A 54,451-nucleotide genomic window follows, 5' to 3' on the forward strand; every position below is an offset into this window, starting at 1 on the left:
GGTCGCCCGAGAGCGCGACCCAGCGGAACGGGCCTTTGCCCTCGCAGAACATGGGGCGGATGTAGGCGGGCACGAAGCCGGGGAAATCGAACGCGTTCTGTACGCCTTGGTCGAATGCGACCTGGCGGATGTTGTTGCCGTAGTCCACCGTGGGGATGCCCATGCTCTGGAAGTCCAGCATGGCCTGCACGTGCACCGCGCAGCTCTGGGCGGCTTCGGCGCTCAGGCGGGCGTGCTGCGCCGGGTCCTTCTGCGCGGCCTTCCACTGCGCCACGCTCCAGCCCACCGGCAGGTAGCCGTTGATCAGGTCGTGCGCCGAGGTCTGGTCGGTCACCAGGTCGGGTTTGATGCCGCCGGCCTTCGCGCGTTTCACCAGCTCGGGCAGCACTTCGGCCGCGTTGCCGAGCAGGGCGATGGAGACGGCCTCCTTCTTCGCCGTGTGCTCCTGGATCAGCTCCAGCGCGTGGTGAATGTCACGTGCCTGTTTGTCCACGTAGCGCGTGCGCAGGCGGAAGTCGATGCTGCTCTGCTGGCACTCGATGTTGAGCGAGCAGGCGCCGGCCAGCGTGGCGGCCAGCGGCTGCGCGCCGCCCATGCCACCCAGGCCGGCGGTGAGGATCCAGCGGCCGGACAAATCGTTCTTGTAGTGCTGCTTGCCGGCCTCGACGAAGGTCTCAAAGGTGCCTTGCACGATGCCCTGGCTGCCGATGTAGATCCAGCTGCCGGCGGTCATCTGGCCGTACATGAACAGGCCCTTGCGGTCGAGTTCATTGAAGTGTTCCCAGGTGGCCCACTTGGGCACCAAGTTGCTGTTGGCGATCAGCACGCGCGGGGCGTTGGCGTGCGTCTTGAACACGCCCACCGGCTTGCCCGACTGCACCAGCAGGGTCTCGTCGTCGTTCAGGTCTTTGAGCGAGGCGAGGATCTGGTCGAAGCAGGCCCAGTCGCGCGCGGCGCGGCCGATCCCGCCGTAGACCACGAGGTGCTGCGGGTTCTCGGCGACTTCGGGGTCGAGGTTGTTCTGGATCATGCGGTAGGCGGCCTCGGCGATCCAGTTCTTGCAGTTCAGCGTGGTGCCGCGCGGGGCGCGGATGACACGGGTGGGGTCGAGGCGGGGGTCGGTGTGGGTGTTCATGGGCGGTTTCCTCGGGGCTTTTTCGATGGTATGGCTATACATATAGAAACACACATCTATGATATGTATATACAACTTTATCTGGCCATAATCCCTCCTGTCAATACCACTTCATCGGTTTGCACCCCGGTAGAAACCCTGTGAACAACGGTTCCACCCCCTTGCCAGCCCCGGCCGACGACGACCGCACACCCGCCTACCTGCGGGTGAAGCAGCATGTGCTGGCGCAGATCCAGAGCGGCATCTGGCAGGAGGGCGAGGCGATCCCGGGCGAAGAGGCGCTGGCGCGCACCTTCGGCGTGTCGCGCATGACGGTGAACCGCGCGATCCGCGAGCTGAGCGACGAGCAGATCGTGGAGCGGGTGCAGGGCTCGGGCACTTACGTGGCGCAGCAGAAGTACCAGGCCACGCTGGTCGAGATCCGCAACATCGCCGAAGAGATCGCCGCGCGTGGCCACGTGCACCGCAGCGAGTTGCACAAGCTGGAGCGCACCAAGGCCGGCGAGGCGCTGGGTCGGCAGTTCGGGCTGAAGGCCGAGCAGCCGCTGTTCCATTCGGTGGTGGTGCACTTCGAGAACGGCGAGCCGATCCAGGTCGAAGACCGCTACGTCAACCCGACGGTGGCGCCGGACTACCTGCAGATGGACTTCAACAGCCAGACGCCCAACGCCTACCTGATGCGGGTGGCGCCGCTGCAGGGCGTGCGCTTCGTCATCGAAGCCTGCCTGCCGCCGCGCGACGTGGCCGAGATGCTGCACATGGCGCCCGAAGAACCCTGCCTGGTGTTGCGCCGACAGACGCATTCGCAAGGCCAGGTGGCCTCGGTGGCGGCGATGTGGCACCCGGCGGCGCGTTACCGGTTCACCGGCAGCTTTTAGGAACGCCCCCCTGCGCCGCTGCGCGGCTTCCCCCCTCTCTGTCGCCTTCGGCGGGAGGGGGGACGCAGCCCTGTGGCCCGGCGGAGCCGGTTCCACGGCTGCCCTGGGTGAAGGCACGCGCAGCGGACCATGCCTCCACGCTCCGTCGCTGTGCCTACATCGCCTTGAAGCGCCCGGCGTAGAGGCGGCTGACGGGCAGGCGTTCCTTCAGGCCGCGCAGGTCAAGGCTGAGCTTGCCGGCTTCGTCGCGGTGCACGCTGTGGATGGCGGTGGCGCGCACCACGGTGCTCCGATGCACCTGCCAGAACAGGCTGGCGTCCAGCTGGGGAATGAGCTCCTTGAGGGGGGTGCGGATCAGCAGCTCGGTGTCTGCGGTGAGCACGCGCACGTATTTGTCGGCGGCCTCGAACACCAGCACCTCGTCGATCGGTACCAGCCGGATCTGCTGGCCCAGGCTGGCCTGGATCACACGCAGCGGCTCGCTGGGCGTGGCCGCCAGCGCGGGCGCGAGCAGGGCGCGCAGCTGGGTCAGCGTGTGTTCCAGCGGTGCGGCCACGTTGGCGGGGCTGCGCTGCGCCAGCACCTGCTGCACGCGCTGCACCGTGCGCGCCAGGCGCTCGGGCTGCACCGGCTTGAGCAGGTAGTCCACCGCCTGCGCTTCGAAGGCCTGCACGGCGTACTGGTCGTAGGCGGTGACGAACACGATGGCGGGAAACGGGGTGTCGGCGGGCCACTCGTCGGCGAGTTCGGCGGCGGCGTCCAGGCCGCTCTGGCCGGGCATGCGGATGTCGAGGAACAGCAGGTCGGGTTTCAGCCGCAGGGCCTCGGCCACGGCCGACCGGCCGTCGCCGACCACGGCCACGATGCGCAGCGCCGGCCAGGCGCGCGCCAGCTCGGCCCGCAGGGCGGCGGCCAGCAGCGGTTCGTCTTCGGCGATCAGGGCGCTGGCGTTCATGGTCGCAGGGGCAGACGCAGGGTGGCGCGCGTGCCGCCGTCGGCCCCGGCGCACAGTGCCAGGGTGGAGCGGCTGCCGTACACGGTGGCCAGGCGCTCGCGCACCTGGACCACGCCAAAGCCTGGCCCGGTGGTGGTGCTGCCCGGGGGCGCCAGACCCACCCCGGTGTCGGCCACTTCGAGCACCAGGTCGGGGCCCTCCTGGCGGGCGCTCACGCGGATGCTGCCGCCCTCCACCTTGGGCTCCAGTCCGTGCTGGATGCTGTTTTCCACCAGCGGCTGCAGCAGCAGCGCGGGCACGGGCTGGGCGGCGAGCGGGGCCGGCAGGTCCAGGGTGCAGCTCAGGCGCGGGCCCATGCGGATGCTCATCAACGCGAGGTAGTCGCGCAGCCGGTCGAACTCGGCCTGCAGCGTGTGCGTGCTGTCGCTGTTGCGCGAGGCGGCCAGCGTGGCGCGCAGGTAGGCGATCATGTGGTCCAGCATGGTTTGCGCGCGGGCCGCGTCGGTGCCGATCAGCGCGCGCAGGTTGGCCAGGGTGTTGAACAGCATGTGGGGTTCGAGCTGGGCCTCCAGCAGTTTCAGCCGCGCTTCGTTGGCATGCTGGCGCGCCTCGCGCATCTTGCGTTCGAGGTAGGCGCCTTTGTTGGCGCTGTAGAAATAGTAGGAAACCACCACGCCGGCCAGGGCCGTGATCAGGATCGAGGTGCGCAGTGGCGTGGCCGTGTTGGCGCCGCCCCCGGCCAGGTACCAGCCGTAGTGGCGGCACAGCTGGTCGGCCAGAAAGGTGCCCAGCAGGTAGCCGACGGTGATGCCCGTGAGCACCAGCAGCACGCCGGCCCAGCCCGGTGGCCAGCCGGTCTCGGCGGCCGATGGCATGAGTCGGCGCCCCAGATCGATGATGGCCCAGGCAAGCGTGCTGATGATCAGCGAGTACGCCACCGGCGGGCCATAGGGGCGCTCGGGCATGAAGGCGTACTGGAGCGTGGCGATCACCAGCGCAAAGGCCCACACCTGCAGGAGGTGCCGCAGCAGGGTGATGCCGTCGGGCTTCATGGTCTCTGGCGCTCAGCTGCCGCCAGGGCCGCGCCCACGCTGCAGCCGTTCGCGTTCTTTCTGCACCAGCCGTTCGCGCAGCCCGCTGCCGTTGCCCAGCACGAAGACCGAGACGCCGTGCAGAGCAAGGCCCAGACCCCAGCCCAGCACCGGAAAGATCGACCAGCGGCGCGCGCCAAGGCCGAATTCGGGGCCGAACTGCCAGAGCATGAACCAGCACAGGTTGACCAGCAGGTACACCGTGGCGTGGATGTACCAGCCCAGTTTGGCGCCGGCACGCCGGCGCGCCAGCAGTTCGATTTCGTCGGGGGACAAGGGGGTGTTCATGGGTGTGCGGGGCATTCTAGGGCGAGCCGGGGCGTGCGGTTCACGGGGGTGCCAGCAGGTGCTGCCGGAAGAAGCCGGCGATCTGGCGGTCGACCTCGGGCAGCACGGCGCGATCGAAGCCGGGCGGGTCGCCCAGCAGGTCGTGTTCCAGGCTGCCGGGCGGGAACGGTGGCAGCGGCGACAGCATGGCGCCGTGGCCGGCCTCGGGCAGGTCGGCGATCACCACGCAGGGGCCGCAGGCCGCGCGCACCGCGCCCACGTGGAAGCGGGGCAGCTGGTTGACGTCGCGGCCCGCCACCACCAGACCGAGCGCGATGCGGGGCGCACGCAGCGAGTCCATGTCGAAATCGGCCGCGAACGGCACGCTGGCCACGGCGGCCTGGATGCGCGGGTCGTGGTGGCTGTGCCAGCTGGCGTCGTCAAAGCGCCAGCGGATCACGGCACGCGCCAGCGACAGTTTGAGGGGGTCGAGCACATCGCCGCGCAGCCGGGTGGTGAAGCCCACGCAGGATGGGAAGTCCTCCGCGATGTGGGCTTCACAGTGGTCGCGAAAACGGGTCGCCGACCAGCGCCCACCCGCCAGGGTCAGCGCCGTGTGGCCACCGGCCGAGCCACCGTACACGCCCACCCGGTCCAGTGCCAGCAAGGGGGCGAAGCGGGGGCTTTGGGCCAGCGCGTCGATGGCGCGCGAGACTTCGCCCGGGCGCCGTTTCCAGCTGGTGGGGCCGGGGTCGGTGAACCCGCCGGTGTGGTCGCCCCGGTGCTGGGGCACGGCCACCACGAAGCCCGCCTTCACCAGAGCGCCCGCCAGGTCGGCGTGCACCCACGGGTTGCCACCGGAACCGTGCGAGATCACCACCAGCCGCGCATTGCCGCGCACCGGTTCACCCTGCCAGGCCAGGTTCAGCGTGAAGGGCCCGCGCTGGAGCGGCTGCTCACTGGCGCTGGAGGGGTAGAACACCGTCACCGGGCCGTCGCCCGCCAGCCCCGGCAACTCGGTGAGACCGGTCGCGGCCCGGGCCGGGGTGGCCAGCAGCAGGCCCAGGCCCGCCAGGGCCAGCGCCGCGAGCCAGGCGGTGGGCTGGCGCCGCCCTGAAACCGGCGGCGCCTTCATGGGAGGCGCCTGGCCTCTTGCCCGGCCAACCGACGGCGTTCGCGGGTCAGCAGGTGCTGGTGCAGGTGCTGACCCTGCGGGCGCAGCCACACCACGGCGCCATGGATCAGCAGGCCGATGAGCCAGCCACCGGTGGGCAGGCCCAGCCATCCGCCGCGGTGGCCGGCCAGCCACAGCGCGGCGTTGACCAGGGCGAACACGGTGGCGTGGACCAGCCAGCCGGTCTGCTGGCCCGCCCGGCGGCGCGCCTGGCGCTCCAGTTCGGGGGACAACGGGGTTTGAAATGTGGGCATGGGGACTCCTTGTGGTGGGGCGGGAGGGGACTGCCAGGTGGGGCAGTGCGGGGACGTGGCGCGACTGTGCCGCGGGCGCAGAGCCGGCGCGAGCGGGTTGCGATGAAATGCCGCGGTGGGGGTGTGAAACGCCACCGGGTCGCGCGAACGGCGGTTCCTACAATGGAACATTGGCCCCACCGCGCCAGACCGCCAGCGCTTGGGCGGCGTGCGCGGTGCCGTCGTCCCCTCAGAGGAACACCGCATGACCCACCCCACCACCCGACGACAACTGTTCACCGCCTGTGCCCTGGGGGCCGGCGCGCTGCTGGTGCTGGCGCTGCCGGGCTGCGCCTCGCTGCGGCCCGGGCCCCGCACGGTGGACATCCCGGAGGCGAAACTGGTCGAAGCCGTGACGCGGCAGTTTCCGCACAACAGTCGCCTTCTCGACCTGTTCGACGTGTCCCTCACCTCGCCCCGGGTGCGCCTGATCCCGGCGGAGAACCGCATCGGCACCCAGCTCGATTTCACGGTGGGTACCCCGCTGGTGGAGACGCGCACGCAGCGCGGCACGCTGACCCTGAGCTACGGCCTGCGCCTGGAGCCCGTGGACAACACGGTGCGGCTCACCGGGGTGCGCATGGAAGGGCTGGACCTGCCCGGCATGTCGCCGGCCCATGCGGCGCGTTTCCGGCGGCTGGGCACCGATCTGGTGGAAAACCTGTTGCCCGATCTGGTGGTCTACCGCCTCAAGCCCAAAGACCTGGAGACGGCGCAAGGCTGGGGCTACCAGCCCGGCGGGCTGCAGGTGGTGCCCGGGGGGCTGCAACTGCGACTGGATCCGGTTCAACAGGAATAGCGCGCCGCGAGGGACTTGTTCAGCGTTGCCTTAGGATAGGCGCTGCACAAACAGGCCAGCGGTTGGCCTGTTGTCTTTTTTGCGAACCGCGCCGCGTGCCGGACACTGTTGTATGGATCTTGTGTTGCTGATCAAGGCCGCCATCATGGGCGTGGTGGAGGGCCTGACCGAGTTTTTGCCGATTTCTTCCACCGGTCACCTGATCCTGGCCGGCAGCCTGCTGGGTTTTCACGACGAGCGGGCCAAGGTGTTCGAGATCGCGATCCAGACCGGCGCGATCTTCGCGGTGATCATCGTGTACGCGCAGCGCCTGCGCGCCACGCTGCTGGGTCTGGCCTCGCAGCCCACGGCGCAGCGCTTCACCCTGAACGTGGTCATCGGCTGCCTGCCCGCGGTCGTTCTGGGCCTGTTGCTTGGCAAGGCCATCAAGGCGAACCTGTTCACCCCGACGGTGGTGGCCACGGCGTTCATCGTGGGGGCCTTCGTCATCCTCTGGGCGGAGCGGCGCCAGCAGGCCAATGTGCGCGTGCACGATCTGGACGACCTGACCCCGCTGGACGCGCTGAAGGTGGGTCTGGCGCAGTGTTTCGGCCTGATTCCCGGCACCAGCCGCTCGGGCTCCACCATCATCGGCGGCATGCTGTTCGGCCTGTCGCGCAAGGTGGCCACCGACTTCAGCTTCTTTCTGGGCATCCCGATCCTGATCGGCGCCGGCGCCTACAGCCTCTACAAGGCGCGCGACATGCTCTCGATGGCCGATCTGCCGCTGTTTGCCGTGGGCCTGGTGTTCGCGTTTCTCAGCGCCTGGGTCTGCATTCGCTGGCTGCTGCGCTACGTGGCCAGCCACAGCTTCGTGCCGTTTGCCTGGTACCGCATCGCCTTTGGCGCGCTGATCCTGCTGACCGCCCATTTCGGCTGGGTGAACTGGGCCGCCTGAGGGGCCGCAGCGCCCTTCACCCGCCCGGGGCGTCGGTGGCGGCGGGCAGGGTGAAGCAGAAGGTGGCGCCTTCGCCCGGGGCGCCCCAGGCCTGCAGCTCGCCGCCGTGGCGCTGCACGATGCGCCGCGAGGTCGCCAGGCCGATACCGAGGCCGGCGAATTCGTTGGGCATGTGCAGCCGCTGAAACGGCTGGAACAGCTTGTCGGAGCGGGCCATGTCGAAACCCGCGCCGTTGTCGCTGATGCAGTAGTGCGTCTGGCCGTCCAGTGTGCGGGCGTACACCCGGATGCAGGGCTGGGCCGTGGTGGCGGTGTACTTCCAGGCGTTGTGCAGCAGGTTCTGCATCAGGGCTTCCACCAGGGACGGATCGGCCAGGGCCTGCAGCCCGGGTTCGACCGACCAGGCCACCTCGCGCTGGGGGTGCTCGCCGGCCAGCTCTTCGAACAGGCGCGTGGCCATGGCGCTGAGGTTGACCGGCTCGCGCCGCACCTCGCCGCGCGCGAACTGCGAGAGCTTGAGCAGGCCGTCGATCAGCTCGCCCATCTTCTTGCTGGCGCCCATGATGCGCTGCAGGTGGGTGTGGCTGGCGGCGTCCAGCGCCGGGTTGTCTTCCTGCAGGGCCTGGGCGAATCCGTTGATGATGCGCAGCGGTGAGCGCAGGTCGTGCGCCACCGCGTAGGAATAGCTCTCCAGCTCGTCGTAGGCGCCCCGCAGGGCCTGGGTGCGTTGCTGGATGCGCTGCTCCAGCGAGGCGTTGAGGCGCTGGATTTCGAGCTCGGTCCGTTTGCGCTCGGTCACGTCCTGCGTGACGCCCAGCGCGCGCACCGCGCGGCCCTGTGCGTCGCGTTCGAATTCCGCCTGTACCGAATGCCAACGTTCCTGACCGCCGATCAATACACGGTATTCGACGTTGTAGGCCACCTTGCCCCGCAGTGCCAGCGGCCATTGCCGCTGCACCAGCGGGCGGTCTTCGGGGTGGATGATGGCCAGCAGGTCTTCGGCGCTGTAGTCGGTGAAGGGCATGTCGAGAAACTCGGGCGCTTCGGACAGGGTGGTGAATCGCCCCGTGGTCAGGTTGGCTTGCCAGGGGGCCAGCCGCGCCATGTGCTGCGCCTGGCGCAACAGCTGTTCGCTGACGCGCAAGGCCACCTCCGTCGCCTTGCGGTCGCTCACGTCCTGCACCACCGCGATCAGGTAGTCGGGCTCTCCCGCGGGCGTGCGCACCAGGGACAGCGTCAGGTGCACCCAGACGGTGTGGCCCTGTTTGTGGATGTAGCGTTTTTCGATGCTGTAGTGGTCGATCTCGCCCGCCAGGGTGCGCGCCTGCAGACTCAGGTCCAGCTCCAGGTCGTCGGGATGGGTGAAATCCCGGAAGCTCATGGTCTCGATTTCCTGCCGGGTGTAGCCGAGCAGATCGCAATAGGTCTGGTTGACGCGGATCCAGCCCCCATCCAGCTGGCTGTGGGTCATGCCGGTGGCGCTGTGCTCAAAGGTGTCTTCCAGTTGCCGGGTGCTGCGCCGCACCGCTTCGCTGGCTTCGCGCCAGAGGCGGTTTTGCCGCTGCATGAGCGCGATGGCGCCCACCACCACCAGCTCGGTGACGAAATGCCACAGGTTGAGCCAGAACGCTTCGCGCAGGTCGTGAAACGCCAGCGAGCCATAGGGTTTGACCATGAAAAAATTGACCACCACCATGCCCAGAACGGTGCTGAGCATGCCGGCCCGAAAACCGCCGTACAGCGCCGAAAGGGCTACGGCCAGGGACAGCGTGATGAAGCGCCCGCCCGATTCGGGCGGTGCCACGGCCAGGCGCAGCCCGACCGCCGCCAGCGTGATGGCCACGGCGACGGCATAACGGCTCCAGGCGCTGTGGCGCTCGGGCTGCCAACCCGCGATCTCCCGCCAGAGGCGATGGATCGGGCTCGACGGCGGGTCGGAGTAGGGCATGGGTGCTGGGCGAGTCCGGTAGGGGAACAGTGTGCCAGTGCTCTCCGTTATACCGGAGGACGCCTTGGACCGGCCGTGCGAACAAATACCGGATTCCCTGCATGTCTTGCCCTTCGGTGCCCGCAGCCGGGCGCCGGTGGCCGCTCAGCGCGACAGGGCGTGCAGCGCTCGCTCGATGGCCGCGGCCGTTTCCTGGGGTTTTTCCATCGGAAACAGGTGGCTGCCTTCCACCATGAGCAGGCGCTCGGGGTGGTCCCGACCCACCAGCCTGTGCGTCATGGCCATGCCCACCTGCTTCATCTCCAGCGACTCCGTGCCGCCGATGAACCCGACCGGGCATTGCAGGGGGTGGCGGCGCAGCAGGCGGTCCAGGTTGTGGGGCAGGGTGTTGTAGACCGCGGTCTCGACCTCGCGCCGAAAGCTCAGCACCCGCTGGGCGCCAGGGCCATGGCCCGTCTCGTGGGTGCCGTGGTCGATGTAGTCGCGCAGCACCTGCGGCTCCCAGCGCGCAAAGGCCTTCTTGTGGGCGAAGTGTTCCCAGGCGCTGTCGGCGTCGGGCCAGCTGTCGCGGCGCTTGCGGCTGACCTTGCCGGGCGAGACCGAGCCCACGAGCTGGGTGCGTTTGACCAGCTCCAGCGTGCGCGCGCGCCAGCCGCCGAGCACGGGCGAATCGATCAGCAGCACGCCCTTGACCTGGTGCCCTCCCAGCTCGGGGTGGCGCGCCGCGCACATCAGGCTGATGAATCCCCCCATGGAGTGACCGACCAGCCAGGCGCCCTGACCATGGCGCTCCATCTCCGGCGCCGCGAAATCGGCCAGCTGCTGCACCAGATGCGGCCAGTTGCTGGTGACGGGGTACTGCGGTTCGTGGCCGTATTTCTCCACCGCCCGCACCGAAAAGCCCCGCGCCCGCAGCGACCGGAACAAAACGCCATAGGTGCCGGCGGGGAAGCCGTTGGCGTGGGAAAAAATGATGAGGGACATCAGCCCACCCCTGCGCCGCGCCGTTGGCGCGTCACCCCCTCAAGGGGGCGATGCGAGTGGCCCGGCAAAGCCGGTTCCACCGCACCCCTGTGTTGGAACACTTCGCGCCGGAGGATGGCGCACGCCCGCACGGCAGGAGCCATGGTTGCCATCAGATCAACTTCTCTTTGGCGTTCCCGATCTTCTTCAGAGGCTGGTTGCGCGGGCCGCTGCACAGCAGCGGCACCTCGGTGTGGGCGCCGTCCCAGGTCGGGTGTTCGATGCTGTCGAACACCTCGCGCAGCTTCTGGCCCCAGGTGTTGTGCACCATGCGGAAGTAGGGGTTGTTGTCGTCGATGCAGGTGATCTTGTCGCTCTGCATCTGGTCGACCTCGTACACCGCCAGGTCCAGCGGCAGGCCCACCGAGAGGTTGGACTTGAGCGTGGAGTCCATGGACACGAGCACGCATTTGGCGGCCTCGTCCAGCGGGGTCTCGGGCGTGATCACGCGGTCGAGCACCGGTTTGCCGTATTTGGACTCGCCGATCTGGAAGAACGGGGTCTCGGCCGTGGCCTCGATGAAGTTGCCGGCCGAATAGACCTGGAACAGGCGCATGCCCTCGCCCTGGATCTGGCCGCCGAAGATCATGGAGACGTTGAACTCCACCCCGGCGCGTTTGAGCGATTCGCCGTCGCGCTCGTACACGTGGCGCACCGCCGAGCCCAGCACGCGCGCGGCGTCGAACATGCTCTTGGCGTTCCAGATGGTGATGGGCTCGCCGCCATCGATGTCCTTCACTTGCTCCACCTGCAGGATCTCGCGCACCGATTGCGAAATGCTCAGGTTGCCCGCCGAGAGCAGGCACATGAAGCGCTCGCCCGGCTTCTCGTAGACGATCATCTTGCGGAAGGTGCTGATCTGGTCCAGGCCCGCGTTGGTGCGCGAGTCGGAAAGAAACACCAGCCCGGCGTTGAGTTTGACGGCGACACAGTAGGTCATGATTTTTCAGCCAGTTTCTTGAGGACGTAGAGCTGTTCCAGGGCTTCGCGCGGGGACAGCGCATCGGGGTCGATGCCTTGCAGGGCGGTCTGCAAAGGGTGGGCTTCGGGCTCGGCGCTCGGTGGCGGCGGGGCGAACAGATCGACCTGGCTGCGGCTTTGCTCGCTGTGGTTCTCCAGCGCGGCCAGGGCGTGGCGCGCGTGCTGCACCACCGCGGCCGGCACGCCGGCGAGCCTTGCAACTTGTATGCCGTAGCTGCGGCTGGCCGGGCCGGGTTCGATCTGGTGCAGGAACACGATGCCCGATTTTCCACCGCCTTCGACCGCGCTCACATGCACGTTCACCGCGGCGTGGTGGCCGGCCGGGAATTCGGTGAGTTCGAAATAGTGCGTCGCGAACAGGGTGAAAGCCTTGGCTTTGTCGTGCAGGTGGGCCGCGATGCCGCCGGCCAGCGCCAGGCCGTCGAAGGTGGAGGTGCCGCGACCGATCTCGTCCATCAGCACCAGACTCTGTGGTGTGGCGGCGTTCAGGATCTGCGCGGCCTCGGTCATCTCGACCATGAAGGTGGACTGCGCGTTGGCCAGGTCGTCGGCCGCGCCGATGCGGGTGTGGATGGCGTCGATCGGGCCGAGGCGGCAGGCCAGCGCCGGCACGTAGCTGCCCATGCTGGCGAGCAGAGCTATCACCGCGACCTGGCGCATGTAGGTGCTCTTGCCGCCCATGTTGGGGCCGGTGATGACCTGCATGCGCTGCTTGGGGCCCATCACCGTGTCGTTGGCGATGAAGCTGCCGCCGCTGGTTTCGTTCAGCCGCGCTTCCACCACCGGGTGGCGCCCGCCGCGGATCTCGATGCAGGGCTCGGCCACGAACTGGGGTGCGCTCCAGTTCAGCGTGAGCGAACGTTCGGCCAGCGCGCAGAGCGCGTCCAGCGCGGCGAGCGCGCGGGCCAGGCGGGTGAGCGGGTCGATGTGCGCCTGCAACTGATCGAGCAGCTGTTCAAACAGGTGTTTCTCGCGCGCCAGCGCGCGCTCCTGCGCGCTCAGCGCCCTGTCTTCGAAGGCCTTGAGTTCGGGCGTGATGAAGCGCTCGGCGTTCTTCAGCGTCTGGCGGCGGCGGTAGTCGTCGGGCACCTTGTCGATCTGGCCCTGCGTGACCTCGATGTAAAAACCGTGCACCTTGTTGAACTGCACCCGCAGGTTGGCGATGCCGGTGCGGGCGCGTTCGCGCGTTTCCAGGTCGATCAGGAAGCCGTCGCAGTTGGTCTGGATGCCGCGCAGTTCGTCCAGATCGGCGTCGAAGCCGTCGTTGATGACACCACCGTCGCGCACCAGCGCGGCCGGCTCGGGCAGCAGCGCGGCCCGCAGCAATTCGGCGCAGCCGGCGGGGGGCGTGAGGTCGGCGGCGATCCGCTGCAGCAGGGCCGGGCCGTTTTCGGGCAGGCCGTGGTGCAGGGCCTGGGCGAGCTGCTGCGCGCGGCCCAGCGTCTGCCCCAGGCCGACCAGTTCGCGCGGGCGCACCTGGCGCAGCGCGGTGCGCGCGGTGATGCGCTCCACGTCGCTGGCGCCCTTGAGTGCGTTGCGCAGCGTGTGGCCCAGACCGTTGCGGAGCAGGCCGATGGCGTCGAGCCGCGCGCGGGCTTCCGTGCGTTCGCGCTTCGGTTCCAGCAGCCAGCTGCGCAGCGCGCGGCTGCCCATGCCGGTCTGGCAGACGTCGAGCAGGGAGAGCAGCGTGGGGCTGGTCTCGCCGCGCAGGGTGTGGGTGAGTTCGAGGTTGCGGCGGGTGGTGATCGGCAGGTCGATCAGTTCGTCGCTGCGCGCCACGCGCAGGCTCTTCACGTGGCTGAGCGCGCGGCCCTGGGTGTGTTCGGCGTAGTCGAGCAGGGCGGCGGCGGCGGCGTGCGCGTCGCTCAGGCCCTGCGCGTCCCAGGCGGCCAGGCTGGCGGCGCCCAGTTGTTCGAGCAGCTTGCGTTCGCCCAGAGCGCCGTCAAACGCCCAGGCCGGGCGCAGCACGGCCACGGTGCGTTGGCCATTGGCCAGCGGCTGGGCCGCGAGCGCCTGCACGTTCTTTTCAAACGCGGGCGTGACCTCGGCGCTGTACAGCAGCTCGCCCGGCGCGGTGCGCGCGATCCAGTCGGCCAGCTCGTCGCTGGCGCACTGGGCCAGGAACACGATGCCCTGCGTGACCGACATCCAGGCCAGGCCGACGCCGGTGCGCGCGCCCGCGTGCACGGCCATGAGCACGGCTTCGGTCTTGTCGGACAGCAGCTCGCTGTCGGTCAGCGTGCCGGGCGTGACCACGCGCACCACCTTGCGCTCCACCGGCCCCTTGGCCGTGGCCACATCGCCCACCTGCTCGCAGATGGCGGCCGATTCGCCGAGCTTGATGAGGCGCGCGAGGTAGTTGTCCACCGAATGGAAGGGCACGCCGGCCATCACCACCGGCTCGCCGGCCGACTGGCCGCGCTGCGTGAGCGTGATGTCGAGCAGGCGGGCGGCTTTTTCCGCGTCGGCGAAGAACAGCTCGTAGAAGTCGCCCATGCGGTAGAACAGCAGCGTGTTCGGGTACCCGGCCTTGAGGCCGAGGTACTGTTGCATCATGGGGGTGTGTTTGTCCAGCGGGGCGTTCAAAGCGTGCTCGTGGGGGCGGTTTCGGGTCGGCCCAAGACTGTAGCAGTTCGGGTTTTCCCCCAATGGGCTTTGCCTCACAATCTTCCCACCTTCACCCGCCGCTCCCGTCCGCACGCATGGTCAACGCCGTCCCAGAGCCCGCAGCCCCATCCGAAACCGGTCAGACGCCCTCGGAGCCGGGGCCATGGCCGATGGAGACGGAGCTGCCGTACGAGGCGATGTTCCTGAGCGCGCCGCTGGCGGGCAGCCTGAGCCGGGTGTCGGACGGGCGCCTGCTCGCCATCAACGACGCCTGGGTGGCCCTGACCGGGCTGTCGCGCGAGCAGGCCATCGGACGCACCACGGTGGAGCTGGGGCACTGGCCCGACGAGGCCGCGCGGGAGCGTTACCTGCAGGCGCCGCTGCCCTCGGTCGCTTCGATGTGTCTGGTGCACAGCAATGGCCGGCAGCGGCGGGTCCGGCTGCACACCTCGTTGCTGGCGGTGCGGCCCGAGCCCATGTTGCTGGTGTTCCTGTCCGACGTGACCAAGGAGTTCGAGGCCGAGCAGGCCTTGCAGCAGGCGCACCGGGAGCTGCAGCAACAGGTGGAGCTGCACGGCGTGATCGAGAAGCTCGCGCGCGTGGGCCACTGGACCAACGCCCGCAACGACCAGGACGTGCTCTGGTCACCCGGGCTGTTCGCCATCGCCGGCTTGGAGCCCAGCCCCGTGTTGAGCCGCCGCGAGGGCCGCTCCGGCATCCACCCCGAGGACATGCCGGCCTGGCAGAGCGCGCGCGAGGCCAAGGACGGTCGCGAGCTGGAGTACCGCTGGCGGCGGCCCGACGGTCAGCAGCGCTGGTTGCGCACCCGCATCGGCCAGACCGCGGTGGCGGGCAATCCGCAGACCGACTTCGGTGTGGTGCAGGACATCACGGCCGAGCGCGAAGCCACCCAGGCACTGGCGGGCCAGCTGCGTTTCATCCAGAACATCGCGGCCCGGGTGCCGGGCATGGTGTATCAGATCCGTCTGTATCCCGACGGCAGCAGCACGATTCCCTACGTGAACGACGCGGTGCGCGAGATGGTGGAACTGGACGCGAGCGATCTCGCGCGCGACGCCAGGCTCTTCTATGCCCGCGTGCACCCGGACGATCTTCCCCAGATGGTCTCGTCCCTGGCGGCGTCCGCGCGCGATCTCACGTTGTGGCGGCAGGTCTACCGCATCCAGTTGCCTCGCCGGGGGCTGCGCTGGTACAGCGCGGAGGCGGTGCCGCAGCGCGAGGCCGATGGCTCGGTGCTCTGGCACGGCTTCACCTTCGACGTCACCGAGTCCCGACTGGCCGCCCAGGCGCTGGAGCGGCAGCACCGCCTGCTCGACGCCGTGCGCCAGGCGCAGGCGTTGTTCATCGAGACCGAAGACAAGCGACAGGCCTTCGAGGGTCTGTTGGCCTCGCTGCTGGCCGTCACCGACAGCGAATATGGTTTCGTGGGCGAGGTGCTGTACGACCTGCGCGACCAGCCCTACCTCAAGACCCATGCGATCACCAACATCGCCTGGAACGAGCAGACCCGGCGCCAGTACGACGAGCAGTCCGAGGCCGGCCTGGAGTTTCGCAATCCCGCCACCCTGTTTGGCCATGCCCTGACCACGGGCGAGATCGTCATTGCCAACGATCCCCTGAACGACCCGCGAGCGGGTGGTCGCCCGTCGGGCCATCCGGGCATGTCGGCCTTTCTGGGCATTCCGCTCGCCGTGGGGGGCCGGCTGGTGGCCATGGTGGGGCTGGCCAACCAGCCCGGCGGCTACAGCGAGGCCGACGTCGAGTTCCTGCAGCCCCTGCTGGGCACGGTGCGTCAGCTGGTGCTGGCCTGGCGCGCCCACGCCGAGCGCCAGCGCGCGCGGCAGCAGTTCCAGGCCACCAGCGCCTTGTTGGCCGAAAAGAGCGCGGCGCTGCAGCTCACATTCGACAGCATGAGCCAGGGCCTGACCATGGTGGACAGCGCGGGGCGCGTGCGCTTCTACAACCAGCGCATGCTGGAGCTGCTGGAGCTGCCGGAGTCGCTGCTGGCGAGCCAGCCGACCCACCGGGAGGTGGTGCGGTTCCAGACCGAACGAGGCGATTTTGGTGAAAACCTGGAACTGCTGGACCTGGTCACGCGCCGCTCGGTCGCACGCTTTCCCGACGCGCAGCCACCCGAGACCTATGTGCGCAAGACCCGCGATGGACGCGCGCTGGAGGTGTTCACGCGCCTGCTGCCCGACGGCGGCATGGTGCGGACCTACACCGACGTCACCTCCTATTTCCGCGGCCAGGAAGCCCTGCGCGAGGAGCGCCAGCGCCTGGCGTGGGTGCTGGAGGGCACGCGCCCGGGCATCTGGGAAACCAGCCTCGAAACCTGGGACATGAAGATCAACGACCGCTGGGCCGAGATGCTGGGGTACACCGTCGAAGAGCTGCAACCCGTCACCTTCGACACCTGGCGCCGGCTGGTGCAACCGCAGGACCTGGAGCGCGCGCAGGAGGTGCTGCACCGGCACTGGCGTGGCGAGATCCCCTACTACGAATGCGACATCCGCATGCGGCACAAGGACGGCCGCTGGATCTGGGTCAACGACCGCGGACGGGTGCACAGGCGCGATGAGCACGGGCGGGCGCTGTACATCTCGGGCACCCACCTGGACATCCACGAGCGGGTGGCCGCGCAGGAGGAGGTGCGTGCCCTCAACGCCAGCCTGGAGCGGCGCGTGGCCGAGCGCACCGCCGAGCTGGAGCGTTCCATGAAAGACATGGAGGCCATCTCCTATTCCATCGCCCACGACCTGCGCGCGCCGCTGCGCTCGGTCAACGGCTTCGCCGCGCTGATCCTGGAGGAAGAGGGCGGGCGTCTGAGCCCGCTGGCCAGCGACATGTTCGGTCGCATCGCCCGCGCTTCGCGCAGCATGGGCCAGATGATCACCGACATGCTGGAGCTGCTGCGGGTGGTGCGGGTGGAGCTGGCGCCGGTGCCGGTGGACATGAACCTGCTGGCACTGGGCGCGGCCGACGACCTGGGGCCGGGGGTGCCGCACGCCCGCATCGAACGGCAGTCCTTGCCCGAGGTGATGGGCGACGCCGTCCTGCTGCGCCAGGTGCTGGTCAACCTGATGGACAACGCCCTGAAGTACTCGCGCCACCGGGCCCAGCCCGAACTGGTGCTCGGTTTTGACCAGGTGCAGCAGGCGTTTTTCTTGCGCGACAACGGCATGGGCTTTGACATGGCCCGCGCGCAAAAGCTGTTTGGCCTGTTCCAGCGCCTGCACGCGGCCTCCGACGTGCCCGGCACCGGGGTGGGGCTGGCGATCGTGGCGCGCATCATCGAGCGCCACGGCGGGCGCATCTGGGCCGAGTCCGCGCCCGACACCGGCGCCACCTTCTGGTGGACCCTGCCGCCGGCCTGAAAAAAGCCGGCAGGTGCGGGCGTCCCGGATGTCAGGTGGTCAGAACGGTGCGGCGGGTTGTTCCGACGAGGGGAGTTCGTCGCTGGCCGGCGGGGTGGCACCGTCGGCGGGCGCCGCCGAGCTGGGCAGCGACTGGCGCAGGGCGGCCTTGTCACCCGCGCTGGCGAACTTGCTGTATTTACCGATCACGCCCACCATCTGGCCGTAGATCTTCGGGTTGGCCGCCAGGCATTCCTTCTGTTCCAGGAAATTGGCTTCGCCGGTGAAGTTGCCCACCAAGCCCCCGGCCTCGGTCACCAGCAGGGCGCCCGCGGCCACGTCCCAGGGCGACAGGCCCGTTTCAAAGAAGCCGTCGGTGAAGCCCGCGGCCACATAGGCCAGGTCGAGCGCGGCCGAGCCGGGGCGGCGCACGCCGGCGCACCTGGGCATCACGTCGCCCAGCATCTGCATGTAGGTCTGGAGGGCGTCCCCCGGGCGGAACGGAAAGCCGGTGGAGAGCAGGCACTCACGCATGGCGATGCGTTTGGCCACGCGGATGCGGCGGTCGTTCATGTAGGCGCCGCGTCCGCGCGTGGCGCAGAACAGGTCGTTGCGGCTCGGGTCGTAGACCACGGCCTGTTCCAGCTTGTTGCCCACCATGAGCGCGATGCTCACACAGTAGACCGGGAAGCCGTGGATGAAGTTGGTGGTGCCGTCCAGCGGGTCGATGATCCAGACATGGTCTGCGCCGCCGTGTTTGCCCGGGCGCTTGCCCGATTCTTCGGCCCAGATGGCGTGATCGGGGTAGGCGGTGAGCAGGGTGTCGATGATCGCGGCTTCGGCCGCGTGATCGACTTCGGTCACGAAATCGTTGGTCTGCTTGGCGGAGACCCGGACCGACTCCACGTCCAGCGCGGCACGGTTGATGATGGTGCCGGCAAGGCGAGCGGCCTTGATGGCCACGTTGAGCATGGGGTGGAGTGTGGACGACATGAATTGTGAACCTTTGCGCGGCAGCGGGCTGCTCGCGTGACAGTGGAAGAGCGGGAAGGCTGGGCCCCAGGCGATACGGGGCGGCGACAATCGGGGATTTTACCGTTTCAACACACCAAACACCTCACCGAAGCGCGAGCCCCACCCGGCACACACCGCAGAACCGGCTCCGCCGGGCTGCTGGTGTGGCCCCCTGGGGGGTGACGCGAAGCGGCGCGGGGGGATTCCCTCATGAAAACGCGTTTCATCCTGATCCAGACCAGCCACGCCGGCAATGTGGGTGGCACCGCCCGCGCCATGAAAGTCATGGGCTTTGACGACCTGGTGCTGGTGGCGCCGCGCTGGGCCAACGTGTTGCGGCGCGAGGAAACCATCCAGCGCGCCAGTGGTGCCAACGACGTGCTGGACAAGGCCCGCGTCGTGGACACGCTGGACGAAGCGCTGGACGGCATGGACCATCTGTGCGCCACCGCCATGACCCCGCGCGACTTCGGTCCGCCCACGCGGCACCCACGCGAACACTTCGCCGCGCTGCTGGGCCACGGTGCCCCCGCGCCGGCGGGCCACGCCGGCGACGAGCCCCCCAACACCGCGCCGCAGGGCGTGGCTTTTCTGTTCGGTTCGGAGCGCTTTGGCATGCGCAACGAGGACGTGTACCGCTGCCACACCTGCCTGAGCATTCCGACCGACCCGCAGTTCGGCTCGCTCAACCTGGCCGCTGCGGTGCAACTGATCGCCTACGACTGGCGCCAGGCGCTGGGCGGTTACGCCCTGCCACCCGCCAGCACGCCCGAGCGCCCGCTGGCCGACGCCAAGGCCCTGGCCGGCATGCTGCAGCATCTGGAGCAGGCGCTGGTGGCGGTGGACTTCCTGGATCCGGAGGCGCCCAAGAAGCTCATGCCGCGCCTGAACCAGCTTTTCAACCGGGCTGCACCGACCGAAGAAGAAATCCACATCCTGCGTGGTGTGGCCAAGGCCATGTTGCAGACCGCTGCGAAGGCAAAGCGATAGACTGAGCGCATGTTTGCCCGACTCCACTCCGACATCCAGTGCATCCTCGATCGCGATCCTGCGGCGCGCAGCACCTGGGAGGTCATCACCTGTTACCCCGGCCTGCATGCCGTCTGGCTGCACCGCCCGGCGCACTGGTGCTGGACGCACGGGTTCAAGTGGCTGGGGCGTTTCACCTCGCACATCGCACGCTGGCTGACCGGCATCGAGATCCACCCGGGCGCCGTTCTGGGGGAGCGCGTTTTCTTCGACCACGCCATGGGCACGGTGGTGGGCGAGACGGCCGAGATCGGCGACGGCTGCACGATCTACCAAGGCGTGACGCTGGGCGGCACCTCGCTCTACAAGGGCGCGAAACGCCACCCGACACTGGGCAAGGACGTGGTGGTCAGTGCGGGCGCCAAGGTGCTGGGCGGTTTCGTGGTGGGTGATGGCGCCAAGATCGGCAGCAACGCGGTGGTGATCAAGCCGGTACCGCCGGGCGCCACCGCGGTGGGCATTCCGGCGCGCATCATCCCGAGCAAGCAGGGCGAGAGCGCCGACGTGACCGAGGCCCATCCGAAGTTCCAGGCCTATGGCATCACGCAGGAAGACGACCCGCTGTCGCAGGCGATGCGCGGCCTGATCGACAGCGCCGCCGGGCAGGAACACCAGATCGCGCTGCTGTGGCAGGCGATCGAGAAGCTCTCGGCCAACAAGGCCAGCGGCGACTGCGTGCCTTCGGATGCGGCCCGCAGCGAGTGCTTCGAGGCCGAGAAGCTGAATCAGCTGGTGGGCAAGTGAATCACCTGCTGCCCGGCGCGGCGGCGGCCTGCGGTGGCGCGTCCGCACGCGCCACCAGCTCCGCGTCCAGCCAGCCCCTGAGGCTGTTGTAGAACGCCAGGCCCTGCGCACGGGCCAGATCCCCGGTGGTGAGCACCGCCTGGCCCAGTCGGCCTTCGGCCAGCAACGCGGCCCGGTAGGTGCCCGCCAGCAGTCCACTGGAGAGCGCGGGCGTGAGCCACACGCCGTCGAGCCGAAGTGCCACGTTGCCCCGGGTGAACTCGGTGAGTTCGCCGCGCTCGTTGACCAGCAGGTGGTCGAACACCGCCGGGTCGGTGGGGGCCAGCACGTCGTAGTGCGCACGCCGCGTGGTCTTGTAGCGGATGAACTCCTGCAACGCGCCGCCCGTGGTCAGGGGCGCGGGCGCCAGCGCCACGCGCACCGGCTGGGCGGTGTCGGCCATGGGAAAGGCCTGCAGCTCGATCGCGCCCTGGGCGTCCAGGGTCAGGCGCACGCGCCACAGCCCCTGCGCGTGTCCTGCGCCGGCCAGTCGGGACAACTGCTCGCGCAGCGCCGGCAGATCGCAGGGGTAGCCGAAGTGGCGGGCGCTGTCCTGCAGGCGCTGCAGGTGGCGCTCCAGCAGCCAGTAGACGCCGCCTTCCAGGCGCAGGGTTTCCAGCAGCGAGAAGGGTTCGCTGACCCGGTGCAGGAGGTGGCTCTTGGTCATCAGTTCGTCCCATTCAGCGGCGGGGTCGGCGTAGACGGTCAACCCGCTGCCCACGCCGTAGCGGGCTTGCCACGCCGAGGGCGTGACCGGGTCGTGGTGCTGCAGTGTCAGGGTGCGGATCGGCACGTTGAAGGTCGCATGTCCACCGGGGCGGACCACGCCCAGCGCGCCGCAGTAGAAGCCGCGGGGCCCGGGCTCCAGCCGGGTGATCCAGTGCATGGCCTGCCGCTTGGGGGCGCCGGTGATGCTGCCGCAAGGGAAGAGGGCGCTGAACACGTCCGTGAGCGTGGTGCCCACACGGGCCCGGGCCGAGAGGCTGGATGTCATCTGCCAGACCGAAGGCCATGCCTCGGCCTCCATCAGCCGGTCCACCCGCACCGAGCCCGGCCGCGCGATCCGGTTCAGGTCGTTGCGCAGCAGGTCCACGATCATCACGTTTTCGGCGCGCTCCTTGGGGCTGGCCAGCAGTCGCTCGCGGGCGGCGGCGTCCAGGGTCGGGTCGCCCTCCCGGCCGGCGGTGCCCTTCATGGGGCGGCACAGCAAGCGGCCGCCTTGCCCGTCGGGTTGCCAGTCGAAAAACAGCTCGGGCGAGGCGCTCAACACGTGGCGGCGCCCACCGTCCAGCCACAACAGGTAACCATCGGGCTGCCGCGCGCGCAGGGCGTGCATCCAGGCCGAGGGTTCGCCGTTGAGCGTGCCCGCCAGGGACGTGGTCAGGTTGATCTGGTAGCAGTCGCCCGCGGCCATGGCTTGCTGCGCGCGCTCCACCTGGGCCAGGTAGTGCGCGCGCGACTCGGGCAGGGCCCAGTGCGCCGTCCGGGGCCGGTCCGATGAAAGGATGGGGGTGGTGAGCGGGGCCTCGTACACCCCGAACCAGACCAGCGGCCATTCGGGATCGGGCGCCTGCACGGGCAGCGAGGCGTCAAAGGCCGGCGCGGCCTCGTAGGCCAGACCGCCCACGCACCAGCGGCCCGCATCCGCATGGGCCTGCACCCGTTCAATCGCGCCGAACACCTCGGCCAGAGACCAGGCCTCGATGACCTCGGTGGGCTGGTCGAAGCAGGCCCGCAAACGGCCTCCCGACACGGCCTGGGGGGCGGTGTCGGGAAAATCGATGACAGCGCGCAAGATGGGAAAGGGCCGGTCTGGCGGCGCTCGGTCTCTCAGTGGTGATGGCCGTGCGCACCGTGCGCGTGGCCGTGGGCGACCTCTTCGGCCGACGCGGCCTGCACATCCACCACCTTCACCGCAAAGCGCAGCATCTGCCCGGCCAGCGGGTGGTTGCCATCCAGGTGCACCGTGTCGCCCTTGATCTTCTTGACGGTGAAGACCTGCTCACGGCCCTGGTCGTCGGTGCCCTGCAATTGGCCACCCACCTTCACGCCGGGCGGGAATTCGCTTTTGGGAATGCTGTGCACCAGGCTCTCGTCGCGCGCGCCGAAGGCGTCTTCGGGCTGCAGCACCAACTGGGCCGAAAAACCCTTTTCCTGGCCTTCCAGCGCCTTCTCGATCCCAGGCAGGGTGTTGTTGTAGCCGCCATGCAGGTAGGCTCGAGGCTCCTTGCCGTCCTCCAGCAGCTTGCCCTGCGCATCGGTGGCGCGGAAGGTGATGGTGACGATGGTGTCTTTGGTGATTTTCATGGGGGAATATTCGAGTGAAGTGTCTTATCAAGGGCACCCGTGGAACCGGCTTAGCCGGGCCACCAGGTGCGTCCCCCCACCGGGGGGAAGCCGCGAAGCGGCGCAGGGGGGGTTACCGTTTCGGCCGCCAGGCCTTGCAGACCGCGTCGTTGGTTTCCAGGTAGGGCCCTTCGATCAGGTCGATGCAATAAGGCACAGCGGTGAAGATGCCGTTGACCTTTTGGCTGCCGTCGCCGTTTTTCAGGCCCTCCAACGTTTCGGCGATGGCCTTGGGCTGGCCCGGCAGGTTGATGATGAGGCTCTGGTCGCGGATCACGGCCACTTGACGCGAGAGGATGGCCGTGGGCACGAAGGCCAGGCTGATCTGGCGCATCTGCTCGCCAAAACCGGGCATTTCCTTGTGCGCCACGGCCAGCGTGGCTTCGGGGGTCACGTCGCGTTTGGCCGGTCCGGTGCCGCCGGTGGTGAGTACCAGGGCGCAACCTGCGTCCACCAGTTCGATCAGCGTGGCGCTGATCGTGGCCTGCTCGTCGGGGATCAGGCGCGGCTCGAAAGTGATGGGGTTTTTCAGCGCGCGCGTGAGCCAGTCCTGCAGCGCGGGCAGGCCCTTGTCTTCATAGACGCCGCTGCTCGCGCGGTCGCTGATGGACACGATGCCGATGCGCACCGGCGCGGCGGCTGGGGGACTGGTGGGGGAGGTTGGATTCATGGCTGTTCGCTGTCTTCGGCGGGAGGTTCGTCGCCGCCGGCCTCGTCGCTGCTCTGCGTGAGCACGGCTTTGACGATCTGGAAAATTTCCCGGTAGGCCTTGGCGTGGCGCGCGGCTTCGCCCGGGCGTTCTTTCAGGGCCTGCGCGTCCTTGCGCGCCTGGCGGATGAGCGCGCGCAGCTGCTGCACGTCGGCGCCGGCGTCGAACTGCAGCCAGCGCGTGAGCGCGTCGTCGTCGGCGATCAGCTTGTCGCGCCATTGTTCGGCCTGGTGCAAGGCCAGCGTGGCCTGCGCCGAGGGCTTGCGCTGTTCTTCCAGCGCGGCCTCGATGGCGGCGATGGCGTCTTCGTCGAGCTTGCGCATCAGCTTGCCGATGAACTGCATCTGGCGGCGCCGGCCTTCGAAGTTGGTGATGCGTTTGGCCTCGGCCAGCGCGTCGGTCAGCTTGTCCGACAGGCTGTGCGCGTCCGCGAGCCGGGCCATGACCGTGGCGCTGAGCGTGAGCATGCTTTCGCCCAGTGCCTGCAGCCGGTCGCTCTCTTTTTTCAGGTCCGTCTTGCTCATGTCGGCCGAGCCCTTGAGCTCGCGTTTGAGCTCCAGGTCCAGTTCACTGCCTTCGGCGACGAACTGGCCACGGACGAAATAGCCTTTGGTGGGTTTGCGGGACATGTTGGTATGAATCCCCTGCACCGCCTGCGGCCTCACCCCTCAAAGGGCGCCAGCTGCGGTCCACCCTGGGCTTGACGAAGGGTGGATCCGCGCTGGCCAGGACGGCCGTGCCTCTGGCGTTGCGGGAAAGGGGATGGGTGAGAGAACAAAAAGGGGACCGGCAAGTATCATAGCCGTCCACATGAAAAAAGCTCCCAATACCCCGGCCCCAGTCCCCGCAACCAACCCCGCCGCCGCCACCGCGGCCAACGGGCGGACCCCGTTGACGGGTTTCCAGTACGCGCGGGGCCAGTTCGAAGACCTGGTGGACCTGGCGCTGGGCCACGCTCGGCAACTGGGCGCGGTCGACGCGGCGGCCGAGGTGTCCGAGGGCGCGGGCCTGAGCGTGTCGGTGCGCAAGGGCGAGCTGGAGAACGTGGAGCGCAACCGCGACAAGTCGCTCGGCGTGACCATCTACCTGGGACAGAAGCGCGGCAACGCCTCCACCTCCGACTTCTCCCCCGACGCGATCCGCCAGACGGTGCAGGCCGCCTACGACATCGCCCGCTTCACCGCCGAGGACCCGGTGGCCGGCCTGCCCGACCCGCAGGACGTGGCCGACAGTTACCCCGATCTGGACCTGTTTCACCCCTGGTCCATCACTTCCGAAGAGGCGCTGCGCATCGCCCTGGCCTGTGAAGCCGCGGCCTTTGCCACCAGCAAACAGATCCGCAACAGCGAAGGCGCCGGTGTCTCGGCCCAGCAGTCGCATTTTTTCTCGGCCCACATGCGCGGCGGCGAACGCGGCAAACCCGGCATCTTCAGCGGCGGCTACGCCAGCTCGCGCCACAGCCTGTCGGTGGCACCCATCGCCGGCAAGGGCGCCAACATGCAGCGCGACCACTGGTACAGCTCAATGCGCTCGCCCGAAGACCTGGCCAGCCCGCAGGCCATCGGCCGTTATGCCGCCGAGCGAGCGCTGGCGCGCCTGAATGGCCGCAAGATCGCCACCACCGAGTGCCCGGTGCTGTTCGAGTCGCCGCTGGCCGCTGGCCTGCTGGGGGCCTATGTGCAGGCCACCAGCGGCGGCGCGCTCTACCGCAAGACCACGTTCCTGAACGACAGCCTAGGCAAACGGGTACTGGCCAAACACCTCGACATCGTGGAAGACCCGCACGTGCGCAACGGCAAAGGCAGTTCACCCTTTGACGACGAAGGTGTGCGCACGCAGAAGCGCAAAGTGCTCAGCGCGGGCCGCGTGCAGGGCTATTTCCTCTCCACCTACTCGGCGCGCAAGCTCGGCATGCGCACCACCGGTAACGCCGGTGGTTCGCACAACCTCACGCTCACCAGCCGCCTGACCCTGCCCGGCGACGATCTCAAGGCCATGCTCAAAAAGCTCGGGCGCGGCCTGTTCGTCACCGAACTCATGGGCCAGGGCGTGAACTACGTGACCGGCGACTACTCACGCGGCGCCTCGGGTTACTGGGTGGAAAACGGCGAGATCGCCTACCCAGTGCACGAGATCACCATCGCCGGCAATCTGAAGGACATGTTCTTGGGGCTCGAAGCCGTGGGCGCCGACGCCTACAACTACGGCGCCAAGACTGTGGGTTCGATCCTGGTCAACCGCATGAAGGTCGCGGGCAGCTGAGCGCGAAGGCCCGGTTCAGAGGCAGCGCTCGCTGTAGCGCTCTTCGAACAGCGCCAGATCCCGCAGATCGCCTTCGCTCGGGTTGGGGCGTTGTTTGCGACGGTGGATCGACATGCGCATTTCCGCACACTGGTTGCGAAAGCGGGTTTCCGCTTCCTGGGATTCGAACCGGCGCTGCTGGGCCAGTTCCTGTTGTTCCTCGGCCTGCTTTTCCTTGCTGCGCTGATCCTGACGCAATTGGCGATAGGCCTTCGAGCGTTCGTCTGAACACTCCCGCTCGAAGTTCTGTTGCATCTCGCGCACCGTCTCGTAGCTCAGGCCGCGGTTGGGCGCGGTGCGGATGCCGTCCTGCATCGTGACGCATCGGGCGCTCATGTAGGCCTGTTCTTCACCTGCCCGTTCGATCCGTTGCACGGGGCGCTCATACGGTTTCGGTGCCTCACGGGCCGGACCGTAATAGACCATGCCCGGTGTGGGCAGTCTCGGACAGGGCTGCCGCGATCGGTAAGCCGTGCCGCCTTCGGTCTTGCAGGCGTAGGTGGTTTCCGCCCACGCTGGCGCGCTGCACGCAGCCAGAAAAAGGACGATGGAGGCCCGCAAGGAGCTGTGATTCTGGTTTCCGAACGCCATGGCCCTGTGTGGTGCAAGTGAAGGAGGGCAAATTCTAGTGGGAAAGCCCCAGTGCATCGCTCGGCTGGGTGTGCGTTATTGCTTGCGTTGCACGAACAGGTTGCGTTTGGCGTCCTCGGGGTAGGCAAAGGTCACGGCGCCGTTGCGCACCTTGCCCATGACCAGCATGTTCTGGCTGATGGCGTCCTTGTCTTCGAGCGTGAAGGGGCGTTCGTAGGTGGCCACCACGCCGTAGTAGACGCGCGGAATGTTTTCCAGCGCGGCCTTGACGGCCGGGCCGCCGAACTTGCCGTTGCGGATGCCGAACAGCGCGTAGGTCAGCAGGTAGGTGCTGTCGTAGGCCTGGGCCGCAGCCATGGGCACGGCGATCTTGTGTTTGTACTTGCGTGCATACGCGCTCAGGAACGCTGCTCGCCGCTCGTTGCTGGGCTCCGCGATGAAGGTCTGCGCCATCAACGCGCCTTCGGCGGCCTGTTTGGCGCCATCGATGAAGAAGGGGAAGGACAGGGGCCACGCGCCCACCTGGGGCACATCCCACTTGAGCTCACGCCGGCCATTGGCAATGGCTGCGTTCTCCGGGCCCACGGTATAGCTGAACACCACGTTGGCGCCAGCAGCCTGCGCCGTTTTCAGAGGCTCTTTCAGGTCTTTCACACCGAGCGGAAAGCGCGCGACGTGCACGGCTTTGAGGCCCTTGGCGGCCAGTGCGGCTTCCACGTCCTTCAGGCCCGCCTCGCCATAGCCCGTGGTGTCGGCAAAGATCGCGACCTGGGTCCAGCCGCGTTTGACCAGATCGTCCACCACGAATGGCGCCTGGATCGAGTCCCGCGCCGAGGTGCGGAAGATGTAGCTTTGGGGCGCGGGAAACTTGGTGGTCAGCGGCGTGCCGGTCGAGCAGGGAATGATCAGAGGCGACTGGTTGCTCTGGAACACGTCCAGCGACAGGGCCGCCACGCCGGTGTTGCAAAAGCCAATGGTGGCCACAACGCCCGCGCTGACGAGTTCCTGTGAGCCCTTCAGTCCCACATCCGGATTGCCCTGGTCGTCCTTGATCACCAGTTCCAGCGGGCGCCCCAGGTAGCCGCCGACGGCGTTGATCTCGTCCACCGCCAGCTGTATGCCGTGCAGCATCGGGTTGCCGAAATCCGAGGAAGGGCCACTGAAGGGGCCGATGACGCCGACTTTGACGGTGGGCGGTGTCTGGGCAGCGGTCGACAATGCGATCACGGTGGCCAGCATTCCGATGGCCCGGGGAACAAACAAACGCAGTCGCTGCATGGGACACCTCTTGAAAGTGCCCAGAGTCTATGAAGACCGGCGTGGCTGGCGGAACGCGGTTTTCCCTGAGTCGAGCGGTGGAGGTCAGCAATCCGTCAGCTTGCAGCGCCACCAGGGCGGGCGCTGTGGCGTTATCCCGCCAGTGCGGCCTTGACAGCCGCCGACACTTGGCCCATGTCGGCCTTGCCGGCCAGGCGGGTCTTCACCGCACCCATGACCTTGCCCATGTCGCCCGGACCTTTGGCGCCGAGTTCTTCGACGATGGCCCTGACCTCGGTGGCCACTTCCTCGGCCGATAGGCGCGCCGGCAGGTAGGCCTGCAGCACCTTCATCTCGGCGGACTCCTTGTCGGCCAGGTCCATGCGGTCGGCCTTGGTGAAGGCCTCGATGCTGTCCTTGCGCTGCTTGATCAGCTTGTCGACGATGGCGATGACCATGGTGTCGTCCAGCTCCACGCGCTCGTCCACTTCCTTCTGCTTCATGGCCGCGGTCAGCAGGCGGATGGTGCCCAGGCGCTCGCTGTCCTTGGCGCGCATGGCGGCTTTCATGTCTTCGGTGATGCGTTCTTTGAGGCTCATGGTGGGGCTCCTGGGGTGGGGGTGAGAGGGTTGCTGGAATGAAAAAAGCCCGCCTGAGCGTCCTCCAGCGGGCTTTTTCGGCTGCCGGGCAGACCGGCGGCTCGACTTCAGTACAGCTTCTTGGGCAACTGCATGGAGCGCACGCGCTTGTAGTGGCGCTTGACGGCGGCGGCCTTCTTGCGCTTGCGTTCGGCGGTGGGCTTTTCGTAGAACTCGCGGGCGCGCAGGTCGGTCAGCAGGCCGAGCTTTTCGATGGTGCGCTTGAAGCGACGCAGAGCGACGTCAAAGGGCTCGTTGTCTTTTACACGGATGGTCGTCATTGAAGAAGAAATTCCAGAATGCACAGAAAGAGGATGACCGGGAAGATCGGGCCCGAGCGTCGTTTCTGCAAAGTTCCCCCGCCTGTTAACTAGTATTGGCCGACGGGGGTCTGCCAGCAAAGCCTTGGATTATAGCCCTTCGCGGCGTGCAGGCAACTCCCCGTCAGCGCGGGATTTGTCCATGCGGTGGCCGGAGAGACCGGGGGCGTGAAAGCTCCTTGAATCGACGGGCGCCTGCGCCCGGTCGTGCAAACCGTAGTCGCGCAGCACCTCGGCCACCCTCAGGCGGTAGTCCGCAAACAGCTGCGCGCGCCCTGCCGCCTGGGCCTGGCGGTGGTGTTCCAGACCCCGCCACCGCCGCACGGCCTCTTCGTCGCGCCAAAACGACAGCGACAGCAGCTTGCCGGGGTGGAGCAGGCTTTCAAACCGCTCCACACCCATGAAACCGTCCATGCCCTGCAGTTCCTGGCTGAGGGCGGCGGCGGTGTCCAGGTAGGCCTGGCGCTGCCCGTCGTTCGGCTGCAGCTCGAAGATCACGGCGATCATGCGAGCACCTCCGCGGTATCGACCGGCCCGGCGGCGCGCTCGAACGTGCCGGCGACGACCTCGGTGAAACGGCGCTCTTCGCGCAGGATGAAACGCTGCTGCTGCGCCAGGGCGAAGTTGGCCTGGCCTTCGGGATCGGCGCGCAGGCGGGCGCGGTAGGCCTCGTAGGCGGCCAGGCTGTCAAAGGCGATCAGGCCCCAAGCTTCGACGTTGCTGCCCTCGTGGGGCAGAAAGTAGCCCAGCAGGTGGCCCCCGCAGCGGGGGATGATGCGGCCCCAGTTTTCGGCGTAGGCCCGGAAGGCCTCGCGCTGAAAGGGGTCGATTTCGTAGCGGATGAAGCAGGTGATGGTCATGGAGGGTTCTCCTTCACAATGGGGACGAGGGATCGGAAGCGATGGGTCCGACATGGGACCTCATGGTGTCGCGGGGCTCGACCAGGATGCTTCGCTGTGGAGCGAAGCGTCGCAGCGCGGGTTTGCCGCACACTCGGGCCATGCAAACGAACCGCATCGCGCACGTCGCCGCCCTGGTCGGCGAGCCCGCGCGCACCGCCATGCTGATGGCCTTGATGGACGGGCGTGCGCTCACCGCCCGCGAACTGGCCGACGTGGCCGGCATCACACCGGCCACGGCCAGTCGCCATCTGGGCCTGCTGGTGGAGGCACAGCTGCTGCACGTGGCGCACCAGGGGCGGCACCGTTACCACCGGCTGGCTTCGCCCGAGGTGGCGCGGGTGCTCGAAGGCCTGATGCAGCTCGCCGCGCCGCCTCGGGATGCGGTGCCCCGTCGCCTGGCCGTCGGCCCGCGCGATGCCGCGCTGCGCATGGCGCGCACCTGCTACGACCACCTGGCCGGTCGTCTGGGCGTGGCCATCGCCGGCCATTTGCTGGCGTCGGGGGCGGTGGTGTTCGACGGCGACGACACGGCGGGCCACGTGACCGATCGTGCGGGGGATGCCTTGCTCGGTTTGGGGCTGGACGCCGGTGGGGCGCTGCTGGCCGGCGGCCCGGGGCGGCGGCCGCATTGCCGCCCGTGCCTGGACTGGAGCGAACGCCGCATGCATCTGGCCGGCCACCTGGGTGCACTGATCTGCCGCCATTGCCTGGAACGGGGCTGGCTGCTGCGGGGGACGGGCACGCGCGCGCTCACCATCACGCCGCCGGGCGCGTTGGCCCTGCGCGACTGGCTGGGCACCGCGCGCTGGCGCGACGTCGTGGGTGACTGAGAGAACCGGGGGTCAGGCGCCGGGCAGGGCCATCGCGCAGGCGTGGGCGCTGGCCCAGGCCCATTGGAAGTTGTAGCCGCCGAGCCAGCCGGTCACGTCCACCACCTCGCCGATGAAATACAAGCCGGGCTGTTTCGATTCCATGGTCTGCGAAGACAGCTCGCGCGTGTCCACGCCGCCGAGCGTGACCTCGGCCTTGCGGTAGCCCTCGCTGCCCGTGGGCGTGAGCTCCCAGCGCGAGAGGCGCTCGGCCAGCCGGGCCAGGGCCTTGTCCGACGCTTCGCTGATGGGGCGTTGCCAGTCGGTGTCTTGCGCCACCCAGGCGTCCGCCAGACGGCTGGGCACGAGCGTGGCCAGTTCGTTGGCGATCAGCTTGCGGGACGTGGCCTTGGCGCGCGCCAGGGCCGCGGGCAGGTCCACCTCGGGCGCCAGGTTGAGGCGGATCGGCGTGCCCTCGCGCCAGTAGCTGGAGATCTGCAGCACGGCCGGGCCCGAGAGGCCGCGGTGGGTGAACAGCAGGTCTTCGGCGAAGCTCATCCGGTTTTTCTTGTCGCCGGTCTCGATCTGCACCGGCAGGGCCAGTCCAGCGAGATTGGCATAAGGCGCCCAAGCCTCACCGTCAAAGGTGAGTGGGACGAGGCCGGGGCGGGGTTCGACGCAGCGCAGGCCGAACTGCTTCGCGACGCGGTAGCCGAAATCGGTGGCCCCGATCTTCGGGATGGACAGACCACCGGTGGCGACCACCACCGCTCGGCTGGCCACCGTGCCGCGCTCGGTGTCGAGTTCGTAGCTGCCATCGCCGGTCACGCGGATGGCTTTGACGCCGCAGGGTTGCCAGCGCACCACGCCGCCGGCCTCGCACTCGGCCAGCAGCAGAGCGATCAGGTCCTCGGCCGAGCGGTCGCAGAACAGCTGACCCTTGTGCTTCTCGTGGAAGGCGATGCCGTATTTCTGCAGCAGCGCGATGAAGTCGGCCGGCGTGTAGCGCGAGAGCGCCGAGCGGCAGAAGTTCGGGTTCTCGCTCAGGAAGTGCTTGTGCGGCGCGCGCGGATCGATGTCGCGGTTGGTGAAGTTGGCCCGGCCGCCGCCCGAGATGCGGATCTTCTCCGCCACCTTCTCGCTGTGGTCGAGCAGCAGCACACGCAGGCCGCGCTGGGCCGCGACACCGGCACAGAAAAGACCGGCCGCACCCGCGCCGATGACGATGGCGTCGAAATCTTGCATGGCGCGCAGTGTAGGCGCACGGACCGGTGGGCGATTCGACTCGAACGAGGTGACCAAGCCCAGGGGTACTGCGGAACCGGCTTCGCCGGGCCGCAGGTGCCGCCCCCTTGAGGGGGGACGTGCGAAGCACGGCGGGGGTGCTTCACCGTCCTCTGCTGCGCTCGGCCAGCACCGCCGCCTTGCGCGTGAGCCGGTCGATCTCGCTGGTGATGTCCGACAGCACGTTGGCCACCACGGCGAACTCGCGGCCGTGTTGCCCGGCCCGCGCGGCCATGACCTGCGCGTTGAAGCTCACCACCTTGGCCTCCTTGGCCACGCTCTGGATGTCGTCCACGATGCCCACCAGTTCTTTCATCATGGCGTCCGAGTGCGCCTTGGCGACTTCGTCGAACGCGGTGGTCGCGGTGTTGAGGGCTTCGAGGATGCGATCGGTGTGGCCGACCAGCTCGGCGGTGGTGGCGGACACGCGCGGGCTGCGCGCCTCGATCTGGTCGAGCGCGCTGCGCATGAGCTGCATGAAGGCCTGCACCACGGGGCCGACCCCGCGCGGGCCTTGGTAGGTTTCGGTGATCTTGCGGGCGCTGGCGGGATCGAGCTGCGCGGTGGTGGCCTGCAGGTGTTGCTGGCTTTCGGTGAACATGCGCAGGCTGCGCTGGGCGGCGCGATGCCACCCGGCGTCACCGCTGGCGGCCAGCACGGTCTGCAGGATCATGCGCTGCGAGAGCATGCGCTGGCGCGCGGCGAGGTTGACCAGTGACAGGCCCGCGATGTGGTCCGGCGTGTCCTGGTGCGATGGGGTGGTGCTTCGGGTGGCGAGGGGTGTCATGGCCGACACCAAGCAATCGCCGGGCCATGGTTGCATCTGCCCGGGCGGTGTGCGGCGCACCAGCATGGCGCGCGGCGGGTGCGCCCAACGGTTGAGCCTGTTGAAAGGCTTGCTTCGACAGGCTCAGGCCGAACGGAATGGCAGGCCCAGCCCGATCGGCCGGTGCAGCACGCCCTGGCCGCTCAGGCGGCGCGCGACAGCAACAGCGGTTGCGGCTGTGGCAGATCCATCGCGGCCACGCCGCGCACCACGTCACCGACCACGATCACGGCCGGGCTGCCCAACTGTTCGCGGGCGATGGTGGCGCGCAGCTCGCCCAGCGTGGTGATCGCGTGGCGCTGCTGGGGCAGGCTGGCGTGCTGGATGATGGCCAGCGGTGTGTCGGCCGGCAGGCCGGTGAGCAGATCGGCCTGGATCTGCTCGGCGCTGGACACGCCCATGTAGATCACCAGCGTGAGCTTGGCGTCGCGCGCGGTGGCGGCCAGGGCCTGCCAGTCGGTGCCGCTGTCGCCGGGCTTGGCGTGGCCGGTGATGAAGACCACGCCGTGCGCATGATCGCGGTGCGTGAGCGGGGCGCCGAGCGAGGTCAGGCCGGCCAGGCCGGCGGTGATGCCGTTGATGATCTGCACCTCGATGCCGGCGGCGCGCAGGTGTTCCACCTCTTCACCACCGCGCCCGAAGATGAAGGGGTCGCCGCCCTTCAGGCGCACCACCACCTCGCCTTCGCGTGCGGCCATGAGCATGAGTTTTTCGATGAAGGCCTGCGGCGTGCTCTTGCAGCCGCCGCGTTTGCCCACGTGAACGATGCGCGCGCGGGGCGAGGCGTGGGCCAGCACGCCGTCGCTCACGAGGTCGTCCACCAGCAGCACGGTGGCCGCGGCAATGGCGCGGGCGGCCTTGATGGTGAGCAGTTCCGGGTCGCCCGGGCCGGCGCCGACGAGGGTGACGGTGCCCGGGTTGAACTGGGTGGCGGAAGAAACGTTGACGGTGGCGGGCATGTTCATGGTGTGGTGACCTCCTGAGCGAGCGTGGTCTCCAGCGCGGGCTGGCGCTGCATTTCTCGCAAGATGTGTTCCACCTGCAGGGCGATGGGGGTGGGCACGGGCAGTTCGCCGTCGAGCACGGCGCGGATGTAGCGCGCGGTGCTGTCGGTGTCGACCGTGGTCGGCAGCTCGGGCAGGCTGACCAGCGGCCCTTCCTGCGCGGGCTGCACGGTGTGGGTGGCGCCATCGCGAAACACCGCCATCTTCGGGGTGCGCCGCGCGTCGGCCACCGGTTCGCCCTCGGTGCCGCGCAGCAGCATGGCGTGCGCGCCGGTCAGGGCGAAAGTGGCGGCCATGGAGAGCGCGTATTCGGGGTGCGTGTAGCTGCTGACGATGAAGGCGCGGCCGGCGCAGGGGTTCATGAGCTTGACCAGGCTGTGCGCCGGGTTGCGCAGGCCCACCGCGCGGCGCACGTCGAGCAGGCGCTTGAGGCCCGGACTCAGCACCTCGGTGGGCGCAAAAGCGATTTCGCCCGCGGCGAGCGAGGACACGCCGTGCGAGGGCGTGATGCCCAGTTCGGCGAACACGCTGGAGGCGAACACGCGCTTGTCTTCGGTGGCCGTTCCGTGCACCAGCACCGGCACGCCGTGGCGCGCCAGCAGCAGGCCGAGCAAGGGCGTGAGCACCGGCAGCTTGCGCGCACCGTTGTAGCTGGGCAGCACCACGGTGGTGAGGCCGTTGTCGGGCACGCGCCGCAAGCGGGCGTGGGCCGCGTCGAGGAAGCCCGCCATTTCTTCGGGGGTTTCACCCTTGATGCGCATGGCCAGGCAGAAACCGCCGATTTCCAGGTCGGTCACGCTGCCGTCGAGCACCTGGCCCAGCAGGTCGGTGGCCTGCTCGCGCGTGATCGCACGGGCGCCGTCCTTGCCGCGACCGATGACCTTGATGTAATGGCTGATACCCATGGTGCGCGATTGTCCGGGAATCTTGATGACCTGGCGTTATATGGGAAGTGGCCACCTGCCGCGGGTCAGGCGGCCTGCAGCCCGTGGGGCGTCGCACGCACCAGGCGGCGCAGCTCGGGGATGCACGAGCCGCAGTTGGTGCCGCACTTCAGCCCACCCTGCAGCGCGGCCAGGCGCTGGTCGTCGTTGCCATCGCAGGCCCGCAGGTGGGTGCCGATGTCATCTTCGCTGACGTTGAAGCAGGTGCAGACCTGGCGGCTCCTGGCCACAATGGCAACCGGGGCTTTGGCGCCAGGCATCAGCAGCAGCCGGCCATAGCCCTCGGCGGGCAGCTCGTCCGCGAGCAGGGGTTTGATCCAGACCTCGGCGCGGGTGTCGCCCGCCAGCACGAAGGCTTCGAGCTGTGTGGACCCGCCCTCGCGCAGCAGCCGCGCGGTGCGCCGCTGGCCCAGGCGTTTGTCCACGTAACGCAACGTGTCGGCGGTGTTCAGCCCCAGCAGGGTTTCGATGCGTTCGATCAGGGCGGTGTCGGGCGCGTCGTGCGCGCTGGCGCGCAGCAGCACACCGGTGCGGTCACGGCCGAAGGGCACGCAGGAGGCGAAGGGGAACGAGGGCATGAGCGTGCGCAGCTCGGCCTGCACCGCCAGCGCGCGGTCGGCGGGCAGCCAGGCCATGGCCAGCAGGTTCCAGGGCAGTTCGGCCTTGAGGATCTTGACCGCCGCGTGCTTGAGCTCGGGCTGCTTCGAGGTGGGGCAATAGGCCGAGGTGGTGAGCGCGTTGACGCCGGCCAGCGGCTCGCCCGTGCTGCTGCGCCCGCTCAGGTACTCCGGCCCCCAGTGCATGGCGATGAAGGCCTGCGACAGGCCGATGTCGCGGCTGGCCTGCAGCGGCACCAGGATGGAGCCGCGCTTGCTGGTCACGTGCACCAGGTCGCCGTCTTTCAGGCCGCGGCGTTCGATGTCTTGCGGGTGCAGCTGCACCACCGGCTCGGGCACGTGGCCAAACAGGCGGCCGAGCGTGCCGGTGCGCGTCATGCCGTGCCACTGGTCGCGCAGGCGCCCGGTGCTGAGCGAGAACGGGTAGCGCGATTCGCGCGGCTCGGCCAGTGGCTGCCAGGGCAGGGCGGCGAAGCGGGCCTTGCCGTCGGGGGTGGGGAAGTGGCCGTCTTCGTACAACCGGGTCTGGCCCGTGGTCTCGCCTTCGCGCATCGGCCATTGCTGCGGGCCTTCGCTTTCCAGCGTTTCGTAGGAGAGACCGGTGATGTCAAGGTCGCGGCCGCGGGTGGACTCGCGGTGTTCGAGCCAGATCTGTTCGGGGGTTTGGTAGGGGAAGAGCGTGTTGGTTTGTGCAGCATTTTTCTCCGGCTGCTCCGCAATCGGGGTCAGAGCCGAATTTCGATCGGCGTTGTTGACTGCCTCGGAGGTTTCTGTCCGGAATTCGGGTCTGACCCCGTTTGCTCGAACGGTGTTGGATTCGGTCCGAACGGGGAGGGCTTTTTCCAGCCGCTGCGCGAAGTCCACCACGATGCGCCAGTCGTGCCGGGCCTCGCCGGGCGCGGGCACGGCGGCGCGCACGCGGCTGATGCGGCGTTCGCTGTTGGTGACCGTGCCTTCCTTCTCGCCCCAGGTGGTGGCGGGCAGCAGCAGGTCGGCCCAGTCGCAGGTGGTGGCGGTGGCGTAGGCCTCTTGCACCACGACGAACTCGGCGCGCTTGAGCGCCTGGCGCACGGTGGCCTGGTCGGGCATGGACTGCGCCGGGTTGGTGCACGCAATCCACAGCGCCTTGATCTCCCCGTCGGCCGCGGCCTGGAACATTTCCACCGCGGTCTTGCCCGGCTTCGAAGGCACGTCGGCCACCCCCCAGAGCGCGGCCACTTCGGCGCGGTGCTCGGGGTTGGCGAGGTCGCGGTGGGCGCTCAGCAGGTTGGCCAGGCCGCCCACTTCGCGCCCGCCCATGGCGTTGGGCTGGCCGGTCAGGCTGAAGGGGCCGGCGCCGGGTTTGCCAATCTGGCCCGTGGCTAGGTGCAGGTTGATGAGCGTGGCGTTTTTCGCGGTGCCGCTGCTGCTCTGGTTCAGGCCCTGGCAGTACAGGCTGAGCGTGGCCGGCGAGGTGGCAAACCACTTGGCGGCTGTGAACAGGTCTTCCTTGTTCAGGCCGCAGACCTGCGCCACGTGCTCGGGCGTGCATTCGCGCACCAGCGCCCGCAGCGCGTCGAAGCCGGTGGTGTGCGCGGCGATGTAGGCGGGGTCGATCCAGCCCTCCCACAGCATGATGTGCAGCAGGCCGTGGAACAGCATCACGTCGCTGCCCGGTTGCAGCGGCAGGAACAGGTCGGCCAGATCGGCGGTGTCGGTGCGGCGTGGGTCGGCCACAATCACCCGCATGCCGGGGTGGTTCTTCTTCGCTTCCTCGATGCGGCGGAACAGCACCGGGTGGGCAAAGGCGGCGTTGCTGCCCACGATGAACAGGCAGTCGGCGTGGTTCACGTCGTCGTAGCAGGCGGGCGGCGCGTCGGCGCCCAGCGTGAGCTTGTAGCCCGCCACTGCGCTGCTCATGCACAGGCGCGAGTTGGTGTCCACGTTGTTGGTGCCGATCAGGCCCTTGGCCAGCTTGTTGAAGACGTAGTAGTCCTCGGTCAGCAGCTGGCCGCTGATGTAGAAGCCCACGGCGTCGGGGCCGTGTTTCGCGATGGTGTGGGCGAAGCGCTCGGTCGCCAGATCCAGCGCCGCGTCCCAGCTGACGGGCGTGGGTGCGGTCCCGCGGGCCAGGCGCTGCATGGGCTGCAGCAACCGGGTTTGCCGGGCGATGGTTGGCGTGGCCGTCAGGTGCAGCGTGGTGCCCTTGGTGCAGAGCTTGCCGAAATTGGCCGGGTGGTCCGGGTCGCCGCGCACACCGGTGATCTGGTGACCCTGGCTTTCGATGAGCACGCCGCAGCCGACGCCGCAATACGGGCAGGTGGAGCGGGTGATGGACGTGCTCATGGTCATGCGCAGGTGGTGCGTCGTGCCGGGCCGGCGATGGGGCGGGTCAGATCGGTGGCCTGGGTGGCCAGCTCGTTCGCGTCCAGGAACACCTGGCCGTCTTCCACCTTCACCGCGAACTTCGGTGTGCAGCCCTCGTCGGGCGCGGCGGCCTGGCCGGTGCACAGGCCGATGGTCCAGTTGTGCAGCGGGCAGGCCACGCTGGTACCGAACACGATGCCCTGCGAGAGCGGGCCGCCCTTGTGCGGGCAGCGGTCGAGCAGGGCGAACACCTCGTTCTGGTCGTTGCGGAACACCGCCACGTCCAGGCCTTGCTCGCGCGCCACGCGGCGCGAACCCAGCACGGGGATGTCGTCGACGCGACAGATGGGCTTCCATTCACTCATGATGCTTCCAGTCCTCAGGTTTTGATGGCGGCGTACAGACCGGTCACCCGGTCCATCACGCTGAGCAGGTTTTCACTCGTCACGAACACGTCGGACAGGGGTTTGGCGGCGGCGCCCGCGGTCTGCATGCGCTGCAGCGCCTGGTCGAAAAAGAACCACTGGCCATCGGCCAGCTGCAGTTCCGCGCGGATGCGGTCGGTGGCCTCGGGGGCGTTGCGCAGCAGTTCCATGGCGCTCAGGAACTCGGTGCGCGCCTTGCCGATTTCGGCCGTGGCGGTGGCCGCGTCCACGGGCAGCGTGGCGGCGAAGTAGAACTTGGCCATGCGCTGCGAGAGCATGCGCTGGCGCCCGGCCACGTTGACCAGCTTGCCCACCGGGCGTCCCGATGCCGCTTCGTATTGCACCGTGCCCTGGTGCGCCAGCGCCAGCACCCGCGCATCGGCCTGCAGCACGGCGCCCGCGCCCGGCTTGCCCGGCGCGGTGCCGATGAGCGCGGTCTTGTAGTCGCTCCAGGCCGCTTCGAGTTTCACGTAGGTGTCGCGGATGTCGGGCGAGGGCGCGTAGGCCTTGAGCTCGACGAGCTGGCGGTCGAACAGGGCCATCGACTTGTCGAGCACCGCCTGCGCGCTGCCGCTTTCGGTCTTGTGCACCAGCGCCAGCCAGGCCTTGCCCATGCGCTGCGACAGCATGCGCTGGCGGCCGGCCTTGTTGATGGCGTCGTTGAGGTCCAGCACCTGGGCCTGTGCGTTCAACAGCGGGAGGCCGGCAGCGGCGGCGACGATCAGGGTTCTGCGATTAAACAAATGGGCGTTCATGGCATTTTCTTTCCAAAAAAACCACAGTGTCTGGCGCGCTGGTTTTCAGAAAAATGGCGCAGTTGAAGAATTTCACGAAAGGGCGCTCACGGCCTCGAACTGGCGCGTGTCCACCGCGGCTTCCTTGAAGTCGAACCAGGGGTCGGGCTCGCCGTCCAGCGCGAACTGCAGCTGTTCCCACAGGGCCTTGCGGCCTTCGTGGTCTTCCAGAATGCGTTTCTTCACGTAGTCCAGGCCGACGCGGTTCACGAAGTGCACCGTGCGCTCTAGGTACCAGCCCTCCTGGCGGTACAGCTCGCAGAAAGCGCCGGTGTACTCCAGCACCTCGGCGGCGGTCTTGAGCTTGACGAGGAAGTGCGCCACCTCGGTCTTGATGCCGCCGTTGCCGGCGATGTACATCTCCCAGCCCGAGTCCACGCCGATGATGCCGACGTCCTTGATGCCGGCCTCGGCGCAGTTGCGCGGGCAGCCCGAGACGGCGAACTTCACCTTGTGCGGCGCGTACATGCGCCACATCGCGCGCTCCAGGTCCTTGCCCATCTGGGTCGAGTCCTGCGTGCCCATGCGGCACCACTCGCTGCCCACGCAGGTCTTCACCGTGCGCAGGGCCTTGGCATAGGCGTGGCCGGAGGGCATGCCGATGTCTTTCCAGACGTTGACCAGGTCTTCCTTCTTCACGCCCAGCAGGTCGATGCGCTGGCCGCCGGTGACCTTGACGGTCGGGATCTTGTACTTGTCGACCGCGTCGGCGATGCGGCGCAGCTCGTCGGCCGTGGTTTCGCCGCCCCACATGCGCGGGATCACGCTGTAGGTACCGTCCTTCTGGATGTTGGCGTGCGAGCGCTCGTTGATGAAGCGGCTCTGCGGGTCGTCCTTGGCCTCCTTGGGCCAGGTGCTGATGAGGTAGTAGTTGACGGCCGGGCGGCAACTGGCGCAGCCGTTGGGCGTCTTCCAGTTCAGGTGGGCAAACACCTGGGCCGTGGTCAGCAGCTTGCTGCCGTCGGGCAGCGGCGTGCGGATGGCTTCGCGCACCGCTGCGTGGCCGTGTTCGGTGCAGCCGCACATGGCCTTCATCTTCGGCGTGGCCGAGTAGTCGCCACCGGCGGTGAACATCAGGATCTGCTCGACCAGACCGGTGCACGAGCCGCAGCTGGCGCTGGCCTTGGTGTGCTTGCGCACCTCGTCCAGCGTGAACAGGCCTTTGTCCTTGATGGCCTTGCAGATGGTGCCCTTGGTCACGCCGTTGCAGCCGCAGACCTCGTCGGAGTCGGCCATGGCCGCGGCCTTGCTCTGGCCCTGGTGGCCGGCGTCGCCCAGGTGGCTCTCGCCAAACATCAGCTTGTCGCGGATGTCGTTGACCGTGCGGCCTTCGCGCAACAGTTTGAAGTACCAGCTGCCGTCCACCGTGTCGCCGTACAGGCAGGCGCCGACCAGCTTGTCGCCCTGGATCACCAGCTTCTTGTAGACGCCGCCCGAGGGGTCGCTCATCACGATCTCTTCGGTGCTGTCGTCGCCCATGAAGTTGCCGGCGGAAAACAGGTCGATGCCCGTCACCTTGAGCTTGGTGGAGGTGAGCGAGCCGGTGTAGCGGCCGATGCCGAACTCGGCCAGGTGCGTGGCCAGCACCTTGCCCTGCTCGAACAGCGGGGCGACCAGGCCGTAGGCGATGCCGCGGTGCGCCGCGCACTCGCCCACCGCGTAGATGCGCGGGTCGGTCACGGTCTGCATGGTGTCGCTCACCACGATGCCCTTGTTCACATACAGACGCATGGTTTCGGCCAGCGCGGTGTTGGGGCGGATGCCCACGGCCATCACCAGCAGGTCGGCCGGCACCTCGGTCCCGTCCTTGAAGCGGATCGCCTTCACGCGCCCGTCTTCACCGCCCACAAGTTCCTGCGTCTGCGCGCCGATCAGGAACTTCATGCCGCGCTGTTCCAGCGAGGCCTGCAGCATCTTGCCGGCCACGTCGTCCAGCTGGCGCTCCATCAGCCAGGGCGCGACGTGCACCACGCTCACCGTCATGCCGCGCTTCATCAGGCCGTTGGCCGCTTCCAGGCCCAGCAGGCCGCCGCCGATGACCACCGCGTGTTTGTAGGTGGCGGCCGCGTCGATCATGGCCTGCGTGTCGGCGATGTCGCGGTAGGCCAGCACGCCCTTCAGGTCTTTGCCGGGGATCGGCAGGATGAAGGGGTTGGAGCCGGTCGCCATGATCAGGCGGTCGTAGGGCGCGCTCACGGGCTCGCCCGCGGCGTTCACACCGTGCACCACGCGCCGGATGCGGTCCACCTCGGTGACCTTGACGCCCGCGTGCAGCGTGATGCCGTTGTCGCTGTACCAGGACCAGTCGTTGAGCACGATCTCGTCCAGTGTCTGCTCACCGGCCAGCACCGGCGAGAGCAGGATGCGGTTGTAGTTCGGGTGCGGCTCGGCGCCGAAGACCGTGATGTCGTAGAGGTCCGGGGCGATCTTGAGCAGCTCTTCAAGCGTGCGCACACCGGCCATGCCGTTGCCGACCATCACCAGTTTTGCTTTTTTCATCGCGGGGACTCCATTCATGTGTGAATAACTGAGGTGCGTCCAGGCGAGGAGGCGGGCGACAACGCGCACGCATGCCAGGACACGAATTGGGGTAGGGATACGATCGGGCCGACCGAGCAGTCGGCGCCAGACAGGCCTTCGTGGCCGCCTGGACAAGCTACGCACGTCGTTGTGCGTGGAACCCGCAGCGCATTGGCTGGGGTGGACGCGTCGTTACGTCCGAGGTGATTTAAGCAATACCTGTGCCACGCAACGAAGCGTGCCCAGGCCCCTCTTTTTCAGGCATTCTTGGCGCCTGGTCTGTGCCGCCTTTCGGGGCGCACGCTGTTTACCCAAGTCTTTGATTCATATGCATGTTTCTGTGGTTTTGTTGTGTGATGGGCCGGCCCGCCAGCCGCTGGTGAACGACCTGGAGGCCGCGGGCGCCCAAGTGCTGGCGGTGGTGGATGCCTGCAGCCAGCTGGTGCAGAGCGTGGTGCGCCATGCACCAAGTTTGGTGGTGGTGCAGGCCCCCCAGCCCGACGACGCCTTGTTCAAGGCCACGCAGACCCTGGCCGAGGTGTCGCCGCTGCCGGTGCTGGTGTTCACCAACGATGGCGATGCCGCGCACATCGTGCGCGCCACCGAGTCGGGCGTGCACGCCTACGTGGTCGGCGGCTACGGCGCGCAACGCCTGCGCCCACTCATGCAGCTCGCGCAGGCGCGCTTCAAACGCGAGCAGGCCCTGCTCGAAGAGCTGCGCGACGTGTCCACCCGCTTCGAAGAACGCAAGGCCGTGGAGCGCGCCAAGGGCATCCTCATGAGCGCGCGCCAAGTGTCAGACGACGGCGCCTTCGAGATCCTGCGCACCGCGTCCATGCACAGCAACCAGCGCCTGGGCCAGGTGGCGCAGCACATCATCCAGTCGGCCCATTTCGCCGAAGGCGTGAACCGCTCTGGCCAGCTGCGCATGCTCTCGCAGCGCCTCGTCAAACACTGGCTGTTGCGGCTGGCGGGCGTGCAGGTGGCGCAGCACCTGGCGCTGCAGACCGACTCGGCCCAGCGCATCGACGCCAACCTCGCGCTGCTCGGAAAAAACCTCTCGCAGCCCACCTTCGGCGACCTGCTGGCCCAGGTGGTGGCCACCTGGAAGGCACTCAAGAAAGCCCTGAAAGCCGAGCCCGCGCTGGACCAGCTCGCGCCCATCAACGCCCTGGCCGAGCGCCTGCTGCAAGACGCCGACCGCCTCACCGCCAGCCTGGAAAGCGCCGGCAGCGTGGCGCCGCTGCGCATGCTCAACATGGCCGGGCGCCAGCGCATGCTCTCGCAGCGCTTTGCCAAGGCGGCGCTGCTCGGCGTGCTGGAGCCCGACGCGCCCCAGCGGCAGCACCAGGCCGACATGGAGGCCGCGCGCCAGGCCTTCGAGCAGGGCCTGGCCTACCTGAACGGCCTGCCCCTGTCCACGCCCGAGATCCGCCGCACCCTGGAGTCCGCCGCCCAGGGCTGGCAGCAGGTGGTGACCGGCGCCGACCACGTGCGCCGCCCGGCCGGGCGCGACCGCCTGCTGCGCCTGGAAGGCCTGGCGGCGGCCAGCGAAAGCCTGCTCGACGATTTCGAGCAGCTGTCGGCCCAGTACGAACGCAGCATGCAGATGTTGATGGGCTGAACGCATGGCCTTTCATATAGATATTGGCTTTGTCTGCCAGACCGGCCGCAAAGAGAAGAACGAAGACTTCTGCGCCGCCATGCTGCCGCCCGCAGGGCAGGAAGACATGGGCTCCATCGTCGCCATCGCCGACGGCGTGAGCACCGGTGGCATGGGCGGCGAGGCGGCGCAGACGACGGTCACCAGTCTGGTGCGCAGCTACCACGACACGCCCGAAACCTGGGACACCACCGTCGCGCTCGACCGCATCATCGGCGCGCAGAACACCTGGCTCACCGGCACCAACCACCGCCGCCAGCCCGCCATGGGCCTGACCACGCTCACGGCGCTGGTGCTGCGCGGTCAGTCGTACACCGTGGCCCACGTGGGCGACTCGCGCTGCTACCTGCTGCGCGAAGGCCAGACCCTGCTGCTCACGCACGACCACGTCGTGAACCACCCCGACATGCGCCACCAGCTGCTGCGCGCCGTGGGCCTGGAAGACCACCTCGTGGTGGACTACCTGCAGGGCGACCTGCAGGTGGGCGACACCTTCGTCATGCTCACCGACGGCGTGCACGGCAAGCTCTCCGAGCGCCGGATCGCCGAGTGCGCCGCCCCCGCCGGGCAGGCCGCAGGCGCCCAGCCCGCCGCCGAGCGCCTGGTGGCCGAGGCCCTGGCCGCCGGCAGCGACGACAACGTCACCGCCATGGTGGTGCGCGTGCTCGATCTGCAGGGCCCCAACCTGCAAGACGCCGGCCGCGCCGCCCAGAGCCTGCCCGTGCCGCACAAACTCAAGGTGGGCGAGAGCATCGACGGCCTCACCGTCACCGCCACCGTGGCCGACAACGGCATCAACCTGCTCTACCAGGTGCGCGACCCGCAGACCCAGACGCTCTACGCCCTCAAAACACTGCACCCCGCGCGCGCCCACGACCAGGACGAGCGCGCCATGCTCGCGCACGAAGCCTGGCTCGCCAAACGCATGATGTCCTCGCGCGCGGCCGGCCACCTGGTGGCCATCCACGACCACCTGCCCAACCGCCAGCCGCGCAGCGCCTGTTACCTGCTGTACGACTGGCACAGCGGCGAAACCCTGCAGCAACTGCTGGACCGCCAGCAAAAGCTCGGGCCGGGGCAGGCCGTCAGCGTCGCCATGCAGACCCTGCGCGTGCTCGGCCTGCTGCACCGCCAGGGCGTGATCCACCGCGACATCAAACCCGCCAACCTGCACCAGGGCGACGACGGCGTGCTGCGCGTGCTCGACCTTGGCGTGGCCCTCACCGGGCGCGAGCCCGAGAGCATGCGCCGCCTGCACGCCGGCACCCCCAGCTTCGTCAACCCCGAACAGTGGGGCCACCACGGCAAGGCCGCCAACGGCAGCGCCACCGAAGGCGAGCCCGAACTGCCCGACGCCCAGAGCGACCTGTTCGCGCTCGGCGTCACGCTCTACCAGTTGCTCACCGGGAAGCTGCCCTACGGCGAGGTGCTGCCCTACCAGGTGGGTCGCTACTACCGCGACCCCACCGCCCCCAGCCGCCACAACCCCGAAGTGCCCATCTGGCTCGACCACGTGCTGCAGAAGGCCGTGGCGCGCGACAAGTCGCTGCGCTTCGAGACTGCGGAGGAATTCCTGCTCGCGCTGGAGCGCGGCGCCTCACGCCCGCTCACGGTGCCCCCGGCCTCGGCCCTGCTGCAGCGCGACCCGACCATGCTGTGGAAACTGCTGCTGGGCTTCAGCGTGCTGTTCAACCTGCTGCTGGTTTATTGGCTGCTGTTCTTGCCGAAATAGGGCAAAGCGTTCGTCTCCTTGCGGTGAACCGGTAGGCGATGAACGGCATGCTGCGGCGCGTCTCAGCCGCTCGAACGCATCAACTGCGCCAGCTCGCCGTGGCCGCGTTCGGCCAGGGTGTCGGCGGCCTGGAGGCGGTCGCGGCGGTCCTTGTTCTGGCTGAGCTTGGCCTTGCCCACCAGCGAGGTGATGGTGATCTCGATGCCCACGATGTGGCGCAGCAGGCCGTCGATGAACCCGGGCTCGGAGTCGCCCATCTTCCAGGGCCGGGGTTCGGCCGCCTCGTGCTTGCGCGTCAGGCGCGCCACCAGGCCACGCACGAAGCGCTCGTCGTCGCGCACGGTGAGGATGCCGTGGGCGTGCACCACCTCGTAGTTCCAGGTCGGCACCTGGCGGTGCGCCTCGTGTTTGCTCGGGTACCAGTTGGGGGAGATGTAGGCCTCGGCGCCGCGAAAGACCACCATCACCGCAGACCCGGTGGGGCAGCGCTGCCACAGCGTGTTGGCGCGGGCCACATGCGCCAGCAGCGCGCCGTGCGTGCCCGCGGCCGGGTCGAACTCGAACGGAAGGTGGTCGGCGTCCAGGCCTGCGTCGCTCTGCGTGACCAGCACGCCCAGCGGGTGTTCGCGGACGATGCGTTGCAGTTCCTCGGGCCGGGTCTGGGCAAAGTGCGGTGGGATGTACATGGTGGATCGGTGGGGCTGCGTGGTGGTGATCGGGCACCACTGTGGCGCACAACCGGCACAATGAGAAGAACCAGTTTTCTGAAATTAATATGGGCCAGATTTCAAACCCGCCAGCCAACTCCTCGACCCACCGCACCGGCGCCACCGGGGCCACCGGGGCCGGGCGCCGCATCTACAACCTGCTGCGCGCCCAGATCGCCGACGGCACGCTGCCACCCGGCGCCCGGGCGCCGTCCACGCGGGCGCTGGCGGCCGATCTGGGCGTTTCGCGCACCACCGTCACCGCCGCCTACGAGCAGCTTGCGGCCGAGGGTTTCCTGCTCACCGCCACCGGGCGGGCGGCCCGCGTCACCGGCCCGCTGGCGCCACCGGCGGCGCCCGCGCCGGGCCGGCGCGCCCGGCGTGCGCCCGACCTGTCCGGGTTCGGTCGCCGCGTGGCGGGCATGGCCCAGCCGGCGCCGCCGCCCGCCGAGCCGGCCCGCATCGACTTCCTGTACGGCGCCGTGGCCTCGCGCGACTTTCCCGCCCTGGTCTGGCGGCGCGCTTACCAGGCCGAGCTGCTGCGCCGACAGCCCAGCCTGTGCTACGGCGCGCCCGAGGGCGACCCGGCGCTGCGCCGCGCCCTGCAAGGCTACCTGCGGCGGGCGCGAGGGCTCGCCTGCGACCCCGAACAGATCCTGGTGGTGCACGGCTCGCAGCAGGCCATCGACCTGAGCGCCCGGCTGCTGCTCGACCCGGGTGACGCCTTCGTCTTCGAAGAGCCGGGCTACCCGATGGCACGGCATTGCTTCGAGGCCACCGACGCCAAAGCGCTGCCCACCCCGGTGGACGAACACGGCCTGCAGACCACCCGCCTGCCCGGGGATGGTGTCGCCCGCCTGGCCTACGTGACGCCCTCGCACCAGTTCCCGCTGGGCGGCGTGTTGCCCATCGGCCGGCGCGTCGAGCTGCTGCAATGGGCGCAACGGCAACAGGCCTGGATCGTCGAGGACGACTACGACGGCGAGTTCCGCTACGGCCAGCGCCCGATCGACGCGCTGCAGTCCATCGACACCGATGGCCGCGTGATCTACGTCGGCACCTTCTCCAAGGCGCTCTCGCCGCAACTGCGGCTCGGCTACCTGGTGTTGCCACCCGAGCTGGTGCCCGTGTTCCGCCAAGCCAAGCGGCTGGCCGACCGCCACGCGCCCTTGCTGGAACAACGCGTGCTCGCGGCCTTGATCGAGAGCGGGGCCTACGAGCGCCACGTGCGGCGGGTGCGGCGCGAGAACGAGCGGCGCCGCACCGCCCTGCTCGACGCCATCGCGCGCCACCTGCCCGCCGAGGCCCACGTGTCAGGCGCCGCGGCCGGGCTGCACGTGGTGCTGTGGCTGCCCTTTCTGCGGCCGCAGGACGAGCCCGCGCTGGTGGCGGCCGCGCGCGCCGAAGGCGTGGGGATCTACCCGGTGTCTGCGCTGTATGCCCGGCCAACGGCGCACGGACCGGATCGGCCAGCGGGCCTGACCCTGGGCTACGCCAGTCTTGGCCTCGACCAGATTCAGCAAGGGGTTCGCACCCTGGCCAGGGTGATCGCCGGGCTGGGCGGGGGGCGAAAAGATGGATAAGGCCGCGCTGCGCGCGGGTGGCGCGTTGGCTGGGGGCGCCTGCTCGCTGGCGTGATCGGCGTGAGAGTTGGAGGCTATAGTGTTTGTAACGAATCAATTCCCGCACCTGATTCAACAGATGCGGTGACAGGCTTCATGGGGCGGCAAAGCTGTGTGCATCGACCTGCGGTGGGCTTGCACTGGCCCGTGTTTATCCTGTCGTCTGGTCTGGTTTCTCCAGATTAGACGACGAACTGCATTACGTTAGGTCCACTGATGATGAAATTCCTGAAGCGATTGTGGCGTGGTAATGAAGGTGTGAGCATCGAGCATCCTACGTTCGGTACGCTAATTTTGCGGAAAGGTAAAAAAGGGCATTATTGGAGGCATGACGCGTACTTGCCTGATGAATTGACTGTGTCATTTGACACAGAAGCTGCCAACCCACCCTCGAATGAACAAGAAGCCTTCTATAAAGCAGTGGTTAGTGATCTTGATGCTACCTTTGATAAGGCTAGGAATTTACTTATTCCCGATTATGAAAAAATGATGGGTGTGGCATTTCCAATGCAGTGGCGTAGCGCACTAAGATTTGCAGGGCTGGGTGTTCCTCTTGATGGCATTGGTACCAATCCGTGGGATATAACTTTCGAGTGTCTTACGGATAATTCGGGCTTCTTATTTACCTGCTACTTTGAAAAGGGTCGTCCTGTCGCTGTGACATGCGATACATAACGATCCAAAACGGCGAATGGACTCGCAATGCTCAATGGTTCTGTGGATTTGCAGGTGGCGTGCAGTATTCCGGATCGAAGGTATGAATAACCAACTTCACTTCATCGCGAGCGGCATAACCATTCGCTGCAGCCGCCCGAGCCCCCAGCGCGGGCTTGGTCGGCTGAGCTCCAACGGTAGGCATCTTCATGCTCGTTGATCCCGGCATCCTCGTCGCCATCGGCTGTGTCGTGGCTGTTTGGCTGTTCGTGCGTTGGCGCGCGTCCCGGTCAGAGTTCCCGCCCATGCACACCAGCCCGGATGACCCATTGATGATCGAAGCGCTTGAAAAGGCGAAGCAGACCCGGGGACAGTTCCTCGGCCTCGCCCGCGCCGCCAACGAGAGTTTGGTCGTCAAGCTTCGGTTCGTCAGCAATTCCAACCAGGTTGAACACCTTTGGGCGGAAGTGCTGGAAGCGCTCGACGAAGAAGAACTCAGGGTTCGTCTGGTCACAAAGCCGGTGACACATGTCGGGCATCTCGATCGCGTCTATCGTTGCAGCGCGGACGACGTCGAAGACTGGCAAGCGCTCGACGATCAGGGAAAGATTCTCGGAGGCTTCACCCAAAGAGCCATGTTTGCCATCGCCCGCCGCGATGGAGTCAAATTGCCCAAAAAGTTGCTGGCCCTTGAGCAAGAGTACAAAGACGCCTCTCAGGTCACTTCTCTGAATTGATCGACTTGCATGCGACTTTTGAGCGACCGGAGTTGTTCCGTTTCGTGGACAGAACCGCCCCGGTTTTTCGGCCCGCAGTGGGTGGCCAAAACGGTCCGCACAAGGTGGGTGTGCAGTGGAGACTGTGTTGGGCTCAACGCCATGGCCATCCAGCAGACCGCTCTCATGCGCCAGCCCGTGGCTGGCCATGGGGTTTTTGCCCAGCTTCGTTAGACCTCGAATGGCTCGCTCGTTGCGCTCAATCGCCGCAGCAGCGATGCTGGCCTTCCCGGTCGCCTTGGGTGCGTCCGCACACGACTTGCGCAATTGGTTCGGCGATCCGTTCTTCAAGATTTCGAGCGCCGTCGCAGATTGCCCGGAACCCGCTGGCCCTCGCGTCACGGTAGCTGAGCGCCAGGCGCAATCGCATCGCCGCGCCGAGAAGGGCACCACTTGCTGGCTGGCCAAGGAGTGCGAGCGCCCGAACGCCTACGCGTATGACCGCGACATCGCCGAGAGCATTCAGGCCGCCGTTCGAGAGCGTTTGCCGTTCCCGAACACGTCGCTCTGGGTCACCGTTCAGGGGCGCGTGGTCTACGTCGAAGGTTGCGTGTCCCATGCGGCGCAAGCTGCCGAGATCGAGGCCTTCATCCGAACGCTCCCTCACGTCCAGCGGGCCGTTGCCATCGTCACGGCCAGCCCCCGCGCCAAGTCACCGTACCGGCTCTTTCGGCCCCGGTAGCCGGCCGTGAAAGCGGGGGGCCTCTCCATTCACCCGCCGTGACCCCCCCCCCCCGCCTTGCGGCCTCGGCCAGCAACCCGCTCAATTCCCCTGCATCGGCTGAAACCGGTCCGCGCGGTCCACCAGGCTGCGCATCTGGTCGGCCGCGTGGATGGTGAGCGTGTGGGGCGTGTAGCCTGGCCGGGGTGAGATGTAGCTGGCCATTTCGCGGGCCAGGGCCTGCTGCCGGGGTGTCGCGTCGGCCAGCAGGGCGACGACCATGTTTTCCAGGGCAATCACGCGCATGCGCAGTTGCACCAGCTCGGTGTTGGTCAGGTCGGGTTCATCGCCCGGCGAGGTGCCGGGGGCGGCGGTGGGGTGCATGGGCTCGGACATGGATGGCTCCTGCTGGTGGGTGCGCGGTGTGGCGCCAGGGTCATTGTCGGATCGTGCGGTTGTGGTGCAACCCGGGTCTGTGCGCTGGCGCTCCTGGGGCTTTTTGTTGTTGGCTGGCCGGCGGGCGCGTGGGCGCCGTGCCGGCCGCTTTCAAAACAGCACGCGGCTGCGCAGGGTGCCGGGCACGCGCGCGAGTTCGGCCAGCGCCAGCTCGGAGTGCGCGGCGTCGATGTCCATCACCACGTAGCCCACGTCTTCGCGCGTCTGCAGGTACTGCGCCGAGATGTTGATCTGGTGGTCGGAGAAGATGCGGTTGATGCTGGAGAGCACGCCGGGCACGTTGCGGTGGATGTGCAGCAGGCGGTGTTTGCCGGGGTGCGCGGGCAGGGCCACTTCGGGGAAGTTGACGGCCGATGTGGTGGTGCCGTTGTCGCTGTACTTGACCAGTTTTTCCGCCACCTCGATGCCAATGTTTTCCTGCGCCTCCAGCGTGGAGCCGCCGATGTGCGGCGTGAGGATCACGTTGTCCAGGCCGCGCAGGGGCGACTCGAACGTGTCTTTGTTGCTGTGCGGCTCTTCGGGAAACACGTCGATGGCGGCGCCGAGCAGGGCCTGGTTTTTCAGCGCGCTGGCCAGCGCGTCCACCTGCACCACGGTGCCGCGCGAGGCGTTGATGAGCACGGCGCTGGGCTTCATGCGCGCGATCTGCGCCGGGCCGATCATCCACTGCGTGGCGGGCGTTTCGGGCACGTGCAGGCTCACCACGTCGGCGGTGGCCATGAGCTCGTCCAGGCTGGTGAGCGGCCTGGCGTTGCCCAGCGGCAGCTTGGTGGCCACGTCAAAAAACACCACATGCATGCCCAGCGCCTCGGCCAAGACCGAGAGCTGCGTGCCGATGGCGCCGTAGCCCACGATGCCCAGCGTCTTGCCGCGGATTTCAAACGAATTGCTGGCCGACTTCAGCCAGCCGCCCCGGTGCGCCACGGCGTTCTTCTCGGGGATGCCGCGCATCAGCAGAATGGCCTCGGCCAGCACCAGCTCGGCCACCGAGCGGGTGTTGGAAAACGGCGCGTTGAACACCGCCACGCCACGCTCGCGTGCCGCGGCCAGGTCCACCTGGTTGGTGCCGATGCAGAAGCAGCCCACGGCGGTGAGGCGCTGGGCGTGGCTCAGTACCTCGGCGCTGAGCTGGGTGCGCGAGCGGATGCCGACGAAATGCGCGTCGGCGATCTTGGCCAGCAGCTGGTCGTCGGGCAGGGCGCCGGGCAGGCTTTCGATCTGGCTGTAGCCCGCCGCGCGCAGCACCGCCACGGCCGAGGGGTGAATCCCTTCCAGCAGCAGGAAGCGGATCTTGTTCTTGTCGGTCGAGGTCTTGGGACCGGGCGGGGTGGGGGTCGTGGTGGCGTCGTTCATGGTTGACAAATATAGTCGGATTAAAGCGCCGGGCCAAAGCACTGGGTCCTTTGAGGTTTTCGCCGGCCTTTCGTGCGGGGCGCCGGTCAGGCCCGGGGCCGTGCGCCCCGATGCATCGCGGGCGGTGCCCGTAAAATCGCCGGCCCCGACGATCCGTCTGCGTGTGCAGCGCCCGTCTCTTGCCACCACCACAGGAAATTCCATGCGTTATTCGGTCTCCCACCACAAGCTCAACCTGGTGCTGTCGGCCCACGGGCTCAAACCCGGTGATGCCGGCGGCATCGACAAGCTCTTTGGTGGCACCGATGGCTACTACTGGTTCGGCACCCTGCGTGACCTCTGCCCGCCGGGCAAGACCATCACCTGGGAAAGCCAGTACGAGATGGTCAACACCATCCAGGCGCACGAAAACGCCACGGCCCTGGAAGACGAGATGAAGCCGCAAGTCCCCAGCGCGGCGAACATTGCGGCGCTGTCCAAGCTGCTGGGCGACCCGATCTGAGTCAGGCGCTGCGCGCGCCCCTTCGGTCCCTCGGCAATGGCGCTGCGGTTCAGCGCAGCCGGCCGATGTAGGTGTTGTGTGGGGTGGCGGGTGGCTCTGCGGCGGGTGGGGGTGGTGGGCTGGCCGTTGCGGTCGGCGACGGCGTGGCGGTGGGTCTGCTCAGGCCCATGGCCTGCTGCAGCTGCAGGCCCACGAGCAACAGCTCTTCGTCTTCGGTGTTCAGCGTGAGCGCCAGGCACTCACGGGCATAGGCCGCGTCTTCCACGAACCGCATCACATCGAAGGGCCTGCCTTGCCGCCCGGACAGCTTGCGGAATTTGGCGAGCAGTTGCAGCGTTGCTGGATTCATGTGAACTCCTCATGTTCGTGGTTGGAGCTGAATGGGGACGCGGCCAGGTGCGCCACGTCCTCTTGGTTGCGCAGATCACGCGCTTCGCGCGCGGCCTCCCTTTTCCGCCCAAGTTCTGGTCCAGCGCACTTGCATCTTGCGCATCACGGCCAGCATCAGCAGCGAGAACACCGCCATCACGATGAAGCCGGTGAGGAAGCTGTCGGTGTGCTGCTTGGACTGGCCCATCATGGCCGGCACCAGGCCGCCGCCCAGGGCGCCGATCTCGCCGATCATGGAGCCGGCCACGGCCGTGGAGGTGGGCCAGCGCAGCGGCACCAGCTGGAACAGCGCGCCGTTGCCCGCGCCCAGCGCGGCGAAGCAGACGATCAGCAGCAGCGTGGTCAGCACGATGGAGTGCGCCGACAGGCCCACGCCCACCAGCGCCACCGACACCACCACCAGCACCACGGTGAGCGTGTTCACGCCGCCCCAGTGGTCGGAAATCCAGCCGCCGAAGACGCGCACCACCGAACCCATCAGCGCGGCCAGCATGGTGAGCTGGCCGGCCTGCACCTTGCTCACGCCGAACTGGTCGTAATAGTAGGTGGGCAAAAAGGTGGTGATGCCGATGAAGCCGCCGAAGGTGACGATGTAGATCAGGCTGAACACCCAGCCGTCTTTTTCCAGCAGGCAGTCCAGGTGCTGGCGCAGGCCGGCGTGCTGGTCGCGGTCGGGCGGCTCCTTGGCCATGAAGGCCACCACCAGCATGGGCACCAGCGAGGCGATGGCCGCGAAGCCGTACACCGTCTGCCAGCCGTAGGCCTGCGCCAGCGGCGGGGCCAGCAGCGCGGCGATGGCGGTGCCGCCGTTGCCCGCACCCACCAGGCCCATGGCCAGCCCTTTGTATTTGGGCGGGTACCAGCCCGAGCCCAGCGACATGGCCACGCCGAAACTGGCGCCCGCCACGCCCAGCAGCAGGGCCATCTTGAGCATGTCGTCGTAGCTGCTCACGAAGAAGTAGCCGTACGACATGGTGAAGCAGATCAGCGCCAGCTCGACCAGGGTGGCCGTCTTGCGGCCCACGTACTGCGCGAGCAGGCCGAGCGGAAACCGCATGATCGCGCCGGCCACGATGGGGATGGACAGCAGCAGGCCCTTCTGGGCCGGCGTGAGGTTGAACTCTTCGCTGATGAAGGGCGCCATCGCGCCGTTCATGACCCAGATCACGAACGAGAACGTGAGGTAGAAGAACGCGGCAAACAGGGTGGGTGTGTGCCCGCTTTTCAGGAACGTACGGAAGCCCGCCATGGCTTGGACCTTTTGTGAGAGAGGGGTGGGGAATTGAAACCCATGCCGCGGCCCCGTGCCAGGCGGCAAGGTGCCATGGATGGGGCGCTGCAGATCGCCCAGGGCGGGCGACTCGGAGCATCGAGCAAGGCCTTCGTTAGCCTTGTGCACTGTTCAGCAAATTCCATGCCCGTCTCGTGGGCGTTGGCCGGGCGGTGGATGCGGGTTTTTGCACCATGGCGGTGATACCCATCCCGCCATGCGTGAAAAAAGGGGCATGCCCGAAAGCATGCCCCTTTTTGGGTTGGCGAAAGACGCCCTTCCGGCGTGAAATGCCTGGCCCAGGATGCGGTGGAACCGGCTTCGCCGGGCCACACGCATCGCCCCCTGGAGGGGGTCGCGCGAAGCGCGGCGGGGGTGGGGCAATTCAAGCCACCTTTTCCACGTGCGCTTGGCGCGTGTAGAGGAAGTCGATCACGGCCTTGCGGTACTGCTGGTACTGCGGGTCGTCGGCCAGGGCCACGCGGTTGCGCGGGCGCGGCAGGTCCACCGCCAGCACTTCGCCGATGGTGGCGGCCGGGCCGTTGGTCAGCATCACGATCTTGTCGGACAGCAGCACGGCCTCGTCCACGTCGTGCGTCACCATGACCACGGTGGCCTGCGTGGCGGCCACGATCTCCAGCAGCTCGTCCTGCAGCTTGGCGCGGGTCAGCGCGTCGAGCGCGCCGAAGGGTTCGTCCATCAGCAGCACCTTGGGCTCCATCGACAGCGCCCGGGCAATGCCCACGCGCTGCTTCATGCCGCCGGAAATTTCACCGGGGCGCTTCTGCGCCGCGGCGGTCAGGCCCACCAGGGCCAGCGCGGACTCGGTGCGGGCTTTGAGCTGGGCCTTGCTTTCGGTGGCGGCAAACACGCGCTCCACGGCGAGGTAGACGTTTTCAAAGCAGGTCAGCCAGGGCAGCAGCGAATGGTTCTGGAACACCACCGCGCGCTCGGGGCCGGGGCCGGCGATCTCGCGGTCGGCGCAGAGCAGCACGCCATGGGTGGGCGTGGTCAGGCCGGCGATCAGGTTGAGCAAGGTGGACTTGCCGCAACCCGAATGGCCGATGAGCGTGACGAACTCGCCCTTGGCCACGGTCAGGTTGATGTCCTTGAGCGCAGGGAACAGACCTTTCTTGGTCTTGAAGGTTTGTTCGACGTGCTGGATGTCGATGTACTTGGTCGTCAGGTTGTTGCTCATGGGAAGCTCCTTGTTCGGGGGCCACCGCGGAACCGGCTTTGCCGGGCCGCTGGTGGCGTCCCCTTGAGGGGGTGACGCGCCTTTGGGCGCGGCGCGGGGGTGGGTCAGGCCTTTACCTCTTCAAACGTAAACAGGGTCGCGAGTTTGATCAGGGCGAATTCGAGCATCAGGCCGACGATGCCGATGACGAAGATCGCGATGATGATGCTGGAGACGTTGAGGTTGTTCCACTCGTCCCAGACCCAGAAGCCGATGCCCACGCCGCCGGTCAGCATCTCGGCAGCCACGATCACCAGCCAGGCCGTGCCCACCGCCAGGCGCACGCCGGTCAGCAGGTAGGGCAGCACGGCGGGGAACAGGATCTTGGTGAAGATCTTCCATTCGCTCAGGTTGAGCACGCGGGCCACGTTCATGTAGTCCTGCGGCACGCGCTGCACGCCCACTGCGGTGTTGATGATCATGGGCCAGATGGAGCAGATGAAGATGGTCCAGATGGCGGCCGGGTTGGCGCCCTTGAACACCAGCAGGCCGATCGGCAGCCAG

At 67.9% G+C, this 54,451-nt stretch carries 52 protein-coding genes (2 of these 52 cut by a window edge); 15 read left to right on the forward strand and 37 right to left on the reverse strand.

Going from position 1 to position 54,451, the window contains the following annotated elements:
* On the reverse strand, positions 1-1,135 hold the 5' portion of the coding sequence (gene hutU / locus AC07YZ_RS06695) for a urocanate hydratase (RefSeq protein ID WP_494794187.1). It extends 560 nt beyond the left edge of the window; only the first 1,135 of its 1,695 coding nucleotides appear in the window; it begins with the start codon at positions 1,133-1,135; the stop codon falls past the left edge of the window.
* Positions 1,136-1,296: 161 nt separating this feature from the next.
* Between hutU and hutC the strand changes: the two genes are divergently transcribed.
* Positions 1,297-2,013 carry a histidine utilization transcriptional repressor HutC gene (gene hutC / locus AC07YZ_RS06700; protein ID WP_494794558.1) on the forward strand — a complete coding sequence of 239 codons (717 nt, stop codon included), beginning with the start codon at positions 1,297-1,299 and terminating at the stop codon, positions 2,011-2,013.
* Positions 2,014-2,167: 154 nt separating this feature from the next.
* Here hutC and AC07YZ_RS06705 read toward each other — a convergent pair whose 3' ends face one another.
* The 5 genes from AC07YZ_RS06705 to AC07YZ_RS06725 are packed head-to-tail and all read right to left on the reverse strand — an operon-like array spanning position 2,168 to position 5,754.
* On the reverse strand, positions 2,168-2,968 hold the full coding sequence (locus AC07YZ_RS06705; protein ID WP_494794188.1) for a LytR/AlgR family response regulator transcription factor: 801 nt from the start codon (positions 2,966-2,968) through the stop codon (positions 2,168-2,170).
* Positions 2,965-4,020 carry a sensor histidine kinase gene (locus AC07YZ_RS06710; protein WP_494794189.1) on the reverse strand — a complete coding sequence of 352 codons (1,056 nt, stop codon included), beginning with the start codon at positions 4,018-4,020 and terminating at the stop codon, positions 2,965-2,967. The genes AC07YZ_RS06705 and AC07YZ_RS06710 overlap by 4 nt, the downstream gene beginning before the upstream one ends.
* A 12-nt stretch (positions 4,021-4,032) precedes the next feature.
* Positions 4,033-4,347, reverse strand: a complete 315-nt coding sequence (locus AC07YZ_RS06715; RefSeq protein ID WP_494794190.1) for a 2TM domain-containing protein — start codon at positions 4,345-4,347, stop codon at positions 4,033-4,035.
* A gap of 40 nt (positions 4,348-4,387) precedes the next feature.
* Entirely contained in the window at positions 4,388-5,461 is a 1,074-nt protein-coding gene (locus AC07YZ_RS06720) for an alpha/beta hydrolase family protein (RefSeq protein ID WP_494794191.1), read from the reverse strand.
* The gene (locus AC07YZ_RS06725; protein WP_226493927.1) at positions 5,458-5,754 is read right to left on the reverse strand and encodes a 2TM domain-containing protein; all 297 of its coding nucleotides are present in this window, start codon (positions 5,752-5,754) and stop codon (positions 5,458-5,460) included. Before AC07YZ_RS06725 ends, AC07YZ_RS06720 begins: the two co-directional genes overlap by 4 nt.
* 244 nt (positions 5,755-5,998) lie before the next feature.
* Between AC07YZ_RS06725 and AC07YZ_RS06730 the strand changes: the two genes are divergently transcribed.
* Positions 5,999-6,592 carry a DUF1439 domain-containing protein gene (locus AC07YZ_RS06730; protein ID WP_226493926.1) on the forward strand — a complete coding sequence of 198 codons (594 nt, stop codon included), beginning with the start codon at positions 5,999-6,001 and terminating at the stop codon, positions 6,590-6,592.
* 112 nt (positions 6,593-6,704) lie between these two features.
* On the forward strand, positions 6,705-7,529 hold the full coding sequence (locus AC07YZ_RS06735; RefSeq protein ID WP_494794192.1) for an undecaprenyl-diphosphate phosphatase: 825 nt from the start codon (positions 6,705-6,707) through the stop codon (positions 7,527-7,529).
* A 16-nt stretch (positions 7,530-7,545) separates the two neighbouring features.
* Here AC07YZ_RS06735 and AC07YZ_RS06740 read toward each other — a convergent pair whose 3' ends face one another.
* The 4 genes from AC07YZ_RS06740 to mutS all read right to left on the reverse strand — a co-directional run bounded on the left by AC07YZ_RS06740 (position 7,546) and on the right by mutS (position 14,037).
* Positions 7,546-9,477: a PAS domain S-box protein gene (locus AC07YZ_RS06740; RefSeq protein WP_494794193.1), complete on the reverse strand. Its 1,932-nt coding sequence runs from the start codon at positions 9,475-9,477 to the stop codon at positions 7,546-7,548.
* 144 nt (positions 9,478-9,621) lie between these two features.
* Entirely contained in the window at positions 9,622-10,461 is an 840-nt protein-coding gene (locus AC07YZ_RS06745) for an alpha/beta hydrolase (RefSeq protein ID WP_494794194.1), read from the reverse strand.
* A 151-nt stretch (positions 10,462-10,612) separates the two neighbouring features.
* Positions 10,613-11,440, reverse strand: a complete 828-nt coding sequence (locus AC07YZ_RS06750; RefSeq protein ID WP_494794195.1) for a proteasome-type protease — start codon at positions 11,438-11,440, stop codon at positions 10,613-10,615.
* The gene (gene mutS, locus AC07YZ_RS06755; protein ID WP_494794559.1) at positions 11,437-14,037 is read right to left on the reverse strand and encodes a DNA mismatch repair protein MutS; all 2,601 of its coding nucleotides are present in this window, start codon (positions 14,035-14,037) and stop codon (positions 11,437-11,439) included. Before mutS ends, AC07YZ_RS06750 begins: the two co-directional genes overlap by 4 nt.
* A 221-nt stretch (positions 14,038-14,258) precedes the next feature.
* Here mutS and AC07YZ_RS06760 point away from each other — a divergent pair, with 221 nt between their 5' ends.
* Complete coding sequence (locus AC07YZ_RS06760) at positions 14,259-17,486, forward strand: PAS domain-containing protein (RefSeq protein WP_494794196.1); 3,228 nt, start codon at positions 14,259-14,261, stop codon at positions 17,484-17,486.
* A gap of 39 nt (positions 17,487-17,525) precedes the next feature.
* On the opposite strand, the gene AC07YZ_RS06765 is transcribed toward AC07YZ_RS06760, so the two are convergent.
* Entirely contained in the window at positions 17,526-18,458 is a 933-nt protein-coding gene (locus AC07YZ_RS06765; RefSeq protein WP_494794197.1) for an inositol monophosphatase family protein, read from the reverse strand.
* 231 nt (positions 18,459-18,689) lie between these two features.
* On the opposite strand from AC07YZ_RS06765, the gene AC07YZ_RS06770 reads away from it, so the two are divergent.
* Positions 18,690-19,469 carry an RNA methyltransferase gene (locus AC07YZ_RS06770; protein ID WP_494794198.1) on the forward strand — a complete coding sequence of 260 codons (780 nt, stop codon included), beginning with the start codon at positions 18,690-18,692 and terminating at the stop codon, positions 19,467-19,469.
* A gap of 9 nt (positions 19,470-19,478) precedes the next feature.
* On the forward strand, positions 19,479-20,252 hold the full coding sequence (gene cysE / locus AC07YZ_RS06775) for a serine O-acetyltransferase (RefSeq protein ID WP_226493918.1): 774 nt from the start codon (positions 19,479-19,481) through the stop codon (positions 20,250-20,252).
* A 1-nt stretch (position 20,253) separates the two neighbouring features.
* Here the strand turns inward: cysE and AC07YZ_RS06780 are convergent, their stop codons facing one another.
* The 4 genes from AC07YZ_RS06780 to yjgA form a co-directional block, all read right to left on the reverse strand.
* Positions 20,254-22,086, reverse strand: a complete 1,833-nt coding sequence (locus AC07YZ_RS06780; protein ID WP_494794199.1) for a chorismate-binding protein — start codon at positions 22,084-22,086, stop codon at positions 20,254-20,256.
* Between the two features lie 35 nt (positions 22,087-22,121).
* Positions 22,122-22,598 (reverse strand): FKBP-type peptidyl-prolyl cis-trans isomerase, encoded by a 477-nt coding sequence (locus AC07YZ_RS06785; protein ID WP_494794200.1) that lies wholly within the window; start codon positions 22,596-22,598, stop codon positions 22,122-22,124.
* A 112-nt stretch (positions 22,599-22,710) separates the two neighbouring features.
* On the reverse strand, positions 22,711-23,307 hold the full coding sequence (gene mog / locus AC07YZ_RS06790) for a molybdopterin adenylyltransferase (protein ID WP_494794201.1): 597 nt from the start codon (positions 23,305-23,307) through the stop codon (positions 22,711-22,713).
* Positions 23,304-23,975 carry a ribosome biogenesis factor YjgA gene (gene yjgA, locus AC07YZ_RS06795; protein WP_494794202.1) on the reverse strand — a complete coding sequence of 224 codons (672 nt, stop codon included), beginning with the start codon at positions 23,973-23,975 and terminating at the stop codon, positions 23,304-23,306. Before yjgA ends, mog begins: the two co-directional genes overlap by 4 nt.
* Before the next feature lie 181 nt (positions 23,976-24,156).
* On the opposite strand from yjgA, the gene pmbA reads away from it, so the two are divergent.
* On the forward strand, positions 24,157-25,608 hold the full coding sequence (gene pmbA / locus AC07YZ_RS06800) for a metalloprotease PmbA (RefSeq protein ID WP_494794203.1): 1,452 nt from the start codon (positions 24,157-24,159) through the stop codon (positions 25,606-25,608).
* A gap of 15 nt (positions 25,609-25,623) precedes the next feature.
* On the opposite strand, the gene AC07YZ_RS06805 is transcribed toward pmbA, so the two are convergent.
* The 6 genes from AC07YZ_RS06805 to AC07YZ_RS06830 form a co-directional block, all read right to left on the reverse strand.
* On the reverse strand, positions 25,624-26,238 hold the full coding sequence (locus AC07YZ_RS06805) for a hypothetical protein (RefSeq protein WP_494794204.1): 615 nt from the start codon (positions 26,236-26,238) through the stop codon (positions 25,624-25,626).
* Between the two features lie 75 nt (positions 26,239-26,313).
* On the reverse strand, positions 26,314-27,477 hold the full coding sequence (locus tag AC07YZ_RS06810) for an ABC transporter substrate-binding protein (protein ID WP_494794560.1): 1,164 nt from the start codon (positions 27,475-27,477) through the stop codon (positions 26,314-26,316).
* Positions 27,478-27,647: 170 nt separating this feature from the next.
* The gene (locus tag AC07YZ_RS06815) at positions 27,648-28,094 is read right to left on the reverse strand and encodes a GatB/YqeY domain-containing protein (protein ID WP_226493911.1); all 447 of its coding nucleotides are present in this window, start codon (positions 28,092-28,094) and stop codon (positions 27,648-27,650) included.
* 107 nt (positions 28,095-28,201) lie between these two features.
* A complete protein-coding gene (gene rpsU, locus AC07YZ_RS06820; protein WP_056273869.1) occupies positions 28,202-28,414 on the reverse strand; it encodes a 30S ribosomal protein S21 in 213 nt (70 codons plus the stop codon).
* Between the two features lie 129 nt (positions 28,415-28,543).
* The gene (locus AC07YZ_RS06825; RefSeq protein ID WP_494794205.1) at positions 28,544-28,960 is read right to left on the reverse strand and encodes an antibiotic biosynthesis monooxygenase family protein; all 417 of its coding nucleotides are present in this window, start codon (positions 28,958-28,960) and stop codon (positions 28,544-28,546) included.
* The gene (locus tag AC07YZ_RS06830) at positions 28,957-29,313 is read right to left on the reverse strand and encodes an NIPSNAP family protein (protein WP_494794206.1); all 357 of its coding nucleotides are present in this window, start codon (positions 29,311-29,313) and stop codon (positions 28,957-28,959) included. Before AC07YZ_RS06830 ends, AC07YZ_RS06825 begins: the two co-directional genes overlap by 4 nt.
* 140 nt (positions 29,314-29,453) lie before the next feature.
* On the opposite strand from AC07YZ_RS06830, the gene AC07YZ_RS06835 reads away from it, so the two are divergent.
* Positions 29,454-30,185, forward strand: coding sequence for an ArsR/SmtB family transcription factor (locus AC07YZ_RS06835; protein WP_494794207.1), 732 nt, complete (start codon positions 29,454-29,456; stop codon positions 30,183-30,185).
* Between the two features lie 12 nt (positions 30,186-30,197).
* Here AC07YZ_RS06835 and AC07YZ_RS06840 read toward each other — a convergent pair whose 3' ends face one another.
* The 8 genes from AC07YZ_RS06840 to nirB all read right to left on the reverse strand — a co-directional run bounded on the left by AC07YZ_RS06840 (position 30,198) and on the right by nirB (position 40,903).
* Positions 30,198-31,409, reverse strand: a complete 1,212-nt coding sequence (locus tag AC07YZ_RS06840) for a BaiN/RdsA family NAD(P)/FAD-dependent oxidoreductase (protein WP_494794208.1) — start codon at positions 31,407-31,409, stop codon at positions 30,198-30,200.
* 142 nt (positions 31,410-31,551) lie between these two features.
* The gene (locus AC07YZ_RS06845; protein ID WP_494794209.1) at positions 31,552-32,235 is read right to left on the reverse strand and encodes a methyl-accepting chemotaxis protein; all 684 of its coding nucleotides are present in this window, start codon (positions 32,233-32,235) and stop codon (positions 31,552-31,554) included.
* 182 nt (positions 32,236-32,417) lie between these two features.
* Positions 32,418-33,239 carry a uroporphyrinogen-III C-methyltransferase gene (gene cobA, locus AC07YZ_RS06850; RefSeq protein ID WP_494794210.1) on the reverse strand — a complete coding sequence of 274 codons (822 nt, stop codon included), beginning with the start codon at positions 33,237-33,239 and terminating at the stop codon, positions 32,418-32,420.
* The gene (gene ybiB / locus AC07YZ_RS06855; protein WP_494794211.1) at positions 33,236-34,183 is read right to left on the reverse strand and encodes a DNA-binding protein YbiB; all 948 of its coding nucleotides are present in this window, start codon (positions 34,181-34,183) and stop codon (positions 33,236-33,238) included. The genes cobA and ybiB overlap by 4 nt, the downstream gene beginning before the upstream one ends.
* 65 nt (positions 34,184-34,248) lie before the next feature.
* A complete protein-coding gene (locus AC07YZ_RS06860) occupies positions 34,249-37,164 on the reverse strand; it encodes a nitrate reductase (RefSeq protein ID WP_494794212.1) in 2,916 nt (971 codons plus the stop codon).
* A gap of 2 nt (positions 37,165-37,166) precedes the next feature.
* Positions 37,167-37,550, reverse strand: coding sequence for a nitrite reductase small subunit NirD (gene nirD / locus AC07YZ_RS06865; RefSeq protein ID WP_226493903.1), 384 nt, complete (start codon positions 37,548-37,550; stop codon positions 37,167-37,169).
* A 14-nt stretch (positions 37,551-37,564) separates the two neighbouring features.
* Positions 37,565-38,365 (reverse strand): type IV pili methyl-accepting chemotaxis transducer N-terminal domain-containing protein, encoded by an 801-nt coding sequence (locus AC07YZ_RS06870; protein WP_226493902.1) that lies wholly within the window; start codon positions 38,363-38,365, stop codon positions 37,565-37,567.
* Positions 38,366-38,437: 72 nt separating this feature from the next.
* Positions 38,438-40,903 (reverse strand): nitrite reductase large subunit NirB, encoded by a 2,466-nt coding sequence (gene nirB / locus AC07YZ_RS06875; RefSeq protein ID WP_226493901.1) that lies wholly within the window; start codon positions 40,901-40,903, stop codon positions 38,438-38,440.
* A 349-nt stretch (positions 40,904-41,252) separates the two neighbouring features.
* Here nirB and AC07YZ_RS06880 point away from each other — a divergent pair, with 349 nt between their 5' ends.
* Positions 41,253-42,548 carry a type IV pili methyl-accepting chemotaxis transducer N-terminal domain-containing protein gene (locus AC07YZ_RS06880; RefSeq protein WP_494794213.1) on the forward strand — a complete coding sequence of 432 codons (1,296 nt, stop codon included), beginning with the start codon at positions 41,253-41,255 and terminating at the stop codon, positions 42,546-42,548.
* A gap of 4 nt (positions 42,549-42,552) precedes the next feature.
* Entirely contained in the window at positions 42,553-44,319 is a 1,767-nt protein-coding gene (locus AC07YZ_RS06885; RefSeq protein WP_494794214.1) for a bifunctional protein-serine/threonine kinase/phosphatase, read from the forward strand.
* A gap of 62 nt (positions 44,320-44,381) precedes the next feature.
* Here AC07YZ_RS06885 and AC07YZ_RS06890 read toward each other — a convergent pair whose 3' ends face one another.
* Entirely contained in the window at positions 44,382-45,005 is a 624-nt protein-coding gene (locus AC07YZ_RS06890; protein WP_494794215.1) for an FMN-binding negative transcriptional regulator, read from the reverse strand.
* Between the two features lie 89 nt (positions 45,006-45,094).
* Between AC07YZ_RS06890 and pdxR the strand changes: the two genes are divergently transcribed.
* Both pdxR and AC07YZ_RS06900 read left to right on the forward strand, forming a co-directional pair.
* Positions 45,095-46,609: a MocR-like pyridoxine biosynthesis transcription factor PdxR gene (gene pdxR, locus AC07YZ_RS06895; protein ID WP_494794216.1), complete on the forward strand. Its 1,515-nt coding sequence runs from the start codon at positions 45,095-45,097 to the stop codon at positions 46,607-46,609.
* Positions 46,610-46,864: 255 nt separating this feature from the next.
* Positions 46,865-47,323 (forward strand): hypothetical protein, encoded by a 459-nt coding sequence (locus tag AC07YZ_RS06900; RefSeq protein ID WP_494794217.1) that lies wholly within the window; start codon positions 46,865-46,867, stop codon positions 47,321-47,323.
* 31 nt (positions 47,324-47,354) lie between these two features.
* Here AC07YZ_RS06900 and AC07YZ_RS06905 read toward each other — a convergent pair whose 3' ends face one another.
* Complete coding sequence (locus AC07YZ_RS06905) at positions 47,355-47,513, reverse strand: hypothetical protein (RefSeq protein ID WP_494794218.1); 159 nt, start codon at positions 47,511-47,513, stop codon at positions 47,355-47,357.
* Between AC07YZ_RS06905 and AC07YZ_RS06910 the strand changes: the two genes are divergently transcribed.
* Positions 47,512-48,039: a DUF2314 domain-containing protein gene (locus AC07YZ_RS06910; RefSeq protein ID WP_494794219.1), complete on the forward strand. Its 528-nt coding sequence runs from the start codon at positions 47,512-47,514 to the stop codon at positions 48,037-48,039. The genes AC07YZ_RS06905 and AC07YZ_RS06910 overlap by 2 nt on opposite strands.
* Before the next feature lie 220 nt (positions 48,040-48,259).
* Positions 48,260-48,760, forward strand: a complete 501-nt coding sequence (locus AC07YZ_RS06915; RefSeq protein WP_494794220.1) for a BON domain-containing protein — start codon at positions 48,260-48,262, stop codon at positions 48,758-48,760.
* A gap of 81 nt (positions 48,761-48,841) precedes the next feature.
* Here AC07YZ_RS06915 and AC07YZ_RS06920 read toward each other — a convergent pair whose 3' ends face one another.
* Both AC07YZ_RS06920 and serA read right to left on the reverse strand, forming a co-directional pair.
* Positions 48,842-49,135, reverse strand: a complete 294-nt coding sequence (locus tag AC07YZ_RS06920) for a hypothetical protein (RefSeq protein WP_494794221.1) — start codon at positions 49,133-49,135, stop codon at positions 48,842-48,844.
* Between the two features lie 150 nt (positions 49,136-49,285).
* On the reverse strand, positions 49,286-50,548 hold the full coding sequence (gene serA / locus AC07YZ_RS06925) for a phosphoglycerate dehydrogenase (RefSeq protein ID WP_494794222.1): 1,263 nt from the start codon (positions 50,546-50,548) through the stop codon (positions 49,286-49,288).
* Positions 50,549-50,750: 202 nt separating this feature from the next.
* On the opposite strand from serA, the gene AC07YZ_RS06930 reads away from it, so the two are divergent.
* Entirely contained in the window at positions 50,751-51,050 is a 300-nt protein-coding gene (locus AC07YZ_RS06930) for a hypothetical protein (protein WP_226493890.1), read from the forward strand.
* Between the two features lie 49 nt (positions 51,051-51,099).
* Here AC07YZ_RS06930 and AC07YZ_RS06935 read toward each other — a convergent pair whose 3' ends face one another.
* The 4 genes from AC07YZ_RS06935 to ntrB form a co-directional block, all read right to left on the reverse strand.
* Entirely contained in the window at positions 51,100-51,399 is a 300-nt protein-coding gene (locus AC07YZ_RS06935) for a hypothetical protein (protein ID WP_494794223.1), read from the reverse strand.
* Positions 51,400-51,474: 75 nt separating this feature from the next.
* Positions 51,475-52,689 (reverse strand): MFS transporter, encoded by a 1,215-nt coding sequence (locus AC07YZ_RS06940; protein ID WP_494794224.1) that lies wholly within the window; start codon positions 52,687-52,689, stop codon positions 51,475-51,477.
* A 406-nt stretch (positions 52,690-53,095) separates the two neighbouring features.
* Complete coding sequence (locus tag AC07YZ_RS06945; protein WP_226493887.1) at positions 53,096-53,908, reverse strand: ABC transporter ATP-binding protein; 813 nt, start codon at positions 53,906-53,908, stop codon at positions 53,096-53,098.
* Positions 53,909-54,012: 104 nt separating this feature from the next.
* On the reverse strand, positions 54,013-54,451 hold the end of the coding sequence (gene ntrB, locus AC07YZ_RS06950; protein WP_494794225.1) for a nitrate ABC transporter permease. 509 nt of this gene lie beyond the right edge of the window; 439 of the gene's 948 nt are visible here — the last part of the coding sequence; its start codon lies beyond the right edge, outside the window; the stop codon is at positions 54,013-54,015.

The organism is Hydrogenophaga sp. GW101-3F08 (assembly GCF_059424585.1).

What these genes read in the sequence shown, in the direction of transcription:
- AC07YZ_RS06705 (WP_494794188.1), bottom strand. Translation starts at nt 2,968, where the DNA reads ATGAACGCCAGCGCCCTGATCGCCGAAGACGAACCGCTGCTGGCCGCC.
- AC07YZ_RS06710 (WP_494794189.1), bottom strand. Translation starts at nt 4,020, where the DNA reads ATGAAGCCCGACGGCATCACCCTGCTGCGGCACCTCCTGCAGGTGTGG.
- AC07YZ_RS06715 (WP_494794190.1), bottom strand. Translation starts at nt 4,347, where the DNA reads ATGAACACCCCCTTGTCCCCCGACGAAATCGAACTGCTGGCGCGCCGG.
- AC07YZ_RS06720 (WP_494794191.1), bottom strand. Translation starts at nt 5,461, where the DNA reads ATGAAGGCGCCGCCGGTTTCAGGGCGGCGCCAGCCCACCGCCTGGCTC.
- AC07YZ_RS06725 (WP_226493927.1), bottom strand. Translation starts at nt 5,754, where the DNA reads ATGCCCACATTTCAAACCCCGTTGTCCCCCGAACTGGAGCGCCAGGCG.
- AC07YZ_RS06730 (WP_226493926.1), top strand. Translation starts at nt 5,999, where the DNA reads ATGACCCACCCCACCACCCGACGACAACTGTTCACCGCCTGTGCCCTG.
- AC07YZ_RS06735 (WP_494794192.1), top strand. Translation starts at nt 6,705, where the DNA reads ATGGATCTTGTGTTGCTGATCAAGGCCGCCATCATGGGCGTGGTGGAG.
- AC07YZ_RS06740 (WP_494794193.1), bottom strand. Translation starts at nt 9,477, where the DNA reads ATGCCCTACTCCGACCCGCCGTCGAGCCCGATCCATCGCCTCTGGCGG.
- AC07YZ_RS06745 (WP_494794194.1), bottom strand. Translation starts at nt 10,461, where the DNA reads ATGTCCCTCATCATTTTTTCCCACGCCAACGGCTTCCCCGCCGGCACC.
- AC07YZ_RS06750 (WP_494794195.1), bottom strand. Translation starts at nt 11,440, where the DNA reads ATGACCTACTGTGTCGCCGTCAAACTCAACGCCGGGCTGGTGTTTCTT.
- mutS (WP_494794559.1), bottom strand. Translation starts at nt 14,037, where the DNA reads ATGATGCAACAGTACCTCGGCCTCAAGGCCGGGTACCCGAACACGCTG.
- AC07YZ_RS06760 (WP_494794196.1), top strand. Translation starts at nt 14,259, where the DNA reads ATGGAGACGGAGCTGCCGTACGAGGCGATGTTCCTGAGCGCGCCGCTG.
- AC07YZ_RS06765 (WP_494794197.1), bottom strand. Translation starts at nt 18,458, where the DNA reads ATGTCGTCCACACTCCACCCCATGCTCAACGTGGCCATCAAGGCCGCT.
- AC07YZ_RS06770 (WP_494794198.1), top strand. Translation starts at nt 18,690, where the DNA reads ATGAAAACGCGTTTCATCCTGATCCAGACCAGCCACGCCGGCAATGTG.
- cysE (WP_226493918.1), top strand. Translation starts at nt 19,479, where the DNA reads ATGTTTGCCCGACTCCACTCCGACATCCAGTGCATCCTCGATCGCGAT.
- AC07YZ_RS06785 (WP_494794200.1), bottom strand. Translation starts at nt 22,598, where the DNA reads ATGAAAATCACCAAAGACACCATCGTCACCATCACCTTCCGCGCCACC.
- mog (WP_494794201.1), bottom strand. Translation starts at nt 23,307, where the DNA reads ATGAATCCAACCTCCCCCACCAGTCCCCCAGCCGCCGCGCCGGTGCGC.
- yjgA (WP_494794202.1), bottom strand. Translation starts at nt 23,975, where the DNA reads ATGTCCCGCAAACCCACCAAAGGCTATTTCGTCCGTGGCCAGTTCGTC.
- pmbA (WP_494794203.1), top strand. Translation starts at nt 24,157, where the DNA reads ATGAAAAAAGCTCCCAATACCCCGGCCCCAGTCCCCGCAACCAACCCC.
- AC07YZ_RS06805 (WP_494794204.1), bottom strand. Translation starts at nt 26,238, where the DNA reads ATGGCGTTCGGAAACCAGAATCACAGCTCCTTGCGGGCCTCCATCGTC.
- AC07YZ_RS06810 (WP_494794560.1), bottom strand. Translation starts at nt 27,477, where the DNA reads ATGCTGGCCACCGTGATCGCATTGTCGACCGCTGCCCAGACACCGCCC.
- AC07YZ_RS06815 (WP_226493911.1), bottom strand. Translation starts at nt 28,094, where the DNA reads ATGAGCCTCAAAGAACGCATCACCGAAGACATGAAAGCCGCCATGCGC.
- rpsU (WP_056273869.1), bottom strand. Translation starts at nt 28,414, where the DNA reads ATGACGACCATCCGTGTAAAAGACAACGAGCCCTTTGACGTCGCTCTG.
- AC07YZ_RS06825 (WP_494794205.1), bottom strand. Translation starts at nt 28,960, where the DNA reads ATGATCGCCGTGATCTTCGAGCTGCAGCCGAACGACGGGCAGCGCCAG.
- AC07YZ_RS06830 (WP_494794206.1), bottom strand. Translation starts at nt 29,313, where the DNA reads ATGACCATCACCTGCTTCATCCGCTACGAAATCGACCCCTTTCAGCGC.
- AC07YZ_RS06835 (WP_494794207.1), top strand. Translation starts at nt 29,454, where the DNA reads ATGCAAACGAACCGCATCGCGCACGTCGCCGCCCTGGTCGGCGAGCCC.
- AC07YZ_RS06840 (WP_494794208.1), bottom strand. Translation starts at nt 31,409, where the DNA reads ATGCAAGATTTCGACGCCATCGTCATCGGCGCGGGTGCGGCCGGTCTT.
- AC07YZ_RS06845 (WP_494794209.1), bottom strand. Translation starts at nt 32,235, where the DNA reads ATGACACCCCTCGCCACCCGAAGCACCACCCCATCGCACCAGGACACG.
- cobA (WP_494794210.1), bottom strand. Translation starts at nt 33,239, where the DNA reads ATGAACATGCCCGCCACCGTCAACGTTTCTTCCGCCACCCAGTTCAAC.
- ybiB (WP_494794211.1), bottom strand. Translation starts at nt 34,183, where the DNA reads ATGGGTATCAGCCATTACATCAAGGTCATCGGTCGCGGCAAGGACGGC.
- AC07YZ_RS06860 (WP_494794212.1), bottom strand. Translation starts at nt 37,164, where the DNA reads ATGAGCACGTCCATCACCCGCTCCACCTGCCCGTATTGCGGCGTCGGC.
- nirD (WP_226493903.1), bottom strand. Translation starts at nt 37,550, where the DNA reads ATGAGTGAATGGAAGCCCATCTGTCGCGTCGACGACATCCCCGTGCTG.
- AC07YZ_RS06870 (WP_226493902.1), bottom strand. Translation starts at nt 38,365, where the DNA reads ATGAACGCCCATTTGTTTAATCGCAGAACCCTGATCGTCGCCGCCGCT.
- nirB (WP_226493901.1), bottom strand. Translation starts at nt 40,903, where the DNA reads ATGAAAAAAGCAAAACTGGTGATGGTCGGCAACGGCATGGCCGGTGTG.
- AC07YZ_RS06880 (WP_494794213.1), top strand. Translation starts at nt 41,253, where the DNA reads ATGCATGTTTCTGTGGTTTTGTTGTGTGATGGGCCGGCCCGCCAGCCG.
- AC07YZ_RS06885 (WP_494794214.1), top strand. Translation starts at nt 42,553, where the DNA reads ATGGCCTTTCATATAGATATTGGCTTTGTCTGCCAGACCGGCCGCAAA.
- AC07YZ_RS06890 (WP_494794215.1), bottom strand. Translation starts at nt 45,005, where the DNA reads ATGTACATCCCACCGCACTTTGCCCAGACCCGGCCCGAGGAACTGCAA.
- pdxR (WP_494794216.1), top strand. Translation starts at nt 45,095, where the DNA reads ATGGGCCAGATTTCAAACCCGCCAGCCAACTCCTCGACCCACCGCACC.
- AC07YZ_RS06900 (WP_494794217.1), top strand. Translation starts at nt 46,865, where the DNA reads ATGATGAAATTCCTGAAGCGATTGTGGCGTGGTAATGAAGGTGTGAGC.
- AC07YZ_RS06910 (WP_494794219.1), top strand. Translation starts at nt 47,512, where the DNA reads ATGCTCGTTGATCCCGGCATCCTCGTCGCCATCGGCTGTGTCGTGGCT.
- AC07YZ_RS06905 (WP_494794218.1), bottom strand. Translation starts at nt 47,513, where the DNA reads ATGAAGATGCCTACCGTTGGAGCTCAGCCGACCAAGCCCGCGCTGGGG.
- AC07YZ_RS06915 (WP_494794220.1), top strand. Translation starts at nt 48,260, where the DNA reads ATGGCTCGCTCGTTGCGCTCAATCGCCGCAGCAGCGATGCTGGCCTTC.
- AC07YZ_RS06920 (WP_494794221.1), bottom strand. Translation starts at nt 49,135, where the DNA reads ATGTCCGAGCCCATGCACCCCACCGCCGCCCCCGGCACCTCGCCGGGC.
- serA (WP_494794222.1), bottom strand. Translation starts at nt 50,548, where the DNA reads ATGAACGACGCCACCACGACCCCCACCCCGCCCGGTCCCAAGACCTCG.
- AC07YZ_RS06930 (WP_226493890.1), top strand. Translation starts at nt 50,751, where the DNA reads ATGCGTTATTCGGTCTCCCACCACAAGCTCAACCTGGTGCTGTCGGCC.
- AC07YZ_RS06935 (WP_494794223.1), bottom strand. Translation starts at nt 51,399, where the DNA reads ATGAATCCAGCAACGCTGCAACTGCTCGCCAAATTCCGCAAGCTGTCC.
- AC07YZ_RS06940 (WP_494794224.1), bottom strand. Translation starts at nt 52,689, where the DNA reads ATGGCGGGCTTCCGTACGTTCCTGAAAAGCGGGCACACACCCACCCTG.
- AC07YZ_RS06945 (WP_226493887.1), bottom strand. Translation starts at nt 53,908, where the DNA reads ATGAGCAACAACCTGACGACCAAGTACATCGACATCCAGCACGTCGAA.